The 46,423-nt window shown below is 43.5% G+C and carries 35 protein-coding genes, 3 pseudogenes and 1 riboswitch; of the genes and pseudogenes, 15 read left to right on the top strand and 23 right to left on the bottom strand.

Annotation, left to right across the window (positions count from 1 at the left end; genetic code table 11):
- The 16 genes and pseudogenes from AM629_RS23480 to AM629_RS13585 form a co-directional block, all read right to left on the bottom strand.
- Window positions 1-874: pseudogene (locus AM629_RS23480) on the bottom strand (S8 family serine peptidase); the annotation flags it as partial.
- A 48-nt stretch (window positions 875-922) separates the two neighbouring features.
- Window positions 923-1,444: a DUF5625 family protein gene (locus AM629_RS13655; RefSeq protein WP_054479844.1), complete on the bottom strand. Its 522-nt coding sequence runs from the start codon at window positions 1,442-1,444 to the stop codon at window positions 923-925.
- A 48-nt stretch (window positions 1,445-1,492) separates the two neighbouring features.
- Window positions 1,493-2,014 (bottom strand): DUF5625 family protein, encoded by a 522-nt coding sequence (locus AM629_RS13650; RefSeq protein WP_054479839.1) that lies wholly within the window; start codon window positions 2,012-2,014, stop codon window positions 1,493-1,495.
- Window positions 2,015-2,042: 28 nt separating this feature from the next.
- Entirely contained in the window at window positions 2,043-2,564 is a 522-nt protein-coding gene (locus AM629_RS13645; protein WP_054479838.1) for a DUF5625 family protein, read from the bottom strand.
- 93 nt (window positions 2,565-2,657) lie between these two features.
- A complete protein-coding gene (locus tag AM629_RS13640; RefSeq protein WP_054479837.1) occupies window positions 2,658-3,179 on the bottom strand; it encodes a DUF5625 family protein in 522 nt (173 codons plus the stop codon).
- A 58-nt stretch (window positions 3,180-3,237) separates the two neighbouring features.
- The gene (locus AM629_RS13635) at window positions 3,238-3,759 is read right to left on the bottom strand and encodes a DUF5625 family protein (RefSeq protein ID WP_054479836.1); all 522 of its coding nucleotides are present in this window, start codon (window positions 3,757-3,759) and stop codon (window positions 3,238-3,240) included.
- 131 nt (window positions 3,760-3,890) lie between these two features.
- Entirely contained in the window at window positions 3,891-5,306 is a 1,416-nt protein-coding gene (locus AM629_RS13630) for an HlyD family type I secretion periplasmic adaptor subunit (RefSeq protein ID WP_054479835.1), read from the bottom strand.
- Window positions 5,307-5,447: 141 nt separating this feature from the next.
- Window positions 5,448-7,598, bottom strand: a complete 2,151-nt coding sequence (locus AM629_RS13625; RefSeq protein WP_054479833.1) for a type I secretion system permease/ATPase — start codon at window positions 7,596-7,598, stop codon at window positions 5,448-5,450.
- Between the two features lie 713 nt (window positions 7,599-8,311).
- Window positions 8,312-10,165, bottom strand: coding sequence for an exodeoxyribonuclease V subunit alpha (recD, locus tag AM629_RS13620; RefSeq protein ID WP_054479831.1), 1,854 nt, complete (start codon window positions 10,163-10,165; stop codon window positions 8,312-8,314).
- Window positions 10,165-13,770 (bottom strand): exodeoxyribonuclease V subunit beta, encoded by a 3,606-nt coding sequence (recB, locus tag AM629_RS13615; protein ID WP_054479841.1) that lies wholly within the window; start codon window positions 13,768-13,770, stop codon window positions 10,165-10,167. Before recB ends, recD begins: the two co-directional genes overlap by 1 nt.
- Window positions 13,770-16,658: a pitrilysin gene (gene ptrA, locus AM629_RS13610; RefSeq protein ID WP_054479829.1), complete on the bottom strand. Its 2,889-nt coding sequence runs from the start codon at window positions 16,656-16,658 to the stop codon at window positions 13,770-13,772. The genes recB and ptrA overlap by 1 nt, the downstream gene beginning before the upstream one ends.
- Before the next feature lie 15 nt (window positions 16,659-16,673).
- Window positions 16,674-20,045: an exodeoxyribonuclease V subunit gamma gene (recC, locus tag AM629_RS13605; protein ID WP_054479827.1), complete on the bottom strand. Its 3,372-nt coding sequence runs from the start codon at window positions 20,043-20,045 to the stop codon at window positions 16,674-16,676.
- Window positions 20,023-20,409: a prepilin-type N-terminal cleavage/methylation domain-containing protein gene (locus AM629_RS13600; protein ID WP_054479825.1), complete on the bottom strand. Its 387-nt coding sequence runs from the start codon at window positions 20,407-20,409 to the stop codon at window positions 20,023-20,025. Before AM629_RS13600 ends, recC begins: the two co-directional genes overlap by 23 nt.
- Complete coding sequence (locus AM629_RS13595; protein ID WP_054479822.1) at window positions 20,406-20,873, bottom strand: YgdB family protein; 468 nt, start codon at window positions 20,871-20,873, stop codon at window positions 20,406-20,408. The genes AM629_RS13600 and AM629_RS13595 overlap by 4 nt, the downstream gene beginning before the upstream one ends.
- 5 nt (window positions 20,874-20,878) lie before the next feature.
- A complete protein-coding gene (locus tag AM629_RS13590) occupies window positions 20,879-21,466 on the bottom strand; it encodes a prepilin peptidase-dependent protein (RefSeq protein WP_054479820.1) in 588 nt (195 codons plus the stop codon).
- 292 nt (window positions 21,467-21,758) lie between these two features.
- Window positions 21,759-22,274, bottom strand: coding sequence for a prepilin peptidase-dependent protein (locus AM629_RS13585; RefSeq protein WP_054479818.1), 516 nt, complete (start codon window positions 22,272-22,274; stop codon window positions 21,759-21,761).
- Window positions 22,275-22,901: 627 nt separating this feature from the next.
- Here AM629_RS13585 and AM629_RS13580 point away from each other — a divergent pair.
- Complete coding sequence (locus AM629_RS13580; protein WP_054479816.1) at window positions 22,902-23,213, top strand: type II toxin-antitoxin system HigB family toxin; 312 nt, start codon at window positions 22,902-22,904, stop codon at window positions 23,211-23,213.
- Entirely contained in the window at window positions 23,210-23,632 is a 423-nt protein-coding gene (locus AM629_RS13575) for a helix-turn-helix domain-containing protein (protein ID WP_054479814.1), read from the top strand. The genes AM629_RS13580 and AM629_RS13575 overlap by 4 nt, the downstream gene beginning before the upstream one ends.
- Before the next feature lie 73 nt (window positions 23,633-23,705).
- On the opposite strand, the gene thyA is transcribed toward AM629_RS13575, so the two are convergent.
- From thyA to rppH, 4 genes are all read right to left on the bottom strand, one after another.
- Complete coding sequence (gene thyA, locus AM629_RS13570) at window positions 23,706-24,500, bottom strand: thymidylate synthase (RefSeq protein ID WP_054479813.1); 795 nt, start codon at window positions 24,498-24,500, stop codon at window positions 23,706-23,708.
- Entirely contained in the window at window positions 24,497-25,372 is an 876-nt protein-coding gene (gene lgt / locus AM629_RS13565) for a prolipoprotein diacylglyceryl transferase (RefSeq protein WP_054479811.1), read from the bottom strand. Before lgt ends, thyA begins: the two co-directional genes overlap by 4 nt.
- Before the next feature lie 75 nt (window positions 25,373-25,447).
- A complete protein-coding gene (gene ptsP, locus AM629_RS13560) occupies window positions 25,448-27,694 on the bottom strand; it encodes a phosphoenolpyruvate--protein phosphotransferase (RefSeq protein ID WP_054479809.1) in 2,247 nt (748 codons plus the stop codon).
- A gap of 9 nt (window positions 27,695-27,703) precedes the next feature.
- Window positions 27,704-28,234 carry an RNA pyrophosphohydrolase gene (rppH, locus tag AM629_RS13555; RefSeq protein ID WP_054479807.1) on the bottom strand — a complete coding sequence of 177 codons (531 nt, stop codon included), beginning with the start codon at window positions 28,232-28,234 and terminating at the stop codon, window positions 27,704-27,706.
- 112 nt (window positions 28,235-28,346) lie between these two features.
- Window positions 28,347-28,452: riboswitch (TPP riboswitch) on the top strand.
- 73 nt (window positions 28,453-28,525) lie between these two features.
- On the opposite strand from rppH, the gene thiB reads away from it, so the two are divergent.
- Genes thiB through thiQ form a run of 3 tightly spaced genes read left to right on the top strand, consistent with a single transcriptional unit; the run spans window position 28,526 to window position 31,819 of the window.
- Window positions 28,526-29,539, top strand: a complete 1,014-nt coding sequence (thiB, locus tag AM629_RS13550; RefSeq protein WP_054479805.1) for a thiamine ABC transporter substrate binding subunit — start codon at window positions 28,526-28,528, stop codon at window positions 29,537-29,539.
- The gene (gene thiP, locus AM629_RS13545; protein WP_054479802.1) at window positions 29,515-31,119 is read left to right on the top strand and encodes a thiamine/thiamine pyrophosphate ABC transporter permease ThiP; all 1,605 of its coding nucleotides are present in this window, start codon (window positions 29,515-29,517) and stop codon (window positions 31,117-31,119) included. Before thiB ends, thiP begins: the two co-directional genes overlap by 25 nt.
- Complete coding sequence (gene thiQ / locus AM629_RS13540; protein WP_054479800.1) at window positions 31,112-31,819, top strand: thiamine ABC transporter ATP-binding protein ThiQ; 708 nt, start codon at window positions 31,112-31,114, stop codon at window positions 31,817-31,819. Before thiP ends, thiQ begins: the two co-directional genes overlap by 8 nt.
- Before the next feature lie 186 nt (window positions 31,820-32,005).
- Here thiQ and AM629_RS13535 read toward each other — a convergent pair.
- A pseudogene (locus AM629_RS13535) lies at window positions 32,006-32,338 on the bottom strand (RNA-guided endonuclease InsQ/TnpB family protein); the annotation flags it as partial.
- A 153-nt stretch (window positions 32,339-32,491) separates the two neighbouring features.
- Here AM629_RS13535 and AM629_RS13530 point away from each other — a divergent pair.
- From AM629_RS13530 to rluA, 3 genes and pseudogenes are all read left to right on the top strand, one after another.
- Window positions 32,492-33,071: pseudogene (locus AM629_RS13530) on the top strand (DNA polymerase domain-containing protein); the annotation flags it as partial.
- 196 nt (window positions 33,072-33,267) lie between these two features.
- On the top strand, window positions 33,268-36,174 hold the full coding sequence (gene rapA / locus AM629_RS13525; RefSeq protein ID WP_054479794.1) for an RNA polymerase-associated protein RapA: 2,907 nt from the start codon (window positions 33,268-33,270) through the stop codon (window positions 36,172-36,174).
- Window positions 36,175-36,285: 111 nt separating this feature from the next.
- The gene (gene rluA, locus AM629_RS13520) at window positions 36,286-36,936 is read left to right on the top strand and encodes a bifunctional tRNA pseudouridine(32) synthase/23S rRNA pseudouridine(746) synthase RluA (RefSeq protein WP_054479792.1); all 651 of its coding nucleotides are present in this window, start codon (window positions 36,286-36,288) and stop codon (window positions 36,934-36,936) included.
- A 234-nt stretch (window positions 36,937-37,170) separates the two neighbouring features.
- Here the strand turns inward: rluA and djlA are convergent, their stop codons facing one another.
- Window positions 37,171-37,989 carry a co-chaperone DjlA gene (gene djlA / locus AM629_RS13515; RefSeq protein ID WP_054479790.1) on the bottom strand — a complete coding sequence of 273 codons (819 nt, stop codon included), beginning with the start codon at window positions 37,987-37,989 and terminating at the stop codon, window positions 37,171-37,173.
- 183 nt (window positions 37,990-38,172) lie between these two features.
- Here djlA and lptD point away from each other — a divergent pair, with 183 nt between their 5' ends.
- The 6 genes from lptD to apaH all read left to right on the top strand — a co-directional run bounded on the left by lptD (window position 38,173) and on the right by apaH (window position 44,917).
- On the top strand, window positions 38,173-40,527 hold the full coding sequence (gene lptD / locus AM629_RS13510) for an LPS assembly protein LptD (protein ID WP_054479789.1): 2,355 nt from the start codon (window positions 38,173-38,175) through the stop codon (window positions 40,525-40,527).
- Window positions 40,528-40,596: 69 nt separating this feature from the next.
- Complete coding sequence (surA, locus tag AM629_RS13505) at window positions 40,597-41,898, top strand: peptidylprolyl isomerase SurA (RefSeq protein WP_054479787.1); 1,302 nt, start codon at window positions 40,597-40,599, stop codon at window positions 41,896-41,898.
- Window positions 41,885-42,892: a 4-hydroxythreonine-4-phosphate dehydrogenase PdxA gene (gene pdxA, locus AM629_RS13500; protein ID WP_420806675.1), complete on the top strand. Its 1,008-nt coding sequence runs from the start codon at window positions 41,885-41,887 to the stop codon at window positions 42,890-42,892. Before surA ends, pdxA begins: the two co-directional genes overlap by 14 nt.
- Window positions 42,885-43,703, top strand: a complete 819-nt coding sequence (rsmA, locus tag AM629_RS13495) for a 16S rRNA (adenine(1518)-N(6)/adenine(1519)-N(6))-dimethyltransferase RsmA (protein ID WP_054479783.1) — start codon at window positions 42,885-42,887, stop codon at window positions 43,701-43,703. Before pdxA ends, rsmA begins: the two co-directional genes overlap by 8 nt.
- 12 nt (window positions 43,704-43,715) lie before the next feature.
- On the top strand, window positions 43,716-44,093 hold the full coding sequence (gene apaG, locus AM629_RS13490) for a Co2+/Mg2+ efflux facilitator ApaG/CorD (protein WP_054479781.1): 378 nt from the start codon (window positions 43,716-43,718) through the stop codon (window positions 44,091-44,093).
- Window positions 44,094-44,095: 2 nt separating this feature from the next.
- The gene (gene apaH / locus AM629_RS13485; RefSeq protein ID WP_054479780.1) at window positions 44,096-44,917 is read left to right on the top strand and encodes a bis(5'-nucleosyl)-tetraphosphatase (symmetrical) ApaH; all 822 of its coding nucleotides are present in this window, start codon (window positions 44,096-44,098) and stop codon (window positions 44,915-44,917) included.
- A 49-nt stretch (window positions 44,918-44,966) separates the two neighbouring features.
- On the opposite strand, the gene folA is transcribed toward apaH, so the two are convergent.
- Window positions 44,967-45,452: a type 3 dihydrofolate reductase gene (folA, locus tag AM629_RS13480; RefSeq protein ID WP_054479778.1), complete on the bottom strand. Its 486-nt coding sequence runs from the start codon at window positions 45,450-45,452 to the stop codon at window positions 44,967-44,969.
- Window positions 45,453-45,631: 179 nt separating this feature from the next.
- Here folA and AM629_RS13475 point away from each other — a divergent pair, with 179 nt between their 5' ends.
- Entirely contained in the window at window positions 45,632-46,246 is a 615-nt protein-coding gene (locus tag AM629_RS13475; protein ID WP_054479776.1) for a LysE family translocator, read from the top strand.
- The last annotated feature ends 177 nt before the right edge of the window (window positions 46,247-46,423 follow it).

Here is a 46,423-nt window from a genome sequence, read left to right as displayed (position 1 = left end):
TCACAGCGTTGCGCAGGCTGGTGTCCTGTTTATTGCCATTCAAGGTCAGGTCGAGGTAGAACTGCGATAAATAGGCGTTGGGCCGGACATTGGGGTCGAGCTGCATTTCACCGGGACGAATGCCGCCAGTGGCAAGGCTAGCCATCTGTGTTGAAGCGAAATCGGTTTTATTGAGAATGCCCGCGAGGGTGAATATTTTATGGGTCGCTGAATTTTGGATATAACCGTTGGCAACATCCTGCTGCGCTTTATTTTCGCCCTGAATATGTTTCTGCGGCTGTGGGGAGGAATTGATATCAATGTTAATTAAGTTTGTCGACGGTGAGTGACCATTCTTTTCTTCAAAATAACCATTTATAAAAAGGTTGGCACGAATGATTTTAGCTTTTTCGCCGTATAACATGTTCCGTAAGACATGAACATTATTATTGGGGAACAAATTTCCTTCAAAACCTTTATCATTGTAACCAATGACCTTTAATGATGAAAACACAAAATCTACGCAACTGTTGGTGAACAGATTATAGCGTGTATCATCAAATTTAAATCCAAATTTACCTGACTGTGGGTTTTGTGAAAAATCGCTTAACATGTTGTACTGAACTTCAGTCAACGGTATGGTGGTTTCATAGGAGGTTTGTTGGTAGGCAGCATTATCCAAAGGAGTTATTCGCCCGGGGCCACGCATTTGATCATATCGTGACTCGAAACCGTAACTTTGTTCATTTCCGTTCCCATCACTTAACACATACCACATATGACCGCCAGTTGAAGAATGTACGTCTCCAGCTTTATGCTCGTTCTTATCGGCCTGATAAACATACTTCGCTCCCTGTGGAGCTACTTTGTAGGTTACAGTATATTTCTTTTCCATATTTGTTATTTCCTCTACTGGTTATTTCTCTTTGTTTTTCTGAATAAATCAAATTTTCGGATTGTAATAGGCGAACTCGACAAAACTCTCAATGCCATTAAAAGCAGGGACATCCTCCAGAGTGGTAATGACCGCAGAGTAACGTCCGGGGGATAACGAAAATGTCTTAATTTCTCGCACAGCCGTATTTACCCTTCTCTCTTCGTAATAGAAAGACTGCCCCCCGTCGTATCCCCCTGAGTTTATTTTTTCATCAAAAAAAACCTTATCATTTCTAACCAGATAAAGTGAAACAGGGATTGTTACTCCGTCATCATAAATACTCCCGAACAACTTAAACCGCCTTTTCATTTCATCATGATCATCCCCTGTAGCAAACAGCAGGACAAACTGATAATTTCCAGTCTTGCTGATTTCAAAATCAATTTTGACTGACTGGCCAGACTTCGATACGTCAATCGGTTTGTATATATCAATGGGCTTAGAGCAGGCCATTAATAAGGTACAGCTCATAAAAATAATAATATTGCGCCAATTTTTAAACCTTTTATGTATACGTAATACTTTCATTTCTTCACTCCAAATTTTCATATTTCCTTTGTTTATACTGATACCATTTTAAATCTTTGGATCGTAATAGGTGAATTCAACAAAACTATCAATGCCATTAAAAACAGGGACATCCTCCAGGGTGGTAATTACCGCAGAGTAGCGTCCGGGGGATAACTCAAGTATTTTAATGTTTCGCACAGCCATATTTATGCTTCTCCCTTTGTAATCGAAAGACTGTCCCCAACCACGTCCTCCTGCATTTATTTTCTTGTCAAAAAAAATCTTGCCATCTTTAACCAAATGAAGCGAAACAGGGGTTATTATCCCGTCCTTATCAACATTCCCGAACAACTCAAGCCGCTTTTTCATTTCCTCATAGTCATCCCCTTTATCAAACAGCAAGGCAAACTGATAATTCCCTTTCTTGCTAATTTCAAAATCAATTTTGACTGATTGACCAGACTTCGATACGTCAATCGGTTTGTATATATCAATAGGCTTAGAGCAGGCCATTAATAATGTACAGCTCATAAAAATAATCATATTTCGCCAGTTTTTAAACCTTTTATGTATACGTAATACTTTCATTTCTTCACTCCAAATAAAGTAATTCTCGTTAAATTTTCGGATTGTAATAAGTGAATTCGACAAAACTCTCGATTCCATTAAAGACCGGGACATCCTCCAAAGTGGTAATGACCGCAGAGTAGCGTCCGGGAGGTAATGAAAATGTTTTAATTTCTCTCACAGCTGTATTTATACTTCTCTCTTCGTAATTGAAGACACGCCCTCCTTCGGACCCCGCAGCGTTTATTTTCTTATCAAAAAAAATCTTGCCATCTTTAACGATATAGAGTGAAACAGGGATTATTACTCCATCTTTATCAGCTCTCCCAAAAAACTTAAACCGCCTTGCCATTTCATCATGACCCTCCCCAGTTTCAAACAGTAAGGCAAACTGATAATTACCTTCCTTGCTGAGTTCAAAATCAATTTTGACTGATTGACCAGACTTCGATACGTCAATCGGCCTGTATATATCAATGTACTTAGAGCAGGACATTAATAAGGTACAGCTCATAAAAACAATAATATTTCGCCAATTTTTAAATCTTTCATGTATATGTAATACTTTCATTTCGTCACTCCAAATTTTGATGTTACAGTGTATTTCTTTTCCATACTTATTATTTCCTCTACTGGTTATTTTTCTTTGTTTTTTCTACATAAATCAAATCTTTGGATCGTAATAGGTGAATTCAAAAAAACTCTCAATATCATTAAAAACAGGGACATCCTCCAGGGTGGTAATTACCGCAGAGTAGCGTCCGGGAGGTAATGAAAATGTTTTAATTTCTCTCACAGCCGTATTTATACTTCTCTCTTCGTAATTGAAGACACGCCCTCCTTCGGACCCTGAAGCGTTTATTTTCTTATCAAAAAAAATCTTGCCATCTTTAACGATATAGAGTGAAACAGGGATTATTACTCCATCTTTATCAGCTCTCCCAAACAACTTAAACCGCCTTGCCATTTCATCATAACCCTCCCCAGTTTCAAACAGTAAGGCAAACTGATAATTACCTTCCTTGCTGAGTTCAAAATCAATTTTGACTGATTGACCAGACTTCGACACGTCAATCGGCTTGTATATATCAATGGGCTCAGAACATGCCATTAATAATATGCAGCTCATAAAAATAATAATGTTTCGCCAATTTTTAAACCTTTTATGTATACGTAATACTTTCATTTCGTCACTCCAAACTTTGATATTTTCTTTATTTATACTGACACCATTTTAAATCTTCTTAAATTTTCGGATTGTAATAGGCAAACTCGACAAAACTCTCAACACCATTAAAAGCAGGGACATCCTCCAGAGTGGTAATGACCGCAGAGTAATGCCCGGGGGGTAACGAAAGTGTTTTAATTTCTCGCACAGCCGTATTTACCCTTCTCTCTTCGTAATAGAAGACACGCCCTCCTTCGGACCCCGCAGCGTTTATTTTCTTATCAAAAAAAATCTTGCCATCTTTAACGATATGGAGTGAAACGGGGGTTATTACTCCGTCTTTATCAGCTCTCCCAAACAACTTAAACCGCCTTGCCATTTCATCATAATCATCCGTAGTAGCAAACAGCAGGACAAACTGATAATTTCCTTCCTTGCTGATTTCAAAATCAATTTTGACTGATTGACCAGACTTCGATACGTCAATCGGTCTGTATATATCAATGAACTTAGAGCAGGCCATTAATAAAGTGCAGCTCATAAAAACAATAATATTTCGCCAATTTTTAAATCTTTCGTGTATATGTAATACTTTCATTTCATCACTCCAAATAAAGTAAGACTGCGATAAACCATCTTTAACCATTAACAGTCACTTATCTCAAACACGAAAAACGGTGAATATGGCGAACCGGGTTCACAAAGCTGTTCTTACGACCCGCCGTTTTCTCACCGCTCTCTCAGACTTTCATCTATATGCTGCTGCAATGGACTCAAGAAATAATCGATCACGCGACGTTGATCGGTTTTTATTTCTGCCGTGATTGACATGCCCGGAGACAGCGCGACTCGCTGACCGTTAACCATCACGTGATCAGACTTCAAACGAATACGGCTGCTATAGATGAGCCCATGCTTTTCATCCTCGATGGCGTCGTTTGATACGTTGAGCACTTCGCCGTCAACGGTGCCGTACTTGGTGAAAGTGAAGGTTTCCACCTTGACGGTAACCGGTTGACCAACATGGACGAAACCTACATCCTTGTTTTCCAGCATGGCCTCCACTTCTACCGGTTGATCTGCGGGGACGATGACCATCAGCGGCTGAGCAGGTGTCACCACGCCACCGACAGTATGGATAGCGAGTTGTTGAACTGTGCCGGCCACCGGGGCTTTAAGATTGGTCAAGGTTTCTTGGTAACGGGCCTTCGCCAGCTCCTGAACCAAAGTCGCTGCTTTTTTGTTGGCTTCCTGTTGCAGGTCGAGCATGGCGCGGCGATTTTGCGCAACAACAGCCTCACGCCGACGTCGCGCCTCGTCCTGAGCAGCGGCGTGCTGCAAGACACTGGCCTGCTGTACGCTTAACTGACGTTGCATATCCAATCGCGTCTGCTCTTTTTCCAGATATTCATGCCGCGACACATACTGTTTCGTCAATAACCGTCGGTAATCTTCGGCTAATCGTGTCGCAATCGGTAGCGTTTTTCGCAGGCTAGCCACCTGGGCTTCGGCAGACTGGATTTCGGCGCTGCGTTGGAGGATTTCTGCGTCCACCAACTCCAGGTTGCTGCGGTATTCCTGGTATTGTCCTTGAAGCCAGCGTTGGGCACTGAGCACCTGCTCAGGGTTGGCGTTGTCAATCGTGCCTACCAGCGACGCCGGCGACTTTTGTTGATTGATCGCGTCGAGCATGGCGGCACTCCGCGCACTGTCGATACGAGCAGCCAGCAGCTCGCTCTGAATCCGGCTGACTTCGGCGCTCGCCGCCGTCGGATCGAGTTCGACCAACAATTCGCCAACTTTCACCGACTGACCGTCATTGACGTGGATCGCTCTGACCACCGCCGTTTCGCTAGATTGAATCAACTTGGTCTTGCCATTGAGAACAACCTTTCCCGGGGCAATAGCCACGACCTCGATTTTGCCGATGTAGGCCCAGAGCAACGCCAATACAGCGAAACCCATAATGCCCCAGGTAAAAATCCTCGGGGCTGGGTGCACCGGTGTTTCCTGCAACTCCAAAGCCGTCGGTAAAAACTGTAATTCATGAGCCAGTCGCGGCGACACGTCCATGTTTTTACGTTGGCGCCAAGACTGACGCCACGCGTGACGATAACGCTGCAATAAGGAAAGGGTGGCGCTCATTTGAAATTATTTTCCCTAAATCGGAGTATGTTTATCTTGGTCACATCTACCTCTGATGGTGTTATTAACCCTTGATTATGTTATTAACCATTGATTACGTTATTAGCCGTTTGCATCGTACGTTCTGGAAATGGGAGCCTTTCAGCCTTGCTGCATTCGATACAGTCGTGAATAGTGGCCGTCCTGACGCGCCAGTAACTCGGCGTGAGCCCCCTGTTCAACGATCTGCCCGCGATCCATCACAAGGATACGATGCGCGTCGCGTACAGCAGACAACCGATGAGCGATAATGATGACCGTGCGTCCCTTGCAAATGCTTTGCATGTTCTGCTGCACCACCCGCTCAGACTCGTAGTCCAGCGCACTGGTCGCCTCGTCAAAAATCAAAATGCGAGGATTGCCGATCAAGGCTCGGGCAATGGCTACCCGTTGCCGCTGACCGCCAGAAAGTGACGCGCCGTGCTCACCCACAATGGTGTCGTAACCTTCGGGCAGTTCAAGGATGAATTCATGAGCTCCAGCCATGCGGGCGGCGTGCATGACCACTTCGAGCGGCGCACCCGGATCGCTCAAGGCAATGTTTTCACGAATACTGCGGTTGAATAGCATATTGTCCTGCAATACCACGCCAATCTGCCGGCGCAGCGAGGACACATCAGCCAATGCCAAGTCCATGCCATCGACCATGACCCGTCCGCGCTCCGGAACATAGAGCCGCTGCAACAAACGGGTCAGAGTACTTTTGCCGGAACCGGAGCGGCCCACTACACCAATGATTTCTCCTGCACCAATGACCAAGTTGACTCCGCGCAACACCTCAGAACCATCAGCCCGATAACGAAAATGCACCTGTTCGAACTCTACCTGCCCCTTGAGCGGCGGCACCGTGCTACGTGTAGCCTGAGACAATTCAGTACGGGAATTGAGGATGTCTCCCAGACGCTGCACGGAAACCCCGGTCTGCTGGAAGCTGGTCCACAGTTGCGCCAGGCGCATGATCGGGCCGCTGACACGGCCGGCCAGCATATTGAATGCGATCAGCTCCCCCACCGATAGCTGCCCCTCTATCACGAGATGCGCACCGAGCCAGAGTGTAGCGACCGTCACTAACTTGCCGATAAGCGAGACGCTTTCATTGGCGATAGTGGATAAGGTCTGTGTTTTGAAACCTGCGGCAACATAAGCCGCCAGTTGGTTATCCCACTTGCGGATGGCCTGCGGTTCAACCGCCATTGACTTTAGGGTATCGATGCCATTGACCGTTTCGACAAGGAATGCCTGATTCTCAGCGTTGCGTGTGAAGCTATCCTGTAATCGCTTACGTAAGAGAGGTGTCACCAACCCTGAAACTAGTGCATAAAGCGGCAATGATAACACCACAACGAGAGTCAACCAGCCGCTGTAATAGAACATCACAAGGATGAATACCAGAGAAAAAAGCACGTCGAGCATCAAAGTAATGGCGTTGCCGGTGAGGAAGCTGCGGATGTTTTCCAGTTCGCGTACACGAGCCACAGAATCACCGACTCTCCTTGCCTGGAAGTAAGCCAACGGCAGATTAATCAAGTGCCGAAACAGACCCGACCCCAGCTCCACATCAATACGGCTGGTCGTATGAGCAAACACGTAGCTACGCAAACCGCTCAAGGCCGACTCGAACAACATGATGCCCAGTAATCCTACCGCGACAACATCCAGTGTGGTTAGGCCGTGGTGTACCAGTACTTTGTCCATGACCACCTGAAAGAACAACGGAGTCACCAAGGCAAACAACTGCAAGGCAAAAGACCCCAACAAAACTTCACCCAACAACTTGCGGTATTTGACGATAGCCGGGATAAACCAAGTGAAGTCAAAGCGCGAAGTCTCTCCAGGCAGACCGTTACTGGAACGCACAAGCACCAGTTGCCCTGTCCAACGCTGCTCAAGCTGTTCGAAGCTGATAACTTCGGGGCGCGCCGAACGTGGGTCCTGAATCAGAGCCTGTTCTTTATCCAGTTTAGCCAAAATAAAAAACTTTCCATCTCGGTCAATGGCAATGGCTGGCAAGGGAGTATGTTCAAGTCTGACAAGTGTTGTGTGTACAGCCTTGGCTTTCAGCCCTGAATGACGGGCAGCCAGCAGCAGTTCTTTCAGGGTAAGACCTTGGCTGGCAGTAGAAAACTCGTGTGAAAGTTGTTCAGTCGATATAGCGATATTATGAAACCTAGCCAACATAGCCAGGCAAATCAGGCCGGTATCCAGCTCCGAGGAAGAATGGGGTGGCTCAGTACTCATTTCATTATCTTGCATCAGACAACTTAATCCTTAAATCAAAAATCTGGATATTCATCTCACCCCTAGCAAGCTATCCAGACATATCCGCAATCCGTTTAGTAAACAAATCACAATTTATATAATTAGGCGTTTATATCATCAGATAATAATAAATTTCATTTAATACATTCACAAACTGTGACATTAACCACACAATAATATTAAAATTTATTAAATTTATAATTTTTCCGCTTACATTGATAACAAAATATAAACATCAACAATTTGATTCAGTCATTGCAGCTATTTTTGAATCTTTTGAATCGGTGAAATTAAGATATCGATCAGTAGATAGCCATCACGATGAAACTAATCGGTATTACCGACTGGACAAAGCGGCTAATAATTGCTCAACAAAAAAGACTAAGAAAAGAGATTTCAATTATAAACTAGCCAAAATTTGGTATACAGGCAGGTTTAAGACACATTTATCTTGTATAGGCTAGCTTATTGCACGAGAATTTTTCAATCACCCAATCGAGAACTTGTTACAAAAATAAAAAGGCATATTTACCGAAGTCAGCACGGCAAATCAGAAAGCTCATTAATAATATTAATGATGTGCTTATCAGACTTAAAAATCCCAATCCAACAACCGAGCAAACAATGATCAAAAAACGTCAAAGAATATATGACCACATCATTAATATATAAATTTTTTTACACAAATCAGTCTGTCAGAGCAAGCGCTAATCCGTCTGTAAGCTAAGCCGCTCTGCTAATCCACTGCGCCTTTGAGTGGGAGTTTGAATGGCCTGACGTAATACCGCATCATGTGCATAAAGAGTCAGCTTTTCTCTAGCCCGAGTCATCGCTGTATAGACCAGTTCTCGGCTAACAACCGGTGTAAACTGCGTTGGCAGTACCAGAGCCGTGTGTTCAAATTCTGAACCCTGCGATTTGTGTACGGTCATCACATATGCTGTTTCATGCTGTGGCAAACGACTTGGCTGAATGCCTTTAATCTGTCCATCAGGTAGTTGAAAATAAGCACGTAGTTCATTATTTTCATCCCTGAGCATAATACCGATATCACCATTAAACAGGCTAAGTGTGCTGTCATTACGGGAGATCATAATGGGTCGGCCTGCATACCCACGGCTGAAAATCCCAGTAGGACGACGGATAAGCCCCTGACGATGTAATAGCTGTTCTATACGCTCATTAAGTCCACTAACACCAAATGGCCCTTCTCTAAGTGCACATAACAGGCGGTAGCGGTTAAATTCATCCAAAATCGCTTTAACAGATGCTTGCTTTGCGACCAATTGCAAATAAGAGCGATAACCCGATACTGTTTCAATCAACAACCGCTGATAATCCTCATCATCAAACAATCGGTAAAAACAAATATCATTCAATGGCTGTTGCAGAATAGAGAGAGCTTGCTGGCTCTTTCCCTGATTAACTGCCGCAGCAAGTTGACCAATCCCCGAATCTACATCAAAACGATAACTTCTGCGCAAAAGGCACAAACGGTCACGAACTTCAGGAACATTCTCCTGTTCACCTGCAACTAACTGGCATCCAGTCAATCGGCTTAGCTGTTCTGCCCTTACTGCGCTATATCCCATCTCAGCAAAACGGCATATATCTCCCAATACAGCTCCAGCCTCCACTGACGCCAATTGATCACGATCACCAAGCAAGACAATTTTTGCATAGGACGGCAACGCATCAATCAACCGGGCCATCATGGGTAAATCCACCATTGAAGCTTCATCCACCACCAATACATCCAAACTCAATGGGTTATCTCGGTCATAGCGTAACCGTTGGCTATCCGGCTGAGCCCCCAATAAGCGGTGAATCGTCTGAGCCTGATCTGGCATAGATTCAAACTGTTTCTCCGTCAAAGGAAGCTTTCTGACAGCACTGTTAAGAGATTCCGTTAATCTGGCCGCTGCTTTTCCCGTCGGAGCAGCCAGTCGGATCACCATATTTTTATCAGGATTAAGTTTGATTAAGGCCGCCAATAACTTAGCAACAGTGGTTGTTTTCCCGGTTCCCGGCCCACCAGAGATAACCGAGACTCTGCTAGTTGCCGCGACAGCAGCAGCCATCTTTTGCCAGTCCATGGCCTCACCAGATGGCGTAAATAATTCGTCCAGAATCGCTCTCAGTTGCTCTTCCTGAATATTATCAGTTGATTGATTGGCAGAGAAAAACGCTGCGACTTGGCACTCACTTTGCCACATCCTTTGCAAATAAAGTCGGTTATGTGAAAGAACAACGGGTGTTGGCTGAGAACCATCACTAACAGCTGCACAATGCTCCAATGCCTCGCGCAAATTCGGCTCATCAGGGTTCCCCGCAACTTGCCATAACTGTTCTGCAAATTCACGTTGCCGCCCATCAAAAAAATATTCAGGCATTATCCGGTTAACAGGTAGACAAACATGACCAGCCCCGGCCTCAGCACTCAACAATGCCATCACCAACAACAGAGCAGGATCTTCATCCCCAATTAATGCATGAGCAAACTGTAAATCCAATGGACGCAGAAGCCTGAGATCTACTGCCTGTTGTAATAATGAAATCATCAGTTTTTCTCTTTCTCAGGTTGTTCATTGCCACCGAAAAGCAGATCCAAAGCATTAACAAATTCGGCTGATGGCCGACAACTAAAAATACCATTTCCCGGTTGTTGTTTATCAATTCCTCTCAAGAACAGATAAATCACTCCGCCAAAATGTTGTTGGTAATCATAATTAACCAATCTGTGACGCAAGTAACGATGTAGTGCAAGTGTATAAAGCTGATATTGCAGATCATAACGATGCTCAATCATAGCGGTTTCCATCGCTTCACGAGTATACGCTTGGCTACCATTTCCCAACCAGTTTGATTTGTAATCCAACACATAGAACCGATCTTGCCAACAGCAGACTAAATCAATAAACCCTTTCAGCATCCCTTTCACCTGATGAAACGCCAATTGGGGACAACGGGCAGAAACGGGGTCATAACGACGCGTCACGGCATCTAGCTCCTGAGATCGCAAAAGTTGCTCAACTGGCAGATAAAACTGCATTTCATCCTGCTGGTGATGAAGAGGAATTTCTGAAAGCTGCATCCCGTCACTATTCAATGGGGTCGTAAAAACCTCTGCCATCCATTGCTGTAATATCCCACTCCAATGCTCATCAAACCCGGCTGATTTCAGCTGTTCAGCCAACCATTTCTCATCAGGTAATTGGCTGAAATTGAGCTCTTCTAATATCGAATGCAAAAAAGTGCCGGCAGAAGCTCCCCGTGGAAACGTATGTGGTGTCATTTCAAGTTGTTCTGCTATTTGTTTTTCACCATTGGCGTCAACATCCAACTTTGGTGCAATAGACTGAACAATCACATCTACAGATTCTTCTCCAGCAAAATAAGAGGAAGCACTGCCACGATGGACAACGGAGTTTTGTAAACCGGAATAACTGGTAATACGCCAGTCATCCTGAATGCTGCATTTAAATTGCTTCGCCGACAACACCAAATCATGTTGGCTTTGTGACTTCCAGGGATGCTCACCAATGTCATTGATTGATGATACGACGATTCCATCCCCACTTAATTCTTTAAGGCATGTCGTCAAAAAATCAGCATCACCTTTAGCACCATTTTGCAGAAGATAACCCAGAGCGCACTGATGCAGATCGGTATCCCCGATCTTCTTCTTATTGCCTTTTATCAGCGGAGCCACGCCGACACTGCAATGGTAAACAGAACGCGTCAATGCGACATAAAGTAAACGTAAATCTTCGGCCAACCGTTCTTGCTCAGCCAGTTTGATAGTTTCCTCATCAGGGAAAATATCAAGACAAGCATTAAAGCTTACACGATCATGATATATCGCCTGTTTCTGCGTTCTGAAATTACAGGCAAATGGCAACCATACCAGCGGGTATTCCAGACCTTTAGATTTATGGATAGTACAGATTTGTACCAAATGACGATCACTTTCCAGCCGCATCTGCTGGTTTTCTGATTGTGGATCAGGATGAGATATTTGCTGAGCTAACCAACGAGTGACTGCATGTTCACTATCGAGTTGTAAAGATATCTCTTGCAACAACTCACCAATATGCATCACATCCATCAAACGTCGTTCACCGTCATAACTGGCAAGTAAGTTCTCAGCAATACTATGGTTTGCCATTACCGCCCGTAACATAGGCAGTACTCCACGACGCTGCCACAGACGAAAGTAACCATCAAACTCATCAACTAGCTGATCCCAAGCTTTTTCATCATGATTCAGTTTGTCTATCTGCCGAGCAGTCAAACCAAATAAACCACTAGCAAGCGCACTTCTCAAAACCCGTTCTTTCTCTGGCGACAACACAGCTTGCAATAACCAAAGAATATCCTTTGCCTCTGCGGTATCAAATACACTCTCTCGGTTAGAAAGAAATACAGAAGGGATAGATAACAAGTTAAGTGCATCACGGATCAGTATGGCTTCTTTTCTGCTACGCACCAGAACCGTGATGTCAGCCGCAGTAACAGGCCGAACCTTCTCATTTTTATGTAACAGAGCATGCCCTTCACTGCCAGCTTGCAACCAATCACGAATTTGTGCCGCACAGAATCGTGACATCGTTTGCTCGTAATCTCCGGTAGAAACACCTTCCCCTGGCTGCAACCAGAAATTCAATGCGGCCTGCTCCTGAGTATCATAGCTAAAAGCAAGTCCCCGGTTTTTCTCCGCCGCAGAAACCTCGACAAAAGGGATCTGTTCAAACAAGAAGGGATTTTCTGAACGCATAAACAACTTGTTTACTGCCTGTACCATTGAATCAGCAGAGCGCCAGTTTGTCTCCAAAGTATAGTGAGCACTTACCTGAGAGCGGGCGCGGATATAAGTGAAGATATCTGCGCCACGGAATGCATAAATAGCCTGTTTGGGATCGCCGATAAATAACAATCCATTTTCAGGCTGATTGCCATAGATGGTGTGGAAAATCCGATATTGCTGTGGGTCGGTATCCTGAAATTCATCAATCAACGCAACCGGATAGCGCTGACGGATCGTCTGGGCAAGCAAATCACTACCTGGACCTTTCAGAGCATCATCAAGGCGGGTTAATAAATCACCAAACCCCATATGACCACGCATTAATTTTTCCTGACGGATTGACTGGCGAATCTCAATAATAGCTCTGGAGATAATCAAATCACGTAAAGTCAGTGGTTGCTGATACAAATTATCTATCGCAACAAAAAGTGAATGCTCAGGTGCATCACCTTTTTTTGTCTTTTCTACTAATACCGACTGCCGGAATTTCTCCAGCTCTTTTGGTAACTGATAATCCTCTGTAGGTTCCTGGGCCCAATCAGTAACTCTGTTCAGCCAGTTTGGTAAGTGCTTACTACTATAACTTCTTTTATCTACACCAGAACCCGCGATTAAATCATGCAACTCTCCGACAACTTCATTCCATTGACATTTAACTCCATAAATCAACTGCGTAATTTTCTCATGACGGCTTAACAGCGTTTCATCACTGTTTGGCGCATCAACGATATATGGCATATCCCCTTGCAAATAAGGATGTAATTCAGCCAACAATGCTTCCGGCCCACTCCAATCCTGGCTGATAACCTGAGCCATTGATAACGATAATGGATAGCAGTGGCGCCGCCAGAAATCGGCACATCCCTGCCTCTCTAGTGGATGTTCATCCTGAATTAATGTCTGTTCAAACAATATCCCGGACTCAAAGGCATTATGTGCCAGCATTCTCTGACAGAAGCCATGAATGGTATAAATCGCGGCCTCATCCATCTGTCGCTCGGCAGCCAGCAACCAGATAGTGGCTTGCTCTCTATCCGAAATTTCATCCAGTAGCTGTTGATAGGCAGACTCTGAATCTTCTACTCCGTTTCGAATACAAGCAAGGCGAAGTTCATGAATGTTTTCACGGATACGCCCACGTAACTCATCTGTTGCTGCCTCAGTAAATGTCACCACCAGGATTTCTTCCACGCTTAAAGGCCGTGGAAAAGCAGCATCTTTCCCCAGCCCAAGTAGAAGACGGAGATATAAAATACCAATGGTGTAAGTTTTACCCGTCCCGGCAGAAGCTTCGATCAGCCGCTGACCATTCAGCGGCAGAGTTAATGCATTAAGCTTGTGGGCAGATACCTCTGTGATCACCGAGCTTTTACCTCAACAGGTAACTGTTGCTGAAATTCAGTAACATCATGATAGGTTTTCCAACCTTTCAATTTCGCATATCCATCTGAGTTCCCTGATTTACCAATCACTTGTGAAATAAATGACAGCCCCCGATGTTTGTTTACGGCATCCCGGTAAAAATTAATCAGTTGTTTCTGTGTGGTTTTCTTTAGTACCTCAAGCATTTTATCTCTACTGTCGAAACTAAAGTTATTACGACTGAAATCACCAGAGAAACGGGCAACTTCGGCATAGAACGTTTGCGGCGGTTGCTGACTTTCATTAATCAGTGCGTTCTTGTACTGCTCAAAATCAGTTTGGGACATGTCTTCCAGTTTACTGCTCGCCTTTTGGTAGAAATCCTGATAACGCTGATTCAGATATTTTGGTTGCTTGCTATTACTTTGTAATAGAAAACCCAGCCCCCACTGTTCCCCAACACGGGTATTGAAAGCAAACACTGCATATCCCAGTTGTTCTACTGTTCTCAGCTGCTCATAGAACCACGGCTTGAGCATATTGCTTAGTAGACTCGAATAAGCATAACCCTCTATACGGTTATAACCGTTCGGAATATAAATTTCTGCCAGGGCACTATCAGTACTGCTACCAACACGCTGAAAATTAACTTGGTAATTTTTATCAATCACCACCTTATCCCCACTCCACCAGCTATTTCCTTGATTTGCCAGTTGCTTATGGGCAGATTCAGCAATCACTTTGCTCTGCTGTTCGGTCAAGTTTCCAATTATCATCATCTGCAAAGCAGAATTTTTTATTAATTCATGACGATACTCAACAATATCCTGAACGGTGATAGCTTCCAATTCTTTCAAACGAACGGACTGTTCTGTGTAAGGCACCACAGAAAGACGTTTCAGCGGCTGCATAGCCATGTCATAAGCTTTACCGTTATTAGAAACCTCTATTTGTTCACGATACCAAGATTTAGCTTGCTCCAGTTGATTCTCAGTTGGCGCAAACGCCATGTAATCATTAATTAAAGAGGTTAGAAGTTCCGGCAGACGCTGAGTGTAACCACTTACTCCTAATTGCAGCCCGTCTGCTGAACCAGTCGAAATACTCATTCCTGCAACAGAAGCCTGATAACCAAGTTGATCAAGGGAAAGCAGCGCCAGATAGTCAAGTAAAGAGAAAGTTACCTGCTTACGAGCGCTATTCAGACTTTCGGCGTTGCGCAAATCAAGAGCGATACTGGCTTTCGGTTCATCAGCAAAATACTGGCTTGGCATATAAAGCAGACGAAAATTCTGCTGTTCAAGAATCATCTCTGGATGTTTCTGATTTTTACCGGCCTTTATTAACTGCAAGTCATCGGGAATATAAGGATTTGGCACAGGCAGAGAAAAGTTCATCTGTTTTTCTAACTGTTGCCATTTCACCATTTGTTGTGATGTGATTCGATCAACTTGATAAGGTGCCTGAACAAAATAAGCCTGTTTATTGTGTGGCTCTTTTGGACTGATATACCAGATACGTGCATTCTCAGGGGTCAATTCATCAAGTCGGTTGACGATTGCTTTTGGATTATAGTCATCAGCCAAATAACCGGCATTGAGTACATTAGAAACAGGAACCCGCAGCATAGCATCCGATAACCATTCGATATAATTCATATTACGAACAATAGAGCCGTACTGGAAAGACAGGTTCAAAACCTTAGCGATTTCATCAAAATAGCTTTTCTGAATGCCTTTTTGTTTTAGCAAATGAATATAAGTGAAAATAGCAGCAACGACCTGATCCCGCTGTTCCAGTCCTTTATCTGTCAAGGTAACATAAATAAAAAATATACCTTTGTTGCGGTCAACCATCGGTTCAGCTCCGGCACTGATACTTTCTGCCAGCCCCTGAGTTTGCAACCAGTCTGATAATGTATTCAGGCTACGATTACCAATCATATAACCGAGATATTCATCCGTTTTACTGCGGAAATCAGCACTGTTATTGTCAATACTGAACTCTAATTGCAGCGCTTTTTGCGGCTGAGCAGGAACATAATGGATGACAATCCCTTTCTCTTTTTCTGTTACTGCTGGGACAGTAATAGCGGGCACACTGGCTTTTCTGTCAGGTATCCGACCAAAAGTATCAACAGCTATCTGAGTTAGTTTATCGATAGACTGATTGCCGTAAATGACACCTTTCATCAGATTGGCTGAATAATAGCGTTGATAGAAATCCACTAGCTCTGTCTGCAATTTACTCCCTGGTTTATCTTTCAATGTTTCTAGATTACCACCAGAAAAACGAGCATTTGGATGCGCAGGATTCAAGGTTTCTGATCGTATTTGAGCAACCCGCATCCCATCACGAGAACGCGCCATTGTCAGCTCTGCATTGACGGCATTTCGTTCCCGATCTGCATTGACTGGGTCAAGCAAAGGTTCTGCCAGTGCATCAGCCAGACGATCTGTCGCATTAGCTAACGCTTTATTTTCCACTTCAAGGTAGAAAGCGGTGCGATAAGAAGCAGTGCTGGCATTATAACTACCACCGTGTTTTTGCAAAAACTCAGATAAACTGCCCGACTGTGGATAACGCTTAGACCCCATCAGAACCATATGTTCCAGATAATGAGCAAGCCCAAGCTGGCTGTCAGGGTTTTCCATACTACCAACTGGAATCGCTACCGCTGCCAGAGATTTCGTTGCCTTTTCATCAGACACCAGCAAAACCGTCATATTGTTTGCTAATTTTATTCCCTGATACTGACGATGGTCATTTTCGCTTTTATAAATTGTCTCTTGCAGTGGCTGCCACTGTTGTGTTTTCGCATAGCTTGCCGTTCCCCAAACAAGCAGGAACATCACAACAATCATGCGGATAAAATGTTTATGCATTATCTGGTATTCTCCCTATGTATTCTGATATCGCGCTATCGGTAACAAATAACTGAGCGCTTCCTGTTTAAGTTTTGCCAAAAATAATTTATCAACTTGCCTGAAAGCCCGCTGAACATAAGGATCATCACCTTCACCTCTGCGTCCTTGATCTCCAAGCCATGCTTTCAGTAACTGGCTTTCAGCTTTTAATTGAATTTCATCACTGTCATCAATCTCACCGGTTTCTTTATTCATGCATGCTGAAAGCCACATCCAACCACTTTGACAAAATAGCGGCAAAGGTGCCGATATTCCTCGCTGATAACCTTCAACCAATTGATTCAGATAATTTTTCGCTTGTTCTGACGCTACAGGAGCAAAACGCCACTCGTTGTTGTCACGCCCATAACTACGGCTTTCACCCTCACCACCAGCAAGGCAGTAAGCCAGATGCTCAATCCATAATTGCATACCATCATTTGCTGTCAGACTAGCTGGACGCCAACGTAACAAACCATCCAGCTGCACCTTACTAATTCGCCCGGTCAGAAGAACCTGCCCTAAATCATGATGTAAATCGACAGACAAAGTTTCCATTTGTTGTTCACGAATCTTATCCGCCAGAGGTTGCATCTCCTTTTGTTGCTTCAACCAATAAACCTCACCAAAAGCGCCAAAAGGCAACCCTCCAGCAGCACGAAGACGATTAAAAAGCGGTTCAGGTGATTGCTGCTCAATCAGCGTATTCAGCAATAACTGATTAAATTGATAACGTTGAAGGTTATCCAAAATGAAAGGCTCTTCCTCTGGTAATTCCGTTTCTTCAATAACAAAGTTTACTTTCAGACAACGTTGGAAAAAAAACCTGACAGGATGACGGTAAAAACGACTCAAATCATCCAGTGTAATCTCCTGAATTTGTTCCGCTTCAACAGGCTGACAAAATTCAGAATGCGCAGCCCCTTGTTCAGACGCTGCCGGCAGCCATTCTCTTGCATAGCTTTGCTGATAACTGCCCGGTATAAAATTTTCCGGTGCAAATGGAACGCGAGTATGAAGACACAACAGGTGTTTTCTGACATTAGTGGCACTTTCATCAACATTCAGCTTTTCATTTCCCGGCAAGCAGAAGCTTTGGCAAACATAATCCAGTAATTCATTAACCAGTACTGAAGGATTGCATTCCGTATCATCACGAATGGATTTACCAATGTAACTGATATAGAGAAACTGTTCGGCAGATATCAGAGCTTCAAGGAATAAATAGCGGTCATCATCCCGCCGTTTTCTGTCTCCTCTTTGGCTTTTCTCTGCCATCAAATCAAACCCAAGCGGTGGAATTGAACGGGGATAAATACCATCATTCATACCCAACAGACAGACAACCTTAAAAGGGATAGAACGCATCGGCATCAGGGTACAAAAGTTGATAGATCCAGCAAGAAAACGCTGACTGATTTTTTCATTATCAAACCGAAGCGCCAATTCATCCCTTAACAGAACCAATGGCACACTTTCCTGATAGCGGGCATTCATCCCATTGCCTATGACTTTCTGCCACTGCTGTTCTATCATTGCCAGCACTAATTCGGTTTCACTGTCTGATGCAAAAAATGTTTCCAGCAACTGCTGGCAGACAGGTAACCAATCCTCTAATGTCTGGCTCTCACCAAGAATTTTGCGCCAATGGCTCAGTTGCATTAAAAACTCAGCCAATTGACCCGCAAGCTCCGCAGCTAACCCGCTGGATTCATCATAAGGCAATACATCTTTCCAAGGGCCTGACCGGCTATCCATTGCATAACCCAACAACATTCTGGTCAGCCCAAAACGCCATGTATGCTGGCCTGTTACCGGTAAGGATAACTCTTCCACATTATCGTCATCTAATCCCCAGCGAATACCTGATTCATCAACCCAACGCCTTAATAAACGCAACCCATCTTCATGAATTCCAAATTTATTTGCTAACGCTGGAACTTCCAGCAACGCTAAAACCTGCTCAGTAGTAAAACGGCTTTGGGGTAAATCAAGCAGTGTAATAAATACCTGTAAAACTGAATGCGCCTGACGAGCCTTACGATCAGAAATGGCAAATGGAATATAACGTTCAACAGAAGCATTACCAAACACCGCCTGAACATAAGGGGTATAACTGTCAATATCCGCAACCATCACAATAATATCCCTTGGCGTCAGTGACGGGTTATCTTCCAGTAACCGTAGAAGCTGATCCTGTAAAACTTCCACTTCACGTTGAGGACTATGGCAAACATGGAAAGATAAAGAACGATCCAATGGATTAAGCAGTCGTTTTTTCAGGCTATTTTCAAATGTTTCCTTCGTTGAACCAATTTGAGCATGATCTTCCAAATAAAGGAGATCCCTTTGGAGTTGATGTAATACATTATCTGGTTCTAACTCAACAAAGGCGTGGACATCTGAACTTTGCTCAAGTTGCGACAATAAATAAAGATTATCACGACCTAATCGCCCCCATGACGCTAACAGAGGATTACTGACATCTTGTTCACCTTCATCATTAAACAATGATTGAGCATTTCTAGGATCTTTAAAATATTCCAGCTCTTGCTCACTCTTATAGTGACGTGGCTTACGGCTACTCATTTTTGCCAGAAAAGTATAATTCTGAATATCTCCCCAATAATATTGACATGGATTAGTAAACATCAGGTGAATATCAATATGCCGTCCCAATGCCTGTAAAGCCTGTAAATAAACAGGCGGTAAGGCAGAAATACCACAGATAAATACCCGTTCTGGTAAACGGGCTGAAAAATCAGTCCTGTTTTCCAGTGTCGAAATAAAACGCTGATATAAGTTAGCACGATGCCATTGAGGTTGTTGCAACTGGTGAGTATATTCCGTCAGTTCCAACCATAATCTTTTTTGCCACAACTGGTTATCACTCAAACCATCAATAAGTTGTCCTTGCTGCCAACTTTCCAACCATTGCGGACGATAAACAAGATATTGGTCAAACAGGTCAGCAATTCGTCCAGCCAATTGATGAATCTTTCGTTTATCAACATCTTGATCAAGGTAGTGCCTGAGTGCGACAAATTCTGCTTCTGGCAACAATTGCGGCAATAATGCCATCAATTTCCATGTCATAGCATCTTTACTGAAAGCGCTTTCTTTAGGAATATCAGGCAATACTTTAGTAAACATATCCCAGATAAAAGTCGCCGGAAGTGGAAACGAAATATTAGCTGATATGCCTATTCTTTCAGCTAGTTGGATTTGTAGCCACTGTGACATTCCTGGGCTTTGTACCAAAATGACTTCCTGTTCAAATGGATCAGGCAACGGATTATCCCCGATAAATATTGCTATCAATTCTTTAAGAAGATCTAATTGATTAGAATGATAAACTTTGAACATCAGGACTCCCGTTTGAACAAATCCACCGGCTTGCTTTACTTTGCTGATTATAAGGCGTTGTTACTATAACTGTAAGCTGATAGCAATCAGATAACTGATATGCCGTCTGAAATTCAGCGTGCCATCCCGGTGGCGGTGTTAATTCTGATAAAGCACTTTGACCTGCAATTAATTCATATTGTTCCAGGTATCCATAAGATAATTTGTCTGCCTTTGATTGTTGCCAGTGTTGCTGAAACCCAGATAATAACGCCTGATGATAACGTATTAATCCTAACAAAGAGATAGAAAAGACCATAACGGCAACCATAACTTCGGGTAAACTCATTCCTGACTGATGATCATGACAAAGATCTGATTTCATGAGCAAAACCCCATATCTACTTCGGGACAGAAATCTAACCAACCGCTTTCTACCGGAATAAGAGAATCACTTCCACCATAAGAGACTAATTTCATCCATTGATATAATCCCACAGATTGCCCGGATGTCACTTCTGCCACACCTTTCAGCAGAAAAAAATTACTTGAATACCTTTTTAAACAACTTGTCAGATAAAATTCATTCTGTTGCTGACAATACCACTCTTCTGTTTTATCACTATGAAGTAGCCATGACTGAGCCATTCCCCAGGCCAATGCAGATTCTGCTTGCTGAAAAGCTTTTAAGTATCTGCGTTCATCAACCATCATGATTAATGCGTTATCCAGATGATAGTGCAAAGCTTTCAGCATCATAAGACTCACAACCAACAACATTAGTACTGAAATCAGCAATACATTACCTTGCTGAAATTGAGGACAAATATTCGGAGAATGCTCAGCCATGGTACCTATTCCCTGATATTGCGCAAACGTGTTACTGCCTGATATTGGTAGTTTATTGATGGATGTTTAAACCAATGTGCAATAAGCACCAATTTAATAAAAACTAAGCCATCATTTGTTCGTAATTTTTCAACTGTAAATGAATCTACTCCTATTTCATTTGGATCAAATAGTCTTTCCCAACCATTTTCCTGACAGTTACCGGCACCTCTTTTCCACTCGACTGACTTATTACTGAGACGATAGCCGAAGAATTCCGATTCACTGTGTTCTGGTGGTTCCCATTGGTTATTAATGTTGAGATCATAGGCAATAATCAGGCATGAATTCTCACTTTCATCACTTTTATTATTGATTAATATTGGATTCCCATCGCAATAATGTTGACAATATCCAGCACGACGAATGTCTTTCTCTATAATATGCAATGTTTGTTTAACGAAGTAAGCCAAACGATATCGCTGATATAATTCCATTATTTGTTTGGTGAAAACGGGATAACTTTTGGCAATCGCCAGTAAGATAATACTGCCAATAGCCATTGCTACAATCACTTCTAATAATGTCATTCCATATTGGTTTTTATTATTCATTATTCCAATATACCCGTTATCTTTCAAGTTGCTTCTTTGTTGGCTGCACTCACTCACCCCGGTCACAGTGTTATCTATGCTTCCGGGGATTCGCTCCCTTGCCGCCGCGATGCATCTTGAAATCCATAGGGTATATATCCGTCATCTTTCAAGTTGCTTCTTTGTTGGCTGCACTCATTCACCCCGGTCACAGAGTTATCTATGCTTCCGGGGATTCGCTCCCTTGCCGTCGCGATCCATTTTGAAATCCATAAGGTATATAACACCACTTATTTTATAGAAAAAATCATAATTAACCACAAGCTGGAATACTATTAAACTTATTATTACTACATGTTCTTACCCTGCCCCGTGAAGAAAAAATAACAGATATTTCACCAGCGGAATTAACCAAAGTAAAACTCGCAGGTATCATCGTGTTTCTTATTCCATGAAACGCTATCTGCTCCTTAGTTGCTGAAGTTATAACAACATCCTGATAAAGTGATTTTATTCCTTCAATATTCTCCAAATCACAATCAACAGATGCGGGGTTAGAAAGCGCTATGCACCAACCTTTACCCGTTTTTAACCACAATATTACCTCTTTGTTCAGATAATTTGCTAAAGATTGCTGCCTGGCTATAAATGTCAATATTTTCTGTACTGACTCCTGTAATCTAGCCCTTTCTTGATGATTGCCCCACTCTTGTACCCCCCATAACGAAAATATTGAAACTAAAATAATAACAATCATCAATTCCAATAAAGAAAAACCCAGTTGATTATTAATACCATAACTGCCAATTATATTAATATTATTTCCCATTAGTAATTCCTTATATTCTTTCGTAAGACATTTTATTTATTTAAAAAAAAGAATAAAGACATAATTAAATTTTATGCGAGAGCGAATCAATAAAAAAATAATAACATATTATTGTTACATTTAAATTGCGTAGAGCTTCGCAAAAATCAATAAGGATAAACGTTTTTGTTTCTTATTATTGTAATACACAGTAAATTCACATGATTATGAGATAAAGGGATTCCAAAAATGCAATCGAAGAAAAAACAATGTATTTTCAATTAAAAAACTCATTTTATTAAAGAGTTATACCCTATGGATTTCAAATTGCAGCGCGGCGGCAAGGGAGCGAATCCCCGGAAGCATAGATAACGATGTGACTGGGGTAAGTGAAAGTAGCCAACAAAGCAGCAACTTGAAAGATGAAAGGTATAGATATCAGCAGGCCCTAAGCACAATGGCCCCATCAGGACATGTTTGACCAATGTGCCATTCTGGTTGGTGCCTTGAACAGTTTCCGGTACCGATCCCTGTAGAGTCTATTTTATTAATATCTATTTAATATTCACATTTTGCAAAATAAAAATTTACATATTGTAAAATTTTGTTTTTAGAGTATACTATCCGAACAACTAAGGAAGGGGAACAATGCGGGTTATATCCAGAACACCATTTATTGAGGCGCAAAAGCGTTTCCCCAATGAACGTGACGCTATACAGGGTGTATATCTCCTACTTAAGTCACTAAATGTCAAAACCCCGCTTGAATTAAAGCAGTACTTCCCCAATCTTGATCGTTTTAAGTATCGCGCTCGATGGTGGTGTATTGATATTGGTGGTAACAAAATCCGGTTACTGGCCTTTATCGAGTTTTCAATGGGGCACTGTTACATTAAACACATCATATCCCACACAGAATACGACAAGTTAACCGACTACTACCGGAGAAACAGAGCATGATCAATTTTGTAGTCGTTCAGGAACGGGCTAACGCTCTGTTTTCAGAGATCCCTTGGCTGACCTACATCAATACCTCAGAACAGCACAAAGAAGCACTGGATTTGATTGATGAACTTTTTAAAAACTATGAAAATAACAAAGGGTTAATTGAAATTCTAGCTACTGCAATTGAACGCTATGAAGATACTGCCCCTGAATTTGCAGAATTTAATCAGGCTATTGAAAATATTCCTACGGGAGTTGCAGCCCTGAGGGTTCTGATGGATCAATACGGTCTTAAACAAGCTGACCTTAAAAACGAAATCGGGGGAGCTTCCCTCGTATCACAAATTCTGAGTGGAACGAGGTCGCTGACAGTAACCCATATAAAAGCCTTGAGTACACGCTTTAAGGTTTCTAGTGCAATTTTTATCGATTAGCTTTATCTGTTCCCTCAGGGAGACAATTTATAATAAATTGTCTCCCTCCAGATTATTGCTAATAACCGAATGACTAAATAGCAACCGGCGCTTTTATTCCTGGATGCGGGTCATAATCAACGATTTCAAAGTCATCAAATTTATAATCAAAAAGTGATTCTGGTTTACGCTTAATCACCAGCGTTGGCAATGAACGCGACTCACGGCTGAGTTGCAATTGAGTCTGCTCCATGTGGTTACTATAAAGATGTGTATCACCACCGGTCCAGACAAAATCGCCCACTTCCAGATCGCACTGTTGTGCCATCATATGTACCAACAATGCATAGCTGGCGATATTGAACGGCAAACCAAGAAATACGTCACAGGAACGCTGGTAAAGCTGACAAGAAAGTTTACCGTCAGCAACATAAAACTGGAAAAAAGCATGGCATGGCGCTAATGCCATTTTATCCAGTTCACCTACATTCCAAGCCGAAACGATAATTCTACGTGAATCTGGGTCACTTTTAAGCTGTTCCAGTACGGTTTTCAGTTGGTCGATTTGGTGACCATCCGCAGCCCCCCATGCACGCCATTGCTTACCATACACAGGCCCCAAATCGCCATTTTCATCCGCCCATTCATCCCAGATAGTGACATTATTATCATGCAGATATTGAATATTCGTATCACCATTAAGGAACCAAAGAAGCTCATGAATAATCGAGCGAATATGGCAACGTTTGGTTGTAACTAGCGGGAAACCATCCTGCAAATTGAAACGCATCTGATGCCCGAAAATGGAGATAGTGCCAGTCCCGGTGCGGTCTGCTTTCGGAGTACCTTCTTCAAGCACTCTTTTCATTAAGTCCAGATACTGTTTCATTTTACCTCTTGTACCTTATTACCTTGGCATTTGTATGCCCATACCATCATTAAAATTCCTGCCAGAATCATTGGAATAGAAAGAATCTGTCCCATGCTGATCCCATCAAATAGTCCCAGTTGTGCATCCGGTTGACGGAAGAATTCCACTATTATCCTGAAAACACCGTAACCAATTAAGAATAAGCCAGAAACACTGCCCATTGGACGAGGTTTACGGATAAATAAATTCAAAATAATAAACAGGACTATCCCCTCTAACACCATTTCATAGAGCTGTGAAGGATGGCGGGGAAGAACACCATATTGTTCAAGTATTGATAGCAATGAGGGATCAGCTGCTGCCAGGGCAATATCTTCACCACGGGAGCCGGGGAACAACATAGCCCATGGCGTATCCAATGTGACACGTCCCCACAATTCGCCGTTGATAAAATTACCGATTCTTCCCATACCTAAACCAAAAGGTACTAGCGGTGCAATGAAGTCAGAAACTTGTAAGAAGTGGCGTTTAGTTCTACGGCCAAACCACCACATGGCGCAGATAACCCCAATCAAACCACCGTGGAAAGACATTCCTCCATCCCAGACTTTAAACAGATAAAGAGGATTATCGAGAAATACCGAAAGATTATAAAACAGCACGTAACCAAGACGGCCACCAACAAAAACACCCACAAAACCCGCATAGAGTAAGTTCTCTACTTCGTTTTTTGTCCAACCACTATTCGGTTTTGCTGCCCTGCGTGTTGCCAGCCACATGGCGAATACAAACCCTACCAAGTACATAAAACCATACCAATGGAGGGATACGGGACCTATTGAAAAAATTACCGGATCAATATTAGGAAATGCCAGGTAGCTGTTACTCATCGTTCCCCACTTAATATTTAAAATTAATGCCCTAAAGCAAATGATTGCGAACCACAGCACAGGCCGTTAAACGGATTAAATGCCACCTCTGACCAAACCGCCAACCCCATGCTGCTCCATAAATGTTGCAGATAACTCCTTTACTCTTACACTAGTTTCAGCCTGTAGCACTTCGGCCATTAACTTTTCAACCTGAGCTATCTCTAGATGGCGTAATAAATATTTAATCCTTGGCACACTACAACCACTCATGCTCAAACTGCGATAACCAAGACCAATCAATATCAGAGCTCCCATAGGAGAACCCGCCATTTCACCACAAATACTAATAGCAAGACCTGCTTGCTGGCTATTTTCAAATACCAATTTTAATGCCCGAATTACAGCCGGATGCAAGCAATCATAAAGGGAAGCAACGTGAGTATTATTTCGATCCACTGCTAACAGATACTGCGTCAGGTCATTGGTTCCAATCGAAACAAAATCGACCCTGTTTTTTAATTGTGGCAATAAAAAAATCACCGAAGGAACTTCAATCATCACACCAAGCTGCGGCATAGGTATCTGGCACGCCAAAATTTGCTCAACTTCTTCTTTAGCCCTGTCTATCAACCGCTTAGCTTCATCAACTTCCTCCATGCTGGTCACCATGGGCAGTAATATTTTCAAATTACCCGTATTGACATTAGCTCTGAGCATAGCTCTAAGCTGAATAAGAAAAATTTCCGGTTGATCCAAGGTTACTCGTATACCACGCCACCCCAAACAAGGATTTTCTTCTCTAATAGACATGTAAGGTAGTTGCTTATCTGCACCGATATCCAGTGTACGCAATACCACAGGTTTATCAGGAAATAATTGCAACATTTCCTGATAACGGGCTTTTTGCTCATCTTCTGAAGGGAAACCTCTGTGCAGCATAAAGGGTATTTCGGTTCGATAGAGACCAACACCGTCAATACTATTACCTATCTGTAATTCATATTTTAGGCTTAAACCAGCATTGAGCTGAACAAGGATGCGTTCACCACTTTTGAGCCGAGCTTCCTGATCAACATCTCCCTCAGCCAGCTTATTCAGTGCTTTTTCTTCTTCAATAATCTGTTTATATTCCTGAGAAATCAGTGGCTCTGGCTCAATAAAGACTTCTCCACGGAAACCATCAAGAATAAGTATACGATTATGAAGGAGTTCTGGCTGAATATCAGCGCCCATAATGGCAGGAATACCCATTGCACGAACCAATATGGCAGAGTGTGAATGAGTCGCGCCATCACGGACAATAACCCCCGCCAATCTTTCCTGCGGCATTTCTGCTAACAAATTAGCACTCAATTCATCAGCAACCAGAATAAACCATTCAGGCCACTGATAGCTGACAGTAGGTGAATCATCCAGATGAAACAGTAATCGCTGCCCAAGTGCACGTAGATCTGATGCTCTTTCCCGCATATAGGCATCCTGCAAGCTGGCAAATTGCTCTGCGTATTTTTCAATGACTTGTTTAACAGCCCATTGCGCAACATATCCCTGTTCAATACAGGAAAACAGATCTTGTTTTAATTGGGGATCATTCAAGATGTAGGAATAGAGATCAAAAATAGCCGCAGTTTCTTTCTGAGAACCAGTAGTAAAACGCTTACTCAGCCGTCGGCATTCTGCTGTCGCATCTTCAAGTGCCTTAATCAACCGAGAACGTTCTGCCGCATGATCAAGGGTCGATGCTTCAAAAACTTGTTCAAGTGAAGGTTGGGAGCAATCCTGCCAGCCTTGAGCCATGACTATTCCATTGGAAATTGCCAGCGCTTTAATTCTGGTCTGCCGGTAATGACCAAACAAACCCTTTGTTTGAGCCTGGGCAAGAATCACAGCCAGTTGCGTCGCAAGCGTCACCATAAAAGACTCTTCGCTTTCATTAAACAACCGCTGTTCCTGCTGCTGAACAACTAAAACACCTTGCAACTGGCGACGATAAATAACCGGAACACCCAGAAAAGCACGGAAGTTATCTTCTTTAACTTGGGGTAAGTATTTGAAACTTGGGTGACTACGTATATCAGCCAGATTGATCAGTTCAGATAATTGCCCGACTTGTCCAACGACCCCCTCATCAAAAGCCAGACTGATAATCCTTCCCCGGGGTTTCTTCAAGCCCCGAGTTGCCATCAGGTAATAACACCGCCGTTGATGATCAGCAAGATAGATAGAACACACATCAGTGTTCATAGCCAAGCAGGTTTCGTTCACCAATAGCTCAAGCGCTTCGGCTAGATTAGTCGCCATAGCAACTTTTTCAACAATTTCCCGTAAACGCATCAGCATGGAGCTAACCTAACTTCTCTTACGACGATGAGAATATGAAGGACGCGACAGCGATGGTGTTTCCTGCATTGGCATCACAACCGAAGCAAATTCTTTCATCACACGCCGGTAAACATCACGCTTAAAAGAGACAACTTGCCGCACAGGATACCAATAGCTGACCCAGCGCCAACCATCGAACTCCGGCGTATTACTGTGCTGTACATTAATATCTTCTTCATTACAAAGCAGTTGTAATAAGAACCACCGCTGTTTTTGGCCAATACAGACAGGTCTTGTATCCCAACGCACCAAACGCTTGGGTAATTTGTAACGTAACCAATTACGAGTAGAAGCCAGAATACGTACATCTTTCCGACCTAAACCAACTTCTTCATACAGTTCCCGGTACATAGCCTGTTCTGGTGACTCCCCCGGATTAATGCCTCCCTGAGGAAATTGCCAAGAATGCTGCCCGTAACGCCGGGCCCACAAAACCTGGCCTTGCCGATTACAAATTACAATTCCTACATTCGGGCGGTAGCCATCATCATCGATCACAGACTACCTCGATAAACTAAATTTGAAAGATGACTAATTGTTTCACACTACCCTCAAGTGGTAAACCTCTATCATTGGACTTTGCAGTAGCTAGCTAAATCTCTACAATAGCATCATCTCAACGGGGTGCTGGCTGTTTAAAACAGCCTTGCTGAGAAGTAAACCCGCCGAACCTGATCCGGCTAATACCGACGTAGGGATTTGAGCTGCTAATCATTTCACAACAGAAATTATCTTGCTGTTTAGCGCTTCCAGATCCTTTGCCAATCCTCTTGAATTAAGGAGAGCAAAGTGTTTAAGACGTTATTTTCCAAATTAATCGTACTAGCCATATTACCAACCTCTGTTTTGCTATCTAGCCAGGTTGTACAGGCAAGACCGGTATTAACTGTTTATACCTATGATTCTTTTGCCGCTGAATGGGGTCCTGGGCCTGCAATTAAAAAAGCATTTGAGGCTGAATGTCACTGCGAACTAAAACTGGTGGCTCTGGAAGATAGTATATCTCTACTCAATCGCCTAAGAATGGAAGGGAAACGGGCCTCTGCCGATATCATTATTGGATTGGATAACAACTTGATTGAAGCCGCGCAACAAACGGGTCTGTTCACTGAAAGTAAAGTGGATCTCAGCAAACTGAAACTCCCTGAGCAATGGCATAACAATGTATTTATTCCTTATGACTATGGCTATTTTGCTTTTATTTACGACAAAAATACTTTGCCACATCCGCCTAAAAGCATGGATGAATTGATTAATAGTCCCAATAATTGGAAAGTTATCTATCAAGACCCTCGTACCAGCACACCAGGACAAGGTTTGCTGTTATGGATGCAAAAAATTTATGGTAATGACGCCCCACAAGCTTGGCAAAAACTTGCTAAGAAAACCCTAACAGTCACCAAAGGTTGGAGTGAGGCTTATGGTTTGTTCCTGAAAGGGGAAGGTGATCTGGTCCTGAGTTACACGTCTTCACCGGGTTATCACATCTTATCTGACAAGAAAGACAATTACGCTGCGGCAATTTTCAGTGAAGGCCATTATCTGCAAGTCGAAGTTGCTGCTCAATTGGCTTCCAGCAAGCAGCCGGAACTTGCCCAAAAATTTATGCAATTTATGCTGACTCCGGCTTTCCAACAAGAAATCCCAACCACTAACTGGATGTATCCAGTCATTGATATCCAGCTCCCTGAAGTGTATTCGCAATTTTCATTACCAAAAAACTCGCTGCAATACAGCGCGGAAGAAGTCGCCACACACCGTAACAAATGGATTCGTACATGGCAAAGCGCTGTCAGCCACTAATTGCCGGATGGCTGCTGCCGGGGGCTATCGCCTCCGGTCTTTTACTGTTAGTCGCCTTGCTGGCGTTCGGTACACTTTGGTTTAACGCACCTGAGGGTAGCTGGCACCTACTGACAGAAGATAGCTATTTGTGGCATGTCGTACGTTTTACATTCTGGCAGGCTTTTTTGTCAGCGCTGTTTTCTGTTATTCCGGCTATTTTTCTTTCCAGAGCGCTTTACCGACGCCATTTTCCAGGCCGAACCTTATTTCTGCGCCTATGTGCTATGACACTGGTTTTACCCGTACTAGTCGCTTTGTTCGGCATTCTGACTGTCTATGGCAAAGTCGGCTGGCTGGCGCAGTTCTGCGAATGGATCGGCATCAATTACCATTTCACACCTTATGGTTTACAAGGGATTTTGCTAGCACATATCTTTTTTAATATGCCACTGGCAACACGACTTTTACTGCAATCACTGGAAAACATTGCGGTGGAACAACGGCAGCTAGCAGCTCAGTTAGGTATGAATGAATGGCAACATTTCCGTTTTGTTGAATGGCCTTATCTGCGCCGCCAGATCCTGCCAACTGGTGCACTGATTTTTATGCTCTGTTTCGCCAGTTTTACCACTGTACTTGCTTTAGGTGGCGGCCCTGCTGCAACAACTGTCGAACTGGCGATCTATCAGGCGCTAAGCTATGACTACGATCTTAACCGTGCTGCTTTGCTAGCCTTGATTCAGCTTACCTGTTGCCTTGGCCTTGTACTCCTCAGCCAGAAGCTTAACAGCGCTCTGTCTGTCGGCTACAGTAACCAACAGCAATGGCGTAATCCACAAGATACTTTGCCGAGAAAAATCTGTGATAGCCTGTTAATTATCGCAGCCTTATTACTGCTGGTACCACCATTACTAGCTGTCGTCGTGGATGGTCTAAATAGTGGAATATTTAACGTATTACGCCAGCCTGCATTGTGGCAGGCATTTATCACATCAGTCGTCATTGCTTTAGGGGCGGGGTTTCTGTGTGTTTTGTTCACTATGATGCTACTGTGGAGCAGCCGCGAGCTATACCTGCGCCATTCCCCCCGCTGGGGACAAGCAATGGAAATGAGTGGCTTGTTGATCCTGGCTATGCCCGGCATTGTGCTAGCAACTGGGGTCTTTCTGTTGCTTAACGAAACCGTTGGCTTGCCTCGTTCGCCCTATGGTCTGGTGATTTTAACTAACTCGCTGATGGCAATCCCTTATGCACTGAAAGTTCTGGACAATCCGATGAAAGATTTAGCCGCCTGCTATAATCCTTTGTGTCGATCCCTGAATATTCAAGGTATTAACCGATTGCTCTGGATTGAACTAAAAGCCCTAAAAATCCCGCTGGCACAAGCTTTAGCCTTTGCCTGCGTCCTCTCGATTGGTGATTTTGGCATTGTGGCGCTGTTTGGTAATGAAGATTTCCGTACACTGCCCTTCTATCTGTACCAGCAAATAGGGGCTTACCGTAGTCAAGATGGCGCAGTCACTGCCTTATTGCTGTTATTATTATGTTTTATGTTGTTTAGTTTACTTGAGCGCTTACCAGGACGACGTAATGCTTAAACTAGAGAATCTGACTTACACCTATGAACATCTGGTGATGCTGTTTGACTTGCAGATTCAGGCCGGGGAACGTATCGCCATTCTTGGGCCCAGTGGAGCAGGTAAAAGCACATTACTGAATCTGATCGCCGGTTTTCAAACAGCAGAAAAAGGCTCTCTATGGCTGAATGGGGAAAATCACACCAATACGCCACCTTCTCAGCGCCCCGTATCCATGTTATTTCAAGAAAATAACCTCTTCTCCCATCTAACGATTGAACAGAACATTGGGTTGGGATTACATCCCGGATTACGTCTTAATAGCAAACAGAAACAGACGTTACAACAAATAGTCTCCCAAGTTTCGTTGGAGGATTGCCTTACTCGTTTGCCTGCTCAACTTTCTGGTGGACAACGACAGCGGGCAGCATTAGCGCGTTGTTTAGTGCGCCAGCAGCCAGTTCTGTTACTTGATGAGCCCTTTTCTGCTCTTGATCCAGCACTGCGTAATGAAATGCTGGTATTGCTGGAGCAAGTTTGCAATGAACGCCAACTTACTTTGCTGATGGTTTCGCATAATCTGGATGATGCCGCCCATATAGCTGACCGCGCTTTATTAGTTGTTGATGGCAATATTCATTATGACGGATCAACAAATGCACTGGTTGCCGGCACTGTTCCTGAAGCGACTATTTTGGGTAGGAAGGTCGATTTTAATTAGACGTTATTACTGCCTTCGCTATCAGAATAAACGAGAAGAGGATATTGCTTAGTATTTCGATTCTTTCCTTCTGTGACTAATGCCTATAGCCTTCATTTTAATCCCCCAGGTTATTTACATATGAAAGCCTTATTGACATCCTCCCCACCCAAAGGACGAGGATTCCTACTACGTTCAGACCGAAGTCTAAATCATTTCGGTGGGTTCCTGCTTCAACGGGCGGTCTGACTGCCCCCGCCCTCCACAGGCAAGCACGGCATGCCCTGCCGCTAAAATATTGCGTGCACCGTTAATATCGGCGTTTACGGTATAGCCACATGCCTGACACTCGAATTTATTCTGTGACCGGCGGTTTTCTTTTGCGGTATGACCACAGCTAGCACCTTGTTGACTGGTATAGGCGGGCGGTATTGCTAATAACTGACCTCCGCGCCAGAGCTGCTTATACTCAAGCTGACGGCGCATTTCATACCAGCCCTGATCCAGTATCGCGCGGTTTAAACCTGATTTTGCTCGTACCATTGAGCAACAGCAAACACCGAGTTAGTCTGAAAACCGCGCCTTATATCCCCGCCCTGAAGCTGTCTTTTGATCATATTTCATAGATCAAGAGACAGCTGAAGCACGGGGTTTTACGGCGCATCGGATAAACATTTTTGATTTAAAAGCCCCCTTGAGTTGGAATTTAAAACTCACTATCGTCGTTTTCTAATGCCAACTATCCGTGGTGCGGAACAAGGCAGCACAAATACGTTACTCCAGTCTGAGTAATGACCGTATGGTATACAAAAGATTGGAAACCGCCCGCACCGACTGGACGCCTCTAGCACAGGATTTCCAGAAGCAACTGTATTCACTGATTTTTCATCAGCAGCCTTATCAGAAATTTATTCGTCGCTATATTACCAGTACCCTAGAAGGAAAATTTGATGATAAACTAATCTACCGTGAAAGGTTGCGCCATAAACTGTCTGACTATCAGCGTAATGTACCGCCACATGTAAGAGCAGCAAGGCTGGCAGATGAATATAATCTGCAACATAATCGGCCTTTACAGTATCAAAATGGTGGCTGGATAAGATATGTCATGATGCAATCCGGGCCAGAACCGTTGGAAAACCTGCATTCGTCACCAGATTATGATCACTATATCAATAAACAAATTCAGCCTATCGCTGATGCTATCCTGTCAATTTTACAGGATAATTTTACAACTTTGTTCACCGGGCAGATAGTAATGCCTTTTAGCTAATCACTATTTAACTAATTACTATTTTTTGCAGGTGACGACTGGCTTTGCTTCCATTAACATATCGCCCCTTTAACGAGTGATAAGGGGATTAAAGGGGCATCTTTGCTATCTGCCCATTATCTCCGTTAGATCAAATAAAAAGCTGTCGTCCTTCACCTTCAATAACATTTATCTAACAGAAACTGAGTCAAAATTTATGCCATTTACCCTCGGTCAACGCTGGATCAGCGATACAGAAAGCGAACTTGGATTGGGAACCGTTGTTGCATTGGACGCACGAATGGTCACTTTGCTTTTTCCTGCCAGCGGAGAGAACCGCCTTTACGCTCGCAATGATTCCCCTATTACCCGTGTGATGTTTAACTCAGGGGATGTTGTCACCAGCCACGAAAGCTGGCAACTCAAAGTAGATGAAGTCCAACAAGAAAATGGCCTACTTATTTATACAGGTACACGCCTTGATACCCTGGAAGAAAATGTCACTCTGCGCGAAGTATTCCTCGACAGTAAACTCACCTTCAACAAACCACAGGATCGCCTGTTTGCAGGACAAATTGATCGGATGGATCGCTTTGCCCTGCGCTTTCGTGCCCGTAAATATCAAAGCGAGCAATTTAAACTTGCTGAAAGCGGTCTGCGCGGTATTCGCGCAAGCCTGATCCCTCATCAGCTTCATATCGCTAACGAAGTAGGCAAACGCTATGCCCCAAGGGTGCTGCTGGCTGATGAAGTTGGCTTAGGTAAAACCATCGAAGCTGGGATGATCATCCACCAGCAATTGATGGCCGGTCGTGCTGAACGTATTCTGATTATTGTGCCAGACAGCCTTCAGCATCAATGGCTGGTCGAAATGCTACGCCGTTTCAATTTACGCTTTTCCCTGTTTGATGACAGCCGCTATACCGAAGCACGACACGACAGTGATAATCCATTTGAAACAGAACAATTGGTACTTTGCTCACTGGATTTTGTCCGCCGCAATAAACAGCGTTTTGAGCATATGCTTGAAGCCAGTTGGGATCTTATGGTAGTGGATGAAGCTCATCATCTGGCCTGGAGTGAAGATGCACCAAGCCGTGAATATCAGGTCGTTGAGCAATTGGCTGAACAGATCCCTAGTGTGTTGCTGTTAACTGCAACCCCGGAGCAATTAGGGCAGGAAAGCCATTTTGCCCGCCTGCGCTTGCTTGATCCAAGCCGTTTTCATGATTATCAAGCTTTTATTGACGAACAACAAAAATACCGCCCGGTTGCTGATGCTGTCACTCTGCTGTTATCAGGTGAACAGCTCAATAATGACCAATTAAATCTAATGGGTGAGCTCATCAGTGAACAAGATATTGAGCCTCTACTGAAAGCAGCCAACAGCAACGGTGATGATAGTGAAACTGCACGCCGCGAATTGATTTCCATGCTGATGGATCGCCACGGTACCAGCCGTATTCTATTCCGTAATACCCGTAATGGCGTGAAAGGTTTCCCCCATCGGGAACTACATCAGATAAAATTGCCTTTGCCAACACAATATCAAACAGCCATTAAAGTCTCCGACATTATGGGTGCTAAAAAATCGCTGGAATCTCGCGCCAGGGATATGCTTTATCCCGAGCAGATCTATCAGGAATTTGAAGGCGAAAACGCCACCTGGTGGAACTTTGATCCTCGTGTAGAGTGGTTACTTGGTTTCCTGATGGCAAATCGTGATGAAAAAGTACTGGTAATTTGTGCTAAAGCAACCACTGCTCTGCAATTGGAACAAGTACTGCGTGAACGCGAAGGTATTCGCAGTGCTGTTTTCCATGAAGGATTATCATTGATTGAACGTGACCGCGCCGCCGCCTATTTTGCTTCTGAAGAAGATGGTGCTCAGGTGCTACTGTGTTCCGAAATTGGCTCAGAAGGTCGCAACTTCCAGTTCGCCAACCAGTTAGTCATGTTCGATTTACCGTTCAACCCAGATTTACTGGAACAGCGTATCGGACGTTTGGATCGTATCGGCCAAAGCCGTGATATCCGGATCAATGTGCCATATCTGGAGAATACCGCCCAAGCTGTCTTGATCCGCTGGTATCACGAAGGTCTGGATGCATTCGAGCACACCTGTCCGACAGGCCGTACTATTTACGATCACTATTATGAAATTCTGCTGAACTACCTTGCCAAGCCGAATGAGCAGGAAAAATTTGATGAATTTATTGATCAATGCCGCCAACAGCATGAACAGCTCAAACAGCAATTAGAACAAGGTCGTGACCGACTGCTGGAAATGAATTCCAATGGTGGAGAGCATGGTTTGCAGTTGGCAGAAAAAATTTCAGAGTATGAAAATGATACTGAGTTGGTGAGCTTTTCTCTCAACTTGTTTGATATCGTTGGTATCAATCAGGAAGATCGCAGTGACAACATGATAGTGTTAACACCCTCTGATCATATGCTGGTCCCGGATTTCCCAGGGCTGCCACAAGATGGCTGCACTATTACATTTGATCGGGAGCAGGCGCTGTCTCGTGAAGATGCCCAGTTTATCAGTTGGGAACACCCGATTATCCGTAATGGGTTAGACTTGATCTTGTCTGGTGATACCGGTAGCTGTGCTGTCTCTCTTCTAAAAAATAAAGCATTACCCGTTGGAACGCTGTTGGTAGAGCTAATTTATGTGGTTGAAGCGCAAGCACCAAAACATCTGCAATTGACCCGTTTTCTTCCCCCAACCCCACTGCGAATACTGATGGACTTGAAAGGCAACAATCTGGCTGGTCAAGTAGAATTTGAGAGCTTTAACCGCCAGCTTAATGCAGTAAACCGCCATACCGCGAGTAAGCTGGTTAATGCCGTGCAAAAAGAAGTTCACACTATTTTGCAACAAGCAGAAGGTTTAATAGAAACACAGGCACAATCATTAATCGAACAGGCGAAGAAGGAAGCTGATGAAAACCTCACTGCTGAACTTTCTCGTCTGGAAGCACTGAAAGCAGTCAATCCCAATATTCGTGATGATGAATTGGAAGCAATTGAATCCAATCGCCAACAGTTACTGCTTAACCTGAATCAGGCCAGCTGGCGTCTGGATGCAATCCGCCTTGTTGTTGTTACACATCAGTAAGAAAGATTAGAGATACTCGGATTTAGTGCGGGATGGAATGAACGCCATTCCCGCATTTTCCCTGGTACCCTGATTTCAATGAGCAAGATACTGTCTTTTACCGGAGTCTTAATGGAAGCGTATAACCCACCCACCGATCCCTGGCTACATGTGCTCTATCAGGATCAGCATATCATTGTGGTCAATAAACCTAGTGGACTACTCTCTGTTCCTGGACGGGCTGAGGAACACAAAGACAGTATTATGACTCGGATACAGCAACAGTTTCCGGCTGCGGAATCTGTTCACCGGCTGGATATGGCAACCAGCGGTGTAATGGTAGTTGCATTGACCAAAAATGCAGAACGTGAACTGAAGCGCCAGTTCCGTGAACGGGAACCGAAAAAAACTTATATTGCACGAGTTTGGGGATATCTGAAACCGGAAACCGGCATAATTGATCTCCCTCTGATTTGTGACTGGCCAAACCGACCAAAGCAGAAAGTTTGTTTTGAAACCGGGAAATCAGCGCAGACTGAATATGAAATACTCGCTTACGAAGATCAAGCAACCAGGGTGAAACTCTCGCCAATAACGGGTCGTTCACATCAGCTCAGGGTACACATGCTGGCACTTGAGCACCCAATTCTGGGAGACCGGTTTTATGCTCATCAGCAGGCAAGAGCAATGGCGCCTCGCCTGCAATTACATGCACAGGAGCTATATATCACCCATCCGGCCTATGGAACTCCAATGCATTTTCAGTGCACAGCCGATTTTTAATCAGTTGACAAATACAGTAATCGAATCTAATGAAGCCAATATCAAGCACAAAGCCACGCCGAACCCTCCCAAGAGAATACGGATATTTGCCATTTTTTGCATCCCTCTTTAGTTAAAGCCAATAAATCATAAAACTTTCTAATATTTTAGAGAAATAAAAAATAAACACAACGATCATAGGGGACTTTATTCCCCTATGTATTTAATAAGATGTTTTTTAAAAAGAAAATTTGACTATTTAAAACCTTTTTCTTTTTTAATAAGATCATACGCAGCCTGAATTGACTGGGCTTTTTGTTTAGCAATTTCCATCATTTCCGGTGGTAAACCTTTTGCCACTAACTTATCTGGATGATGCTCACTCATCAATTTACGATAAGCACGTTTAATTATCGTCGCATCATCATTTTCACCCACACCGAGTACCTTACAGGCATCTGCCAATGTTGGCCCCTGAGTTGCTCTCCTATAACCGTCATACTGTTGTTGCCACTCTTCACCACCACCGAAATTGCGGCCACCTTCCATCATGGCAAGGAATTGTTCAAACTGGTTACGAGAGATCCCAAGCTCATCAGCTATGATAAACAACACTTTCCTCTCATTCGGATGCAACTGACCATCAGAAAATGCAGCCTGTAACTGAATTTCTAAAAACATCCGAACTAAATCAGACCGACCAAAACAGGCACGACGTAATTGTCTCAATGTCTCACGCAAAGGAAAATTGGGTTCTTTGCCCTCACGAAAAGCATGCTGGGCCGCTATTCGGGCTTGCCCGTGAAGTTGCATTCGGTCCATTAATCGGCTGGCAAGCTGGATATCCGTTTCAGTTACCCGTCCTTTTGATTTAGTTATATGCCCCATCACTTGAAAAGTACTGCTGAAAAACAGCATCTGACGGGACTGATTATTTGCAAAAAACCCTTGGCTTCTGCGTACACTGGCCCTATCAAACATATGACCGATAAATAAACCAATGACAATACCCCAGAAACCTGCTCCAGACGTAACACCAAAGATCAGCCCAATCAGTTTTCCCCAATAATGCATATACTCCTCAATTCATCAATGCCCTGAGTGCAGTTTTGCATTATCATACTATTCATTCAGCTCCGTGCCTAACGGCAAGATAAGTAAAGGTGTGACTTTACACTGGCGCATATTCATTGAGTGCGCTAGTCTCTTGAGGTTTGCCGGCACAATGCCACTGATGACGGAACCGCATAAATATCTATGAAGAAATGTTATCCAACTTTGCTGGCCACAACAGTATGGGCCGCACTTTACAGTCAGCATGCACATGCTGATCTCGCAGCACAATGTATGCTGGGTATACCTGTTTACGATCAGCCAATAATTAATGGTGATCTCAATCAATTACCTGTCAATATTCTGGCAGATGATTCACGTGCAGATTATCCGCGCTCTGCTGAATTCATCGGTAATGTCAATATTAAACAGGGCAATAAAACGCTGACCGCAGATAAGGTACAACTTGATCAAACAGAAGATGAAATTCCGGTAAGGACTGTTACTGCAACGGGTAATGTTCATTACAATGATCCGCAAATTATTCTAAAAGGTCCACGCGCCTGGTCTAATTTAAATAATAAAGATACAGATGTTGATCAAAGTGATTATCAAATGGTCGGGCGTCAGGGACGCGGCACCGCAGATAAAATGAAATTACGTGATGCAAACCGTTATACCATTATGGATAACGGTACTTTTACTTCCTGCCTGCCAGGTAATGATAGCTGGAGTGTTGTTGGCTCTGAAGTCATTCTCGACCGTGAAGAAGAAGTGGCTGAAATATGGAATGCCCGTTTCAGAGTGGTTAATGTTCCGGTATTTTACAGTCCATACCTTCAACTACCGATCGGTAGTAAACGCCGCTCCGGTTTCCTTATTCCTAACGCCAACTATTCCAAAAAGGACGGTATTACATTTCTGCTGCCCTATTACTGGAATATCGCACCAAATTATGATGCTACGATTACGCCGCACTATATCAGTCAACGCGGTTTAAAACTGAATAATGAATTCCGTTATTTAACTAAAGCAGGTACAGGTACACTAGCACTGGACTGGCTGAATAATGACAAACAGTATATCGAGGATAAAAAGACCGGAACGCGTACTGCCAGAGAGAGTGATAATCGCTGGTTATTTTACTGGAATCATAGTGGTGTTATGGATCAGGTATGGCGTTTTAATATCGACTATACCAAGGTCAGTGATCCTGGATATTTCTCTGATTTCTCTTCCCAATATGGTTCCACCACTGATGGCTATGCCACACAGAAACTCAGCTTGGGATATGCTCAACAAAATTGGAATGCCACACTATCAACTAAACAGTTCCAAATATTCTCAACCGGCGGTAACAAAAATGCTTATCGCGCAGAGCCACAATTGGATCTGAACTATTATAAAAATGATCTAGGTCCGTTTGATCTTCGTATCCATGGTCAAGCGGTAAAACTCACCAGTACTGAGAAAAATAACCCTGAAGCAACCCGTTGGCATCTGGAGCCATCCGTTAACCTGCCACTCTCCAATGGTTGGGCAAGTATCAATAACGAAGCCAAGCTGATGGCAACCCACTATCAGCAAGATATTCCTGACATCAGAAAAAATTCCGAATTACAAGAATCTGTTAACCGGGTTCTGCCACAGTTTAAAAGTGAAGCCAAAATGGTGTTTGAACGTTCAATGTATCTGAACAACGATTACACCCAAACGCTAGAGCCACAGATTCAGTATCTGTATGTGCCGTATAAGAACCAAGATAATATCAATAACTACGATTCGGCCCTGCTACAGGCTGACTATACCGGTCTGTTCCGTGACCGCTTTTACGGTGGTTTAGACCGTATTTCATCCGCGAATCAGGTCACTACCGGTCTGACTACTCGTATTTATGATGAAGATTTAGTTGAACGTTTTAATCTGTCATTAGGTCAAACCTACTATTTTGAGCGCCCACGCACTGGTACCAATAAGGAAAATCTCGTTAACAGTAAAGATGGGTCAGATATGATGGCCTGGGCTGGTGACACCTACTGGAGGATTAATGATTCCTGGGGCTTGAAAGGTGGTTTGCAGTACGATAGCCGTCTGAGCAGCGTGACAATGGGAAATGCTGTACTGGAATATCGTCGTGATGCTGATAGGCTTGTACAGTTGAACTACCGTTTTGTTGACAGAGATTATATCCAAGCAACCCGTTTGCGCACCTGGGATCAAAAAGCAGAAACCGCTCCCACATTTCAGCAAGGGATTTCTCAAATTGGTTTAGTTGCAAGCTGGCCGTTAAATGATCGCTGGGGTTTAGTTGGCTCTTATTACTATGATACTAAGAAACAGCAACCAGCAAGTCAGTTAGTAGGCTTGCAGTACAACACCTGTTGCTGGGCAATTAACGTCGGCTATGAGCGTAAGATCATTGGCTGGAAAGATGATAATAGCGAATATGACGACAAATGGTCATTTAACTTTGAACTCAGAGGCTTAAGTAACAATCATAGTCTGGGTAGCCAGAAAATGTTGCAGTCTGGCATCATGCCATACCAGCGTGCATTCTGATACTAATAACGCTTTGATATTAAACACAATAAACCCGCTAACGCGGAACTTACATATGATGGAAAAAGTATGAAGAACTGGAGAAATCTCATTCTCGGATTGATGTTTTCAGTGAGTACTGCCTTCGCTGCACCTCAACAAGTGGATAAAATTGCTGCGGTTGTTAATAATGGGGTAGTTCTGGAAAGTGACATCAACAGCCTCTTACAGTCCGTTAAACGGGATGCACAACATGCAGGCCAGCAAATACCGGACGAACAAACACTACGTCATCAGATCCTTGAGCGACTGATTATGGATAATATCTTGTTGCAAATGGCAAAGCAGATGGGGATTACTATTCCTGATCAGGCTCTGAACTCTACCATTGCCAATATTGCAGCCCAAAACCACATAACGGTGGATCAGATGAAACACCGTATTGTTGCTGACGGAATCAGTTTCGATACTTACCGTAATCAGGTTCGTAAAGAGATGCTGATAGCAGAAGTGCGCAACAATGAGGTTCGCCGTCGTGTCACCATTCTGCCACAAGAAATCGATACCTTAGCCAAACAAATTAGCAACCAAAATGCTAATGATACTGAGCTGAACATCAGCCACATTCTGATACCGTTACCAGAAAATCCTGATCAGGCACAAATGGAAAAAGCCACTGCTGTGGTACGTAAAATTATGTCTGAGCTTAAGAATGGCGCTGACTTCGGTAAACTGGCTATCGCCTATTCCGCTGATCCACAAGCCCTGAAAGGCGGCAATATGGGTTGGAGTAAGCTTCAAGAACTGCCAACCCTGTTTGCGGCGCAACTACAATCAGCCCAGAAAAACGCCATCGTTGGCCCAATTCGTTCCGGTGTAGGTTTCCATATCCTCAAGGTAAATGATATCCGTGGCGGTAATGCAACAATCGCAGTCACAGAAGTTCATGCCCGCCATATTTTGCTGAGAACTTCTCCTGTCATGACTGATGCTCAAGCACGCGCCAAATTGCAGCAAATCTCCAGTGAGATTAGTAGTGGAAAAACTGATTTTGCCGATGCAGCAAAAGAATTTTCAGAAGATCCTGGCTCAGCATTACGTGGTGGTGATCTCGGCTGGAGTACACCTGATATCTTCGATCCTGCTTTCCGTGACGCGTTAATGCGACTAAATAAAGGTGAAATCAGCCAGCCGGTTCATTCGTCTTTTGGCTGGCATCTGATCCAACTGCTGGACACCCGCAAAGTTGATAAAACAGACGTCGCTCAGAAAGATCGTGCTTACCGTATGCTGTTCAACCGTAAATTTACTGAAGAAGCACAAAGCTGGATGCAGGAACAACGCGCCTCTGCTTATGTGAAAATTTTAGATGGTAGCAATGCACAACAATAAACCCATTGTTCATAAACCCATTGTTATTACCCCCGGCGAACCTGCCGGGGTTGGACCCGATTTAATTGTCGCTCTTGCTCAGCAAAGTTGGTCAATACAATTGGTCGCCTGTGCAGATCCAAATTTACTTCTGGACAGAGCCAAACAACTCAATTTTCCTTTACAGTTACAAGAATATTCTCCAGATAAAACGCCGGCACCGCAAGCTGCTGGAACATTGACAATATTGCCAGTCCCCCTTCATGTTCCAGCAGTCGCCGGTGAATTGAATCGGGAAAATGGCAGATATGTTACTGAGACTCTGGCAAGAGCCTGCGATGGTTGCCTAAATGGGGAATTTTCAGCGTTAGTCACAGGGCCGGTCCATAAAGGGAACATCAATGATGCTGGTGTGCCTTTTATCGGCCACACTGAATTCTTTGCTGATCGCAGTGGATGCCAGCGGGTTGTCATGATGCTTGCTACCGAAGAACTTCGGGTTGCTCTGGCAACAACTCATCTGCCCATTGTTGATGTGCCAAAATCCATTACTTTTGATAGCCTGCGGGAAGTTATCACGATCCTTAACCATGACTTAAAAACAAAGTTTGGCCTGGCAAAACCCTGTATTTATGTGTGTGGTTTAAATCCCCATGCAGGAGAAGGCGGTCATATGGGGCATGAAGAGATTGATGTTATTATCCCTGCATTAGAAAGTCTAAGGGCAGAAGACATTGTTCTGGAAGGGCCTTTACCCGCAGATACTTTGTTTCAGCCCAAATATCTTCAACATGCAGATGCCGTTCTTTCTATGTATCACGATCAGGGGCTACCCGTGTTAAAATACCAAGGTTTTGGCAGAGCTGTGAATATTACGTTGGGCCTGCCATTTATTCGCACTTCTGTCGATCATGGCACAGCATTGGAATTGGCTGGTAAAGGTCAAGCTGATGTGGGAAGCTTTATCACCGCATTAAATTTAGCAATTAAAATGATACAAAACAGTAATGAATAACAGAGTCCACCAAGGGCACTTTGCCCGTAAACGCTTCGGGCAAAACTTTTTAACCGATCAGTTTGTCATTGGTAGTATTGTTACAGCTATCAATCCACAACCAGGCCAAGCAGTGTTGGAAATTGGCCCTGGTCTTGGTGCATTGACTGAGCCGGTTGGAGAGCGCATGGATAAAATGACTGTGGTTGAGCTTGACCGCGATCTGGCGGCGCGCCTGCAAGTTCATCCACAACTAAAAGATAAACTTACCATTATCCAACAAGACGCAATGACCGTTAATTTTGGCGAACTGTCTCAGCAAAGAGGGCTGCCGCTACGGGTCTTTGGTAATTTACCTTATAATATTTCTACGCCATTAATGTTCCACCTTTTTAGCTATACTGATGCTATTGCTGATATGCATTTTATGCTGCAAAAAGAGGTAGTGAACCGTCTGGTAGCCGGTCCCGGCAGTAAAGCTTTTGGACGTTTAAGTGTCATGGCTCAATACTATTGCCAGGTTATCCCGGTGCTGGAAGTACCGCCAACAGCATTTACTCCCGCACCTAAAGTCGACTCAGCCGTTGTACGTCTGATACCGCATAAAAGCATACCTTACCCGGTCAAAAATATTCGTATGCTGAGCCGGATCACCACACAAGCTTTCAACCAAAGGCGTAAAACTATCCGTAACAGCCTGGGTGATCTTTTCACTGTAGAACAACTCACAGAGTTTGGTATCGACCCAAGTACACGTGCAGAGAATATTTCTGTTGAACAATACTGCAAAATGGCAAACTATCTAGCGGAACAACCTGAAATGCAGTCATAACAGGAGTCAATCATGATTAATGCGCCCAGAGTTTCTATTCAGGTACAGAGTGTTTATGTAGAAAGCCAGTCGAGTCCCGAACAACAGCGTTTCGTTTTTGCCTATACAGTCACTATTCGTAATCTTGGGCGCGAACCGGTTCAACTGCTTAACCGTTACTGGCTAATTACCAACGGTGATAACCACCAGACTGAAGTCCAAGGGGAAGGCGTTGTTGGTAAGCAGCCAGTCATTCCGCCAGGTACTGAATACCGTTACACCAGTGGCGCTATATTGGAAACGCCTTTGGGTACGATGGAAGGCCATTATAAAATGGCCGATCACCATGGTGATTTATTCCGCGTTGACATTCCAGTTTTCCGATTGGCTATTCCAACTTTGATTAATTAATTATGTCTACATATCTCGTCGGTGATATTCATGGCTGCTATCGTGAATTACGTGCTTTATTAACTAAGGCCAATTTTGAACCCAATAGAGATACGTTGTGGCTGACAGGAGATTTAGTTGCCCGTGGCCCAGATTCTCTTGATGTTCTTCGGTATGTTAAACAGTTAGATTCAGCCGTAAAAGTGGTATTAGGCAATCATGATCTTCATCTATTAGGCGTTTATGCCGGGATTAGCCGTAATAAACCCAAGGATAAGCTCAATGAATTACTATCTGCCCCAGATGCCGATGAGTTAATTAATTGGCTACGTAAACAACCATTATTACAGATCGACGATAACCTGAAATTGATCATGACTCATGCGGGACTCACACCTCAATGGGATCTGGAAACCGCTAAAATGTGCGCCCGCGAAGTTGAAACTATGCTCAGCAGTGGTAGCTATCCTCTGTTTCTCGATTCAATGTATGGAGATATGCCAAACAACTGGTCACCAGAACTCTCTGGGTTGGCACGCTTACGTTTCAGTACTAATGCATTGACGCGCATGCGTTACTGCTTTCCTAATGGTCAGTTAGACATGGTTTGCAAAGATAGACCTGAAAATGTTCCTGCGCCTCTGAAACCTTGGTTTAAGCTACCACAGCAGATCCCAGTAGAGTATTCTATTGTTTTCGGTCACTGGGCATCACTGGAAGGTCAAGGAACGCCGGATAGATTTTATGCATTGGATACAGGTTGTTGCTGGGGAGGCGAACTGACTATGCTACGTTGGGAAGATAAACAGTATTTTACGCAACCATCGTTGCCAGCAATAAAATAACGTTAAAACCGGACACGCCGTGAAAAAACTCATCGGCGTGTTTTATCAATTAGATACGGCGCTGTAAAATCTCAAAACAGTAGCTGTGAGAATTCAATTCATCTACATCATGGTATTCAGTGAATTGAGAATCCCATTCATCCGGTTCATAGTCAGGAAAATGCGTATCACCTATTACTTCTGCATCAATATGGGTCAGATACATACGGCTAGCCAATGGGATAAATTGGTCATAGATTTTACCACCTCCCATAACCATAACTTCTTCTGCATCACCCGCTACCGCCAGCGCCTCATCAACTGAACTTACCCAAGTTACACGCTCATCATTACCCGGCTGATTACTCAACACAATATTGAGTCGCCCTGGTAACGGGTGGCCTATGGACTCGTAAGTCACTCGTCCCATAATGACTGGTTTATTCAATGTATTACGTTTAAACCAAGCCAGATCCCCCGGCAGATTCCACGGCATTGTATTATCCATGCCGATGATCCGATCCATAGCTAAGGCAGCGATCAAGCTGATATTCATTAAGTCACCTTATTAGGCAAATAGTATAAAAATTGATGACACTATACGGAAAGGGATGTACCCAGTCGATAGGATCAACGCTTTCTTAAGCATAAAAAATTAATTTATACTTAATTTGTTACTTAAGACATTCATTGATCTAAATAATAACAAATCTAATATTAACTATAGGGTACATTATGCTGGAAACATCACTACTCGTTATCACTATTTCAACTTTGGGAATGCTCTCTCCAGGCCCTGATTTCTTTCTGGTAGTCAAAAATGCCATACGTTATCAACGCGCTGCCGCAATGATGACTGTGATGGGCTTAATTGCCGCTATCACCTGTCATATGTCTTACTGTGTCGCCGGACTGGCTCTTGTTATCACCACAACTCCGTGGCTGTTCAACCTGATGAAATATGCCGGAGCTGCCTATCTTATTTGGATTGGGATCAACAGCCTGCTTTCTCGCAGCGGGAATACCATCACTCTTGATGACCAGCCACAACAGACTGTCTCCTTTAAAAAAGCTTTTATGCAGGGATTTTTATGTAATCTACTCAATCCTAAAGCAACTTTGTTCTTCCTAGCGATATTTACTCAAGTACTGAATGTCAATTCTGGTGTTGAGGAGAAATTATGGTATGCCTTTATTATCTGGAGTCTGTCGATAGTCTATTGGCCATTACTGGTAATATTAATCCAGAGTGCACCGGTACGTTACGGATTAGCTAAAACTCAGAAGATTATTGATAAACTGCTTGGTATTGTTTTAATTGGCTTAGGTGTCAAAGTAGCGCTAGGATAACAGGAATTCATTCCATTCCTTTAAGTTTTCAATAAACATAAAAGAGTGCGTTTAATAAAGCGCACTTCAAGATCCAGCCCCGATTTATTTAGAGATTTTATTATTCCCATTTTTTATAATCGATTATTTAATTGGATTATGAAAAAATTATTCCTCAGTTGAAAAAATCATTAAAAC

Origin of the sequence: Photorhabdus heterorhabditis (assembly GCF_001280945.1) — a bacterium.
GTDB lineage: Bacteria > Pseudomonadota > Gammaproteobacteria > Enterobacterales > Enterobacteriaceae > Photorhabdus > Photorhabdus heterorhabditis.
The sequence above is the reverse complement of the archived record's forward strand: the minus strand, read 5'-3'. Positions and strand labels throughout refer to the sequence as shown.

What these genes read in the sequence shown, in the direction of transcription:
- AM629_RS13650 (WP_054479839.1), bottom strand. Translation starts at nt 2,014, where the DNA reads ATGAAAGTATTACGTATACATAAAAGGTTTAAAAACTGGCGAAATATG.
- rluA (WP_054479792.1), top strand. Translation starts at nt 36,286, where the DNA reads ATGGAAGCGTATAACCCACCCACCGATCCCTGGCTACATGTGCTCTAT.
- AM629_RS13595 (WP_054479822.1), bottom strand. Translation starts at nt 20,873, where the DNA reads ATGGCTGAGCATTCTCCGAATATTTGTCCTCAATTTCAGCAAGGTAAT.
- thyA (WP_054479813.1), bottom strand. Translation starts at nt 24,500, where the DNA reads ATGAAACAGTATCTGGACTTAATGAAAAGAGTGCTTGAAGAAGGTACT.
- apaH (WP_054479780.1), top strand. Translation starts at nt 44,096, where the DNA reads ATGTCTACATATCTCGTCGGTGATATTCATGGCTGCTATCGTGAATTA.
- AM629_RS13580 (WP_054479816.1), top strand. Translation starts at nt 22,902, where the DNA reads ATGCGGGTTATATCCAGAACACCATTTATTGAGGCGCAAAAGCGTTTC.
- AM629_RS13585 (WP_054479818.1), bottom strand. Translation starts at nt 22,274, where the DNA reads ATGGGAAATAATATTAATATAATTGGCAGTTATGGTATTAATAATCAA.
- djlA (WP_054479790.1), bottom strand. Translation starts at nt 37,989, where the DNA reads ATGCATTATTGGGGAAAACTGATTGGGCTGATCTTTGGTGTTACGTCT.
- rapA (WP_054479794.1), top strand. Translation starts at nt 33,268, where the DNA reads ATGCCATTTACCCTCGGTCAACGCTGGATCAGCGATACAGAAAGCGAA.
- thiQ (WP_054479800.1), top strand. Translation starts at nt 31,112, where the DNA reads ATGCTTAAACTAGAGAATCTGACTTACACCTATGAACATCTGGTGATG.
- lgt (WP_054479811.1), bottom strand. Translation starts at nt 25,372, where the DNA reads ATGAGTAACAGCTACCTGGCATTTCCTAATATTGATCCGGTAATTTTT.
- thiP (WP_054479802.1), top strand. Translation starts at nt 29,515, where the DNA reads ATGGCAAAGCGCTGTCAGCCACTAATTGCCGGATGGCTGCTGCCGGGG.
- surA (WP_054479787.1), top strand. Translation starts at nt 40,597, where the DNA reads ATGAAGAACTGGAGAAATCTCATTCTCGGATTGATGTTTTCAGTGAGT.
- recC (WP_054479827.1), bottom strand. Translation starts at nt 20,045, where the DNA reads ATGTTCAAAGTTTATCATTCTAATCAATTAGATCTTCTTAAAGAATTG.
- AM629_RS13590 (WP_054479820.1), bottom strand. Translation starts at nt 21,466, where the DNA reads ATGAATAATAAAAACCAATATGGAATGACATTATTAGAAGTGATTGTA.
- recD (WP_054479831.1), bottom strand. Translation starts at nt 10,165, where the DNA reads ATGATTTCATTATTACAACAGGCAGTAGATCTCAGGCTTCTGCGTCCA.
- AM629_RS13600 (WP_054479825.1), bottom strand. Translation starts at nt 20,409, where the DNA reads ATGAAATCAGATCTTTGTCATGATCATCAGTCAGGAATGAGTTTACCC.
- AM629_RS13645 (WP_054479838.1), bottom strand. Translation starts at nt 2,564, where the DNA reads ATGAAAGTATTACATATACATGAAAGATTTAAAAATTGGCGAAATATT.
- rsmA (WP_054479783.1), top strand. Translation starts at nt 42,885, where the DNA reads ATGAATAACAGAGTCCACCAAGGGCACTTTGCCCGTAAACGCTTCGGG.
- ptrA (WP_054479829.1), bottom strand. Translation starts at nt 16,658, where the DNA reads ATGCATAAACATTTTATCCGCATGATTGTTGTGATGTTCCTGCTTGTT.
- AM629_RS13635 (WP_054479836.1), bottom strand. Translation starts at nt 3,759, where the DNA reads ATGAAAGTATTACATATACACGAAAGATTTAAAAATTGGCGAAATATT.
- lptD (WP_054479789.1), top strand. Translation starts at nt 38,173, where the DNA reads ATGAAGAAATGTTATCCAACTTTGCTGGCCACAACAGTATGGGCCGCA.
- AM629_RS13655 (WP_054479844.1), bottom strand. Translation starts at nt 1,444, where the DNA reads ATGAAAGTATTACGTATACATAAAAGGTTTAAAAATTGGCGCAATATT.
- AM629_RS13475 (WP_054479776.1), top strand. Translation starts at nt 45,632, where the DNA reads ATGCTGGAAACATCACTACTCGTTATCACTATTTCAACTTTGGGAATG.
- AM629_RS13640 (WP_054479837.1), bottom strand. Translation starts at nt 3,179, where the DNA reads ATGAAAGTATTACGTATACATAAAAGGTTTAAAAATTGGCGAAACATT.
- apaG (WP_054479781.1), top strand. Translation starts at nt 43,716, where the DNA reads ATGATTAATGCGCCCAGAGTTTCTATTCAGGTACAGAGTGTTTATGTA.
- AM629_RS13630 (WP_054479835.1), bottom strand. Translation starts at nt 5,306, where the DNA reads ATGAGCGCCACCCTTTCCTTATTGCAGCGTTATCGTCACGCGTGGCGT.
- AM629_RS13625 (WP_054479833.1), bottom strand. Translation starts at nt 7,598, where the DNA reads ATGCAAGATAATGAAATGAGTACTGAGCCACCCCATTCTTCCTCGGAG.
- folA (WP_054479778.1), bottom strand. Translation starts at nt 45,452, where the DNA reads ATGAATATCAGCTTGATCGCTGCCTTAGCTATGGATCGGATCATCGGC.
- ptsP (WP_054479809.1), bottom strand. Translation starts at nt 27,694, where the DNA reads ATGCTGATGCGTTTACGGGAAATTGTTGAAAAAGTTGCTATGGCGACT.
- AM629_RS13575 (WP_054479814.1), top strand. Translation starts at nt 23,210, where the DNA reads ATGATCAATTTTGTAGTCGTTCAGGAACGGGCTAACGCTCTGTTTTCA.
- pdxA (WP_420806675.1), top strand. Translation starts at nt 41,885, where the DNA reads ATGCACAACAATAAACCCATTGTTCATAAACCCATTGTTATTACCCCC.